Below are 57056 nucleotides of genomic sequence, written 5' to 3'. Positions count from 1 at the left end.
GAAGACTGTACCTAAACGGTTAATGGTCTTTGTAATGGTTAGATTGGTATTGCTTCTGTCTTCAATTTCTTCCGCAACAATTTTTTCTCTGTCTTCGCCATTGTTGGAATCTGGGCTGGTGGAGAGCAGGCTTTCCACACGGTCAATACCGATACTTTCAATGTCTGAACTGTTGTATTGAAGCAGTAGCCACGGTTGCTGAACCTGTATGGAAAACAGGCTATCTCTGATTAAGTCCACGCTGTCCTTGCCTTGACTATCGGAATGGGGCATGACAATCTTCGTGCCAAGTGATAAACTGGCATTACTGATGTCTGATGAAAAGTCATTGATTTTTTTAATGTAGTCGGGAGCGTAGGCAATAAAGGAAGCCGATAGGATAAACACCAGCACAAAATTCATAATGGCATGAATTGCCTTTGTGGTTTCTCTCTTTATCAGTCCCGTATAGGCAACATAAACCCCAAGAACCAAAATCAAGAGTAAGAGGAATCCAACATAGAAACCCTCTGTTGAAAATCCGTTTGCACTCACACCAGCTAAGGTCTGCATATTCTTACCAATGGAATCTGCTGTAGCGGAAATGAAGTCTAAGGAATAGGCTTCCTGTACTAAGTAACCTGTCGCATTGGAAACATACAAACTGATTGTCCAAATAAAATTGGTAATGGCATATAGTCCATACATGACCTGTTTTCCAATCCCGTCCGACCAGTTCCACGGAAGCCAGCCCCAGCTATTATCCACATAAAAATCCAGTTGATAGTTTTCAAGTGGGTATCGGCTGTATTCATTTGCCACATTGACCGTATCATCTACCAAGCCCGCAGCTTGAACCACCGTTCCCAGCATGGCTAAAAGAAAAATGGCAATCACAAGTGTGAAAGCCACTGTCATTGCCACTTTACCTAGACGTTTCAGCGTCCAGTTTGATTTTATTCTGTTTACTATTGATGGTTTCACATTTACACCTCTTTTCGCACAGGTGGTCTGGTATCAAAGGCATGGAGCAGTTCTTCAAATACAGGGTGGAACTGTATCACACCGACACGACCATATAAATCACTGATAAGGCATTGCCCGTTTTCCAAATCACGCAATCGCTTCTGATTGTTTTCGTCCTCTGGGTCTACACCAAAAAAGGCTAAGGTCTTTTTAATCTCGTTAAGGTCAGTGGAACGAAATGCAAATTTTAAGCCGAGGTTATTTTTCAGTTTTTCATCTAAGAGGTCGTCTGTATTTTGGGTCACGAAATATACCCCAGCGTTCATAGCACGACCAGCCCGAACCAGCTTCATAGATAGTGTTTTTCCTTGTGCTACCTGTAAAAAGCTCCATGCTTCGTCTAAATCTACAATCTTGAAAATGCTTCGGTCTGTATGGATAAAGTCTAAAGCAAAGGTACTAATGACAATCAGCATAGCAACGGATAAAAGCTCCATAGTGGTATATTCCTCAAAGGAAGTTTCCTTGTCGGGAAGTACCAAGTCCGCAACCTGTATAATGTTCAGTTGTTTTTCTAAGCTGATAGACTGCTCCACATAACCATTACTGAATAATAAATGTGCAAAGTCATAGTCTGTAAAACTTTCGATATGGTCGGCTATACTGGTACTTAGTGGCGTATTCTCAACCCGTAATTCCTCAATCACTTTCATCAACCCTCGTACTTCACTATTGGTTACTGCACGAATGGCTTTTCTAAGGATTGGGAAGCGTTCCCCATCACGAGAGGAAATCCCCGTAAGGAATGTCAGAATATCAATAGCCAGTGATTCAGAATCTTTGGGATTTTTCATAATCACATAAGGGTCAAGTAAGCCTTTGTTTTTCTCATCAGAAGTCAGAGTGACGATATTGATTTCATGGGAAATCTCTGGCAAGGTTTCTTTCCATCTGCCACGTTCTGCTTTTGGGTCTACAATCACTGCTTGTGCCCCATAAAGCACCGCATAATAGACGATAAGGTTATTCGCAAAGGATTTACCACCACCCAGCGAACCAACAAAAGCCGACGCTAACGCATTGGTTACTGAACCCTTAACCCCTTGACTGGCAAGAGCAGGTTTCAGATAGACATTGCGTCCAGTATCTAAGCTGTAGCCAACATAAATCCCCTCATTTTCCCCCAGCATTTGAGTAGCACCAAAACCTAAACCAGCGAGGAAATCAGAGGTCACGTATTGAATATAATCATTCATATAACGCTTGCTGGCAGGTAAAAATTCTTCATGTAAGCCGAGCATATCCCCAAATGGTCGTACCAGTTTTACGCTTAAATCGTCATAAAAATCTTTCACTTCATTACAACGACGTTTGAGTTCGTCAAGATCATTTGCTGATACCCTTACCACATAAGACAGCTTGTACATAGATTCCTTGCTTTGGTCTAAATTGGTTTCCAGCTCATTCACACTTTCCAGAGCTTCCGCCACATTGGAGCTGGTTTCATTATCACTTTGCCAAGCGTGGTTATCCAAGTCTTTCAGTTCTTTCTTTTTATTGCGGACAGTAGATAGGGCTTTACGATTCGCTACAATTTCCACATTCATTGACGTATCAATCGGGAATGTAAATTGCTGTTGCTGGTAGTAGAAGATTTCAGAGGACGGGAAGTCCAGTTCTCCGACAATGCTGTTAATGGTAAAGTAAGCTACATAGACGGTTTCATCTTCCTGCTGGATTTTCAAATATCGCTGTTTTTCTTCCACCAAACAGCGAGTAGGCTTAATCAAGTCATAGTATTTAATCAGCGTTTCATTATCCAGCTTTTTCTTTGATAGATGGTACTCATACTCTTCATAGGCAGTGCCTGTCTGTCCGTAAAGGTGTTCAATCAGATAGCCGAAGTCGTCCTTATCTAACCTGCGGATTTTGAAACGACGAGAGATTTTATTTTCTAAGAGCTTTTCCATCTTCTGAAAACGCAGGATTTCATCATTACTCATACTAACAAAATCGCCCATCAGCTTATGGTTCACATCATAGACAAAATCAGACAAAGCATTTTTTGCTTCAACGGTAAGACTTTTCATAGAAAACTCCTGATCGTTGAGAAGCAACTTAAAGCCGATAAAGAAACGGTAGTTCACTTGATTTTCGCCAATCATGGATATTAAAGCGTCTGTCTGTTGGTCGATTTTGTCATAGGCAACCGCTTTGAGCTTGCCAGTGACTTCATTTTTGGAACGCTCTTGTGCAGAACGTATGCTGGATTCTGTACTGATTTGTAAAGCATGAATTTTGCCATCACGATTTTGTGCGATAAGCTGTCTGAAAGAATCATGCACTTGTATTTTCTGTTCTGGACTTAGAAATGAGTAATTGTAAGGAACAAGCTCATAGTAAGCATAACATTCCCCGTCTTTATTCCAGACGAGATTGTTTTCAATGTATTTAATTGGATATGCCATAAAATTCACTCCTAACTGCTGTAATGGCTTCTTGTGGCTGGTTTCTGCCAAGCGTTACTTTTTTTCCTGCATAGGTCAGCTTTGGTCGCAGTGCATAAGCAATGACAGACTTCAAAAATCCATAAGGCTTTTTACCATCAAAAGTTTTTGTAGACATAAACCATGTGAAAGCCACAGGAATCCCAAAGTATTTGAGAAATGCTCCCTCTATCATGGAAAGAGGGGGCAAGTTGCCAAGTATCATCACTGCAAAGAGTGACACGACAAACCATGTCATTTGCGTAAAGGTTATGGGAAACGGAAGTCTAAAATCATTGATAGAATACAGTACCTTTTCCACAGACCAGATACTGGTATAGCTTCGTATTTTCTTCATGTAATCAATCCTTTCATAAAAAATAGGGGTAGCTGATTGAGCCACCCCGTAAAATAGAAAATCTGCCAGTAGTAATGTACCGACAGATTTAATAGACGATTTCAAAAATCCCATGATTGGTTGAGATAAACGTTCCTGAAAGGTCTAAATCCCGACCATAGGCTTGATAATCAATATAGTTTTGAAGACTAGCTGGTACTTCGCCTAAAGCACCCGTTTCTTCAATGTAGTAGCGTGCCACGTCATACATATCATCACAATCGGAATGAATGATAATATCCTCTTGATGTTCGCTTAGTTCTTCAATGCTTGAAAAATGAGTGAGCAGAGCAGATAGCTCCGATTGTAATTCTTCGGGTAATTCCGATACCATTTCCCATAGTCGATTGAGTTCGCCAATGGAAGTGTATTCGTCAACCGTAAAGGGTAACTCGTAGTCATGAATGGCGTATTCCTCATATTCATCATTCAAGCCGATTTTCTCTTTGACTTCCTCAAAGTCAATGGGAAAGGTAAACCACGCACCGACCAATTCGCCCTCATTGTATTTGCCTAAATTCGCAATATAGACTTGCATATCGTCCATATATTCACGTCCTTTCTTTGTAGAGATTCAAAAATCCCTACCGCACTTCGTTTGGTGTACCATTCCTTTGCGGAACATAAGAAAACCACTTATATTCCACAAAAGAACGGTTTTATTTAAGCACCAATAATGCGATTGAATAGCTCTAGTAAAATGTCTTTTACTCCAGCAGCGTTGAAGACTAAGCCAACCGCAATAATCGCAATAATTAAAAAGCCAATCAGTTTGCTAAACTCACGCTTGAAGCCAAGATACAAGCCAATCACAACGATTGCTAAAAGCACCAGTGATTGAGCGTTTGATAGAAACCAGTTATAAAGGTTTTGTCCAAAATTCATAAAAATGTTCTCCTCTCTATATTCAATGAATTTGTATTTGAGTTATTTTTTTGTTGTTATCACGTCCTGTTCTTTTACTGACTGTTGCTTCAAAATCTGCTTGTGTCGGTCTGTCAGTTTCGCATGGTCGAGAATGTCTTTTACAACCTGCGTCTGGTTGATTTCATCAAGTTTAATCGCAACCTTTAAGGTCGGGGCAACTTGATGAGATAGCCAGTTCAGCGTCCTTTGGAAGGAGTAAGGCTCTGGTTTTGTGGTTAGTTTTAATCGTTCACGATTGTTCCCAATAAACCAAGCCCATTCTTCATTCAGTTTCCAATCAGAACGAGGTTTGGAATCGTCTTTATCTACAAAACGGATATACCGATTGATAATTTTAAAGGCGGTATGCTCTGGATTGTCATAGACGAGTAAATCACGGACTGCATAATAGGCACGCTCATTTTTCAATCGAATCTCAAAACGGTTTTTTACTTCTGCGTCTTCAATGGGAATATCATTTTTCTTGTACTGCTCGTAGTCCTTTTCATAGATACAGAAATAAACTTCACTTTGTAATGAACCGATATAGAGGGTGTTTCCCATACATTCCTTTTCCTCTTTGCGTACCAGTTCGCCACTGCGATAGCTTTTAAAACTGCGGAAGACGGAGATACATTCTTCCTGTTGGCACTTTTCAGTGAGTACAGGGATATTTAAAATCCCTGTCTTATCGTTAATGGCAAGGTCAAGGCGTTTCATCACACCGCCAGCCACCAAAACGTCCATAAAGAACTCATACCAGCTTCTTTGTTGTGCCAGAAGATAGCTTTCAAATTGTCTGCACCCACGACCTTTCAATTCCACCAGAACTCCTTTGTCCAGTTCATGGGAGCAAAGGACGAATATGTCGCCTAAAGCATAATGCTCTGAATAAGAATAGAAACCATAGTCCTCATGAAGAAAATAGGACAGTTTCAGTTGTAAGATGTTTTCGACCACCTGCTGTACGTCTGTTGTCGGAAAGCGAATTCTTACATAATCAAACAGCATTTCAAGGGGAGCGTCGGGATTGAAGCGTTCCAGAGCTTCCCAAAGGGACTGCTGTAAATCCTCTGATGGCTTGACTTTTCCTGTTTCAATATCGCTTAGATACTGCCTTGTAATACCAGTCGCAACAGCTAAACGGTTTTGAGATAGTCCATAAGCCAAGCGTTTTTCTTTTAAATGCTGTAACCAAGTTTGTTCATTCAGTAAAAATCCCTCCAATCAAAAAGGCGTATGTCAACTTTTAAAGCCCATTTGACATACGCTGAAATTTTGTAAATCCCTTGTAACCAAAGGATTTTCTAATGTTTTTTTGACTGTTTCCTGTCGATTTGTACCCCCCTGTTAGAAATAGTGGGAAAATATGAAAAAAAGCCCTTTAAAATGAGGCTTTTGAGGTGTATTTCCTTTTTTTGGTAGCTAATTTGGTAGCCAAATAGATTTAGTCGATAAAATCACTTGATATGAGATTGAGTTTATCTGTTAATTCGGAATCAGCGTTTGGGTATAAATGACTATAAATACTAAGTGTAGTTTTGACATCAGAATGACCCAATCGTCTTTGAATATATAGAGCATTTACGTTATATTCATTAATGAGTAATGATGCATGAGAGTGTCTCAAACCTTTGGGTTGAATGTATTTAACACCTGCACGTTTAGAGTATTTTATAATCTGGTCTCTAATACTACGCTTACGATATGGATTTCCATCAAGTGATAGAATGAATGGTATCTTGTCAACTTTTGCTTGTCGTTCTTTCCATTCCTTAAGTACGTTTAGAGTGTTATCATCAAGCCCAATGGTTCGTCTGGAGCTTTCCGTTTTTAGTTTGTTACGCCGAACCCAATTTTCACGGTTTATGTACTGTAAGTTGTGATTGATTGCTAGAGTTTTCTTTTCAAAATCTACATCTTCCCAATAAAGAGCAGTCGCCTCATTTACACGCATTCCCGTAAAATAATATAGCCAAAAAAGTGTATAAACAAAGTGCTCAAAATAACTCTTTTTATCAAGTGATTGTATTACTTTTTGGAACTCGTCTTTTGTCCAAAAATCTATATGTTTTTTTATGATTGGAATTGGACTGATATTGCTTGTGGGAATTTCATGAAAAATCAACCCATATTTTTTTGCAGTTTTCAAAACTTGATTAAGTAATGTCATCTTGTTTCTTGCATATGAATTTGAATATCTCTCTAATAAACCGTTTCTATAATTAATCACATCATAAGTAGTAATTTCTCTAGGTTTTTTCTTACCAAAATATTGAATAAATTCATCGAATATAACTTGACGTCTGTGTTCGAGATCCGGACTTGTTGTAGCGTAATAATTTGGCATAAAAACTTCTTCCATAAACTGCTTAAAAGTCCATTGAGTATGCTTAATTCCTCCTTTTTGTTGTATCTTATTCAAGGCTTTTGTACGTGCTTCAAAGGCTTCTTTTGCGGTTTGAAAACCACGTCTACGTTCTTGATAAGGTTTACCAGTAGCTAGGTCAACTCCAGCTTTAAAATAGTAAGTATATTTGCCAGTCTTATCATCTTTCGTAACACCGGTATATCTAGTTTTTGACATGTAGTTCCTCCAATCCAAGTATCTCTGCTACAACTGATACTGGAACTGTTCCAAGTCCTTTATTATTATAAAAATCGAATCCACGTTCAACCATAATATGTTTTGCTTGCCGTAAAATATTATAAGCAGTCCATTTTGAAAAACCTAAGTCCATAATTTCTTGTACTGTCATAGTTAGCTTATCGTTCATAAGTCAGTTTCTCCTTTACTAGTAAGTTCTAGGAATTCTCCTATTAATTGTTTGAGTTCATTATTTAATCGTGGGGTTTGTTCTTTAAGTGCATCTTGTAGTTCTAAAGAAAATGAGCTACTATCAAATGCTTTTAGGTGTTTTCTAAGTCTGGTCTTTTTCACTCTAATAGTGTTAGGTTTCAGGTAGGGGAATAATTCGGGTAAAAGTGCTGGTTCATGAAGAAAAATATAGGCAAATGCTTTGCTATCATCTGGAATACTTGAAAGACTAAAGAAGCTAAAATTCTCCAATCGTTTAGAAATCTCTGAAATGGTTTCTTCGTTTATAGCCTTTGTCCGAAGTTGGAACTCTAACCGCCACCAAAAGGGCTTGCTTTCTATATTTAATTTATCATCTCTTTTGTGACTTAATACCTCTATATTCTTATCGTACAAACGTACTTGAACGTTGCTACCACTTGCACCCCAGTATTTACTTTCTATATTTCCCCCTCTACCGTAGAATATTTTATGACTAACCCCTCCTTTGATATGTTGTAAAAAAACTATTTCTGGCCTATTGAAGATATCAAAAGCAAGATCTAATCGTGACAGTCTAATTTCTAATCGATTTAATCGAGCGTAATTCATAATCTGCCTCCACACTTGTAACCCCTCAAATTCTTTTAGTGAGTTTGGGTTGAAGTCTAGGCGTATGACTTGATAACCACCATAATCCGATAGTTGAAAGAAAATTAGATTTATACTATCTTCGTTTATCGTTTTATAAAGAGTAAAATAGTCTTCTCTTAGATTTTCTTGAATACTAAATTCTTGAATTATATTATCGAGTGATTTTCGTAATTCACGAAATATTCGTCTAAGTGATTGGTTCTCACTATCAAAGATTACTGTTAATCTGTCAATGCTGATATAAATAGATTTTTCTAGTTTTGATAAATCTACTTGACTTTGATATTCTCGTAGAGATTGAATGGTATTTTTCAACTGTAACGCCTCCTTTCTATACTTAAAATCTGCGTAATTCGTTGCTACTATTGATTTTTGCCTATGACTCGTTACTTAGGGCGTTGCCTTAAGTGTATCTGATTGCTGGCTGTTAGAAACGCCAGTTTTTATGTTAGAGATTGGGAGAACTTCGAGCTTCGGGCGCTCTGCCTTCGGCCCGCGCCCTTGCACTTGTCTCCCAATCTCTAATTTATTAGTTTTTAAACTACCCAAAATACTTGTCTAGAAAAATCGATAGCAGTTCAAGTGCTCGAAGTTCAATTTCTTCGTCTCGAATATTGTTAAATACATCATCATTTATTAGAACTGATGCACCTAAACTAGGCGAATAAAAAGAATGAGTATTGTTAGTGTTGTTGTCTTTTATTGTGTATTGTGTAGATTTCATAATCTCCTCAATCTAGCCATATCTCGCTTCTTATGGACTTTTTATTACCATTTTGGTATAATTGTATTGGTTTTAAACGAAAGCCTCAGAACGCTTTGCAGAGCTTTCTGGGGTGTTTTTGCATACTCATAAAATTAACTAGTATCACTTATTTTGTATGCTTTGTTTTTATATAACCATTTTGGTTATATAAGTATAATACAACCATTTTGGTTATAAGTCAATAGAAAAACGAAAGGAATTTTAAAATGTTAAAAGACAATATAAAAAAAGCCCGACTAAATGCAGGACTTACTCAATTAGAAGTTGCTGAAAAGTTAGGTGTTGCTCAAGCACAGTATGCTAGGTGGGAGAACGGAGGGAGAAATCCGAAAGATGAAACAATAGAAAAATTAGCTGATATCTTTGGTACATCTTTTGAGATTTTAAAAGGACGTGATGATGGACTAGAAGAAATTGTTAGTTTATTGAAGGAATATGAACTGACAGAAGAAGAAAAAAATGAAATTATTATTATCTTAAAACAATTTTTGATGAAAAAGGGAAGTTAGTTTGCTGTAATGATTTTAAACTAAAATCAAAACTACTCCAAAAATAGTATTGATTTTGGTTTAATACAAAACATATGTAATAATGTGAGCCGACAAAAGTCTGTTTTTGTACCATACTATCTTGAAAAATCTACTAAATTCAAATTGAGAGGATGAATTAAAATGAATAAAATATTTATATATGCAGGAGTGCGAAATCATAACTCTAAGAAAATTATGATTCCGAACATTTTGAGAAGATGTATTGGGAGAAAAAACGCCTTTTTGAAGCTAATAGTTTAGAGGAATGGTATTATGTTGAAAATATTAAATAACTCTGTCATATATTTATGTTTGATTCCGTTATTGTTCCTATTATTGATAATTTTTCCAAATGATTCATTAATCTATTATTTTCGATTGATTTTAATTTCGTTAATATCAATTACATTACATGAACTAGGTCATTTTTTAGTGGGAAGATGTTTATCTTATAAACTAGAGATGCTTGCTACTCCCTTTTTCTTCTATTTCAGAAAAAAAATATATTTCAAATTTCCAGTGTTATTAGCATTCGGTTATTGTCAAATGAGTAATAGAAACATTACTGATGAAAAAAATAGTGATAGGAATTTGGTGTTCTACTTCTTTGGGGGAGGTGGAGCTAACCTAATTGTCGCAATATTAGCACTTTTGGGATTTGTGCCGTACGCATCAGAATTTTTTATTTTGAATATAATTCTTTTTCTAGTTACGGTATGTTTACCAATTGATGGAACAGATGGCAATGCTATTAGAGAGATATTTTTGTATTCAAAAGATTCAAAAATATATCAGAGATTCTTTGCGAATAGTTTCTATAATAATCCTCATATAACAATCGACGATTTTGCAAAATTAACCTCTAAAGAAAAATCTTTTTTTTCAAAATTTGAAAAATGTTTGATAAACCTTTACTTTGAAGTAAAAGGTGAAGGGTCAGCATTTACAATTGCTAATAATGAAGTTTTTGATTCAAATATTCAGGAAAATATTATCCGTGAGTACTATAAATTACTACATAAAACTTCTGATTGGTTTATTCCACAGAACTTATCTTCAGAAGAAGTTGTTTTTACCTTGTCAAACTATATTTACTCGAAAAATAATAAATATTTAAAAAAGATTAAGTATCAAAAGAAATTAGTAGATTTTAGACAAGAAGAAATTATCGACTTTATTTTGAACAAGGAGGGAGTATTGTGAAAGTTCCAATGATATATCAAATGGAAAATTCAGAATGTGGATTAGCATGCTGTGCCATGATATTGAACTATTTTAAATATGAAATTTCTTTAAATGAACTACGTGAAATCTACCCATCATCCAGATTCTGAGTTACTTGAAAAGTCTAACTTAATTTGACAATTTAGGTTTAGAAAATCTTGATTATGATACTGAATTAGATATGGACAAGAAAGATAAAAAAGATCTAGAAAAATCTCTTGCCCAAATGAAAAATACAAAAGAGGAATTAAAGAAATTCATTAGTTCGTATGGAGTTGTTTTGAAAAAAAGAATTGGTAGCTTTTTGGTAGCTAAACAGACAAAACATCTATTTTTTATCAAAGAATACTTAAAAAGAATGTTAATTTATCAGCATTCTTTTTCGTTTCAAATCGATTCTCGGAATTAGATACGGGGGGTTAAGTGCTGGCGTGGCTATTGCCACACCAGCCAGCAAGATCAGTCCACACCTGCGACTTCCGCTTCGCACGTCGCCTGCGTGGACTGTCTGCTGTTGGATAACTTTTTAATTTCCTCCAAGAAATCATATCCTTTTGGTACAAGGGGAGTATAAAACTCTGATATGACACTTGTTCCTACATCAACATAGCCACGACCTTTGATTCGCTTTAAGAAGAAATCCTTTTGTACGTCACTGCCAAACATCATGCCATAGCCCATTTCAGACATACGACCTAAAGCCACTCTGAAATTAAACTGATCACGGATTCCGTCGCCTAAATATTTTGCGTCTGGACGTTGACAAGCCAGTATTAGAAAGAAGCCAGCTTGACGACCTAACATGACAATCTGTTTCAGCTTATTCATAACTGCGGTGTTTTCTTTTGTTCCCAGCATTTCCATGAAAGCGACGTATTCATCAAAGATTAAGAAGTGTGCCGGGAGACCTAAGTAAGCATAATTTTTGCCAGTCTTATAGTTCTTCATCTGCTTCATTTCCTCACTACGTTTCATCATTTCTTCATAGAATGTTTCAATGCAAGAAAGCAAGTCTTCTTTTCTATAGTAGACATTTGCCATCACAGAACCTAAGTCCGCAAGGTCAGCATTTTTCGGGTCAAGAATATACAGTTTTGAATCTGTATGAAGCAAGGCTTCAATCAGTGTCAGTATAAAGTAAGTTTTACCGCCACCTGTACCACCAGCAATCAACATATGAGGGAGCTTATCATATTCCCACCATACGTTTTTCATTAAGCGAAGTTTACCATCTTTAGCTTCTACTTCATCAATAGAAATACGACTGGCTATGGTGTCATAGAGCAAAGTATATTCCACATAGGAATCCTTTAACTCTTTATCCGTCAGCTCACAGTACAAGCCACTCTCTAATTTCTTTTCCAAGTGTAAGAGTTGGTCTTGATATTTTCCCAGCGTGATTTCCACCCGTATCTGTATCAAGCCATTTTTAAGTCGATAATACATTTTAGGGAAGTAGGTTATCTTTTCCTTTGTACGACCAGCACTATCTTTAAAGAAACCCTCTGTTTTGACCTGTTCAGATTCATACCACTTGTTTTCAAGTATCATCTTTGCCAGTTTTTGACGGTGGTAAAGTTGTTTAACCGTATCATAGCGAACCCGTTTGAATACAAACGCTACCAGCAAGCAGATAAGAATTGCGACACTGAAACTGATAATTAAATAGGGAATGTCAATCTTATCTGCTTGTGATAGGTTAAAATCCTGCCAGTTGATCTGCTGGATTGTCTTCACATGAAACAGTCCGACAACCAGCAGGAAAACAGGCAGGAGTGACGCTATCGTAAAATGAAAGACTAAATCTTTACCAGATGGGCGAATCCTTTTACCACGCTGTTTCATGCGAAAAAGTCTCCTTTCTACCTAGCGACTATTTGTCTTGTGTCGGTTCTTTCTTTGCTTGTGGTTGAGCTTTGAATGAACTAGAATCCTTTGTCAGCACAATATCGTCTGCCTTGATATACCAGTCAACATCTGCTCCTTGATAGGTGGCAGTAGCAACGGTGTCCGCAATGGGATTGATAAGTTCCACCCGTGCGTTATAATCAAACTCTTTCAAAGGCACGCTGGCAGGAATACTTACTTGAATCATGCGTCCTTGTCCTTTGGATTTTAAGTCATAGGTACGTTCCTTGATTTCATCTGAAACCGACCCGTCTTCATTTTGGATTCTCACTTCACGACGTAGAGCAGAGAATTTCAATTCTCCAAAAGTCGTGTCTTTATCTAATACAATGCCATTTGCTAATCTCATCATTTTTCCTCTCTTTCTTTATTCTTTTATCATGTCGTCAGCATGTAAAAGGTAATTTGTAAAACCACGAGTGCCGATTTTGTAGCCCTCTGCGGTAATACGTGGATTGACTAACTTCACACGTTCCTCAAAGCCGAAATGTTTTTCGCCAGCTTCAGCAGGAAGCACCACCACAATATCATCTGCTCTTTGAACATCAGAATAGAGATTATAGCTTCTTGATAAGACAGTTAGCCGTCCGTTGATTCTTCGCTGAACGACTTTATCCTCGCCAGCAAATTCTAAATTGCCGAATGTTTTTTCCATGTTGGGAATCACAAATTTAAGTTCCATATTTTTACCTATCCTTTCTTTTTTATTGGCTGAATGAATGTTTGATGGTCTTAAAGAGTGGGGAACGACCTTTTGATTCTTGATTTTTTGTTTTCATAAGTTCACTTCCTTTCAAAATCGGGTAAAAAAATAGACACCTCATTTTTTGAAGTGTCTACCTATTAAATATTCAAATTTTATTGGAAGTATCTTTATATCTTCACTTTTCAAGGATAAATCGTCGTATCAAAGCTCATTCATAAGTAGTAAATTAGTAGTAAATTGAGTGGTTTTGACCTTGATAAAGTGTGATAAGTCCAGTTTTTATGCGGATAACTAGATTTTTATGCTATTTTTATTAAAAAAAATAGATCCCATTGCTCAATGGGACCTAGCGGATTAAAGGATGGTATCAGATTTTTCAACTTGATAGAGAGCCATACTCATAAACAAAGCAACAACAAGAAGAATAAGAATCCCGGGTGTCCAAGAGTGGAAGATTTGTTGGCTTGAACCAAATAAGATAGGTCCAAGTGCAGCAAAGACGTATCCTCCCGTTTGAGCCAGTCCAGAGAGCTGAGCAGTTTTCTCAGGAGAGCTAGACTTCATGGAGAAGGTAACCATGAGGTAAGGGAATAAGATACTCGTAAAACTTCCGATCAAGATATTCAGGATCAACCAGTAAATGAAGTTGTCTGTCTTTAGTAACAGCATGGCAATTCCAGTAAAACCAGCTAAAACAGTCGTTATCAGCATGATGCGACGGTTTCGTTCAGAAAGGCTGGTGGTGAGACTTGGAATAGTCATAGAGAAAGGAAGACTCATCAGGGTGAATACAGATGCTAAAATTCCTGCATTGGCTTGATCGATACCAGCTTGGGTTGCCATGGTAGGAAGCCAGGTCATCGTCGTATAGTACAAGAGAGACTGTAGACCACAGAAGAGCATAATAGCCCAGACCTTACCATTCTTATACCAGCTAGTCTTATTTTCATTAGAAGAGGAGCTTTTTTTCAAATAATGATTGTGACGAGCATTGGGGAGCCAGATCACAAGTGCAAGCGCACAGACAACGGTCAGCACCCAGACTAGGCCTTGCCAAGAGGTGGCTTGAGTGATAGGAACAGCAACAGAAGAAGCTACCGCAGTAGACAAGCCCATTGCTGTGATATAAAGGGTTGTTAAGAAGCCAAGACGTTTTGGCTCATTGGCTTGGATCAAGCTTGGTAGAAGGACATTGATAAAGGCAATCGCAGCACCAATCAAAAGAGTTCCCACATAGAGGAGAGGCAGATTGATGGTGCGTAGAGCAGATCCAATCGTCATCAGGATCAAAACTCCGAGAAAGAGTCGCTCAATCCCAAAGCGTCTCGCCCAGCTAGTAGCAAAAGGAGAGAAAATAGCAAAGGTTAGGAGGGGGAGACTCGTCAAAAGGCCGAGAGAACTCACCTCGACACCAAAGCTAGCAGCAATATCTGATAAGACAGTGGAGAGGGTCGTAAATGGGGCCCGCAAGACCACTCCTAGTAAAAGGATCCCTGGAATGAGAAAACGTGAATGGCTTTGTTTCATAATGTACCTCCTTGTTCGAAAATGAACAGCATCCGTATCATTATAGCACAAGAACTTGGTGGAGGCAAAAGGAATTATCGGGGAATAAAGCCCGTAAAATAGCTGTTTCGCCTACAAATATAGGAAACAATAGAAAGATAGAGCTGAAAAAATTTTTTGAAGGTTTTAAAACTTTCTTCACACATCCTTTTTATAGGAGTCTAATTATCTCCGCTCAAACTGCGTCCATTTCTCTAAATTTGGTTGGACTCTCCGAGTTCACCTCATTAATTTTTTAAGATCGTAGTTCTCACTAGCGTTCGAACTGCGTCAATGTACCTAAGCTCGTCCACGTCCCTATCAGGCTTGGTTAGATGAAATAGATTTAGTAATAATTACATAACGCAGTGGTTGATTGGTATCTTTGTTCGCTCTTATAGCTCCAAAGATTACCTAATCAACTGTGCGGGGGTGAGACAACGAACAATTTTAAAAAATTGTTCTGTCTCACTCCCATAAAAAAAGCCACCTGATTTGGTGGCCTTTATGGGAGATTATTATGAAAAAGTTTAGGATTTTCTATCAAACAAAGTTAGGAGGTCTTCATTTGATGGTATTAGTATAAATCGGAAAACTTAAAGAAAACTTAAGATAAGTTCCTGTAATTATAAATCAGTCTTAAGACTGATGGTTTGATTTGTAGCTGTCATTCGATCTCATTCTAGGTGAACTTGCATTATTGTCAGAATTGTGAGAAAATAGTCTTCATTAAAGGAGGGAAAGGATAGCGAGATGAGAGAGGATATCAAGATTAACGACCGTGCCCTAGCACTGGAGAAACAATTGATTGAAAAGTTAGAGCTTGTGTTTGATACCGATGTTGAATTGGACGTCTACAACCTCGGTTTGATTTATGAGTTGGATCTGGATGAGGAAGGGACTTGCAAGGTAGTCATGACCTTTACCGATACCGCTTGTGACTGTGCGGAAAGTTTACCTATCGAAATCGTCGCCCGCCTAAAAGAAATTGACGGTATTGAAGACGTCAAAGTAGAAGTAACCTGGTCGCCCGCCTGGAAAATTACCCGGATCAGCCGTTATGGGCGCATCGCCCTTGGGCTTCCACCGCGATAAATCAATAAAACTCACTTTACAAATTCGTAAAGTGAGTTTTTTCATATCTTATTGTTTACCAGACTGTTCCATATTCCAGAAGTCTGTCACGGCACCGCGTGAAGCAGAGGATACCGTGTGGGCATATTTACCGAGAACCCCACGGCTATAGAGTGGTGGCAAGGTTGTTTCAGCCTTCCGTTTCGCCAACTCTTCGTCTGAGACGTGCATGGTGATTTCTTTGGTATCTTGGTCAACTGTAACCAAATCACCAGTGTGGAGGTAGGCGATTGGGCCACCGACCTGGGCTTCAGGTGCGATGTGTCCGACAACGAGACCGTAAGTACCACCAGAGAAGCGTCCGTCTGTCAAGAGGGCAACCTTATCTCCTTGGCCTTTCCCAACGATCATAGACGACAAGGACAGCATTTCCGGCATACCAGGACCACCCTTAGGTCCTACAAAACGAACAACAACAACGTCGCCATCCACGATTTCATCCGAAAGAACCGCTTCAATGGCAGCTTCTTCGGAGTCAAAGACCTTAGCAGGACCAGTAATGTTACGCACTTTAACACCTGATACTTTGGCAACTGCCCCTTCTGGAGCCAAGTTCCCTTTCAAGATGATCAATGGTCCATCCGCACGTTTTGGATTTTCAAGTGGCATGATGACTTTTTGACCTGGTGTCAAATCAGCAAAGGCTTCTAAGTTTTCAGCCACCGTTTTACCAGTACATGTGATGCGATCCCCGTGAAGGAAACCATTCTTAAGAAGGTATTTCATGACGGCTGGCACACCACCGACATTGTAAAGGTCTTGGAAGACGTATTGACCAGAAGGTTTCAAGTCTGCCAAGTGAGGCACACGCTCTTGGAAATCATTGAAGTCTTCAAGGGTCAAATCCACATTGGCCGCATGAGCGATCGCCAGCAAGTGAAGAGTCGCATTGGTGGATCCACCCAGCGCCATGGTCACTGTAATCGCATCTTCAAAGGCTTCACGGGTCAAGATGTCAGATGGCTTCAGTCCCATTTCAAGCATTTTGACAACTGCACGACCTGCTTCTTCGATATCGGCTTTTTTATCAGCTGATTCAGCAGGGTGAGAAGAGGAACCTGGCAAGCTCATCCCAAGGACCTCGATCGCTGTCGCCATGGTGTTGGCCGTATACATACCACCACAACCACCAGGGCCTGGGCAGGCATTACATTCTAGTTGCTTCACTTCTTCAGCAGTCATATCACCATGGTTCCATTTCCCGATCCCTTCGAAAACAGAAACCAAGTCAATATCCTTGCCGTTCAGATTACCCGGTGCAATGGTCCCACCATAGGCAAAGATCGCTGGGATATCCATATTGGCAATGGCGATCATCGAACCAGGCATGTTCTTATCACAACCCCCGATGGCTACAAAGGCATCCACGTTGTGACCGCCCATAGCCGCTTCGATAGAGTCTGCTATGATATCACGAGAAGTCAAGGAGAAGCGCATCCCAGGCGTTCCCATAGCAATCCCATCCGCAACCGTAATAGTTCCGAATTGGACCGGCCAAGCTCCCGCATCTTTTACACCTTCTTTGGCCAATTTTCCAAAATCATGAAGGTGCATGTTACAAGGTGTGTTTTCAGCCCAAGTAGAAATCACCCCTACGATTGGTTTTTCAAAGTTTTCATCTGTCATCCCAGTTGCCCGAAGCATAGCCCGGTTAGGGGACTTGACCATGCTGTCATAGACGCTACTGCGATGGCGTGTATCTAATTCTGTCATCTGATTCCCTCTCATCGTATTTTTTATTATTATAGCACAATTTACGACCCAACGACAGAAGAAAATTCTTGAATTTTCAGACAATTTAACAGAGTGAGGATGGAGAATAGAGGATGAAAGAAATTATTTGAAAAAAGTTGTCAAGTAACTTTACTTTACAAAAAAGTTTTGTTATACTGTTAAAGTTGATGAAAATCAAACCTAATTGAATTTATATCTTAAAAGGAGAAAAACGAAATGGCAGTACCTGCACGTCGCACATCAAAAGCGAAGAAAAACAAACGTCGTACGCACTACAAAGTAACAGCTCCATCTGTAAACTTTGACGAAGCAACTGGAGATTACTCACGTTCACACCGTGTATCACTTAAAGGATACTACAAAGGACGTAAGATCGCTAAAGCTGCATCAGCTGAATAATAGAAGGGAGATACCATGCGCGTAAATATTACACTTGAACACAAAGAATCTGGTGAACGCTTGTACCTTACTTCTAAAAACAAACGTAACACTCCAGACCGTCTTCAATTGAAGAAATACTCACCAAAACTTCGCAAACACGTTGTGTTTACAGAAGTTAAGTAGGGGTTCAATACGAATCAATACATAAGAAAAACGCTGATCTCAAGCGTTTTTTCTTTTTGCCAAATGCGATATATTGCACTGTATTTCAATTCAAACTCTACCTTTTTCTCTACCTTTTTCTCACCTAGTTTAGCTATGTTTTTAATCAATAGTATATAATATAAAAAAGGAGAAACAATCGTGGAAAAGAAAGCTAATATATCTAAAGACAAAATTTATCGTTACACACTGTCTCGAACTTGGGACTCTACAAAACCTACAGTTTTATTTATTGGATTAAACCCTTCAATAGCAGATGAAAATATTGATGATCCTACAGTTACTAGATGCATAAATTTTGCAAAAGATTGGGGATATGGGACTTTACTTATGGCTAATTTATTTGCTTTTAGAAGTACTTATCCGAAAGAAATATATTTAATTGATGATCCTATAGGAAAAGATAATGATCATTATATTTTAGAATGTGTAAAACAGTCTGATTTAATAATTGCTTGCTGGGGAAACAATGGTACTTACATGGATAGGGAAAAAATTATTAAAGAACTAGTACCAAATCTCTATTGCCTTCAGAAAAACAAGAATGGAACCCCACATCATCCCCTTAGACTCTCTAGAGATATTAATCCAATACCATTCAATTTCTAATATCGTTTTTCCGAAAAATAGATCTTTTTCTGAAAAAAGAAAAATGCACTCGAAAATGCAATATTTCGTCAGAAAAAAGAAAATAGGTCACCTTTTTCCTTTCCTTTGTTCTGCACGTGTGCTACAATAATTGTAAAGAAAAAAGAGAACTGTTGGCCCAGTTCTCTTTGGATAGCTACTTTGCAGTGGCTCATATTGTTCGCATCGCCTTTGAAAAGGCGATTTTTTTAATGGACTTTTTAGTCCTTTTTTTGTCTGAGCAATGATATGATCGCAATCACGACCATTATCAACTCATAAGCAGTCATCTGCTTACACGCCTTTCATCCTTAATTCGAATGGGACGCTCCTCTTGAGAGCGATGTGTATTTCATACGCATCACCAACTTTCTAGATGATTGATGCCACCGCCTCGTAGCTATATTTATATTATACAACAAGCTTTTGAAAAATTCTCTTTTTGGTTGCTAATTTGAGCATAAAAAAAAAGCAAATAAACGAAAAAACACAACATGTTGTATTTGTGATCAATTAAAAAAGCATTATATCAAGGGTTTCTGATTTTTTTATTTTTATAAAATCTATATCTTGTGGTTTACAAGATAATCACTTATTTAAGATATTTCTAGGAAGGATATTCACTTATAATCTTTTAAATGCATTAAACACAAATTAGATGTAACTATCTATAGACAAATAGAAAAAGCAGGAAAATCCTGCTTCTTTTCTATTTGTCTAGTTTTTCGAGAGCATAATTAACTTCTTCTTCAGTGAAGTTCTCGAAGTTAAGCAATTGATCTTTGAGCCCTTCTGTTGATAGAGCAAGTGTTTCTTGATATGATTTTGCTTTGGCCAAGGCTTGTTCTTTCCAGTTGATTTTTGCGTTATCGACAGCATATGTTGCTTCTTCTTCAGTGAATTGTTCGAACTCAATTAGCTGTTTTTTCATTCCTTCTTTTGAAAGGTGGATTGTGTCAGCGTAAGATTTAGCTTTTTCGATGGCTACTTCATTCCAATCTACATCGAGATTATCAACGGCATATTGAGCAGCATCTTCTGGGAATTTTTCAAACTCAGTAAGCTGTTTTAAGATTCCTTGTTTTGAAAGGTGGATTGTGTCAGCGTAAGATTTAGCTTTTTTAAGAGCGTTTTTGAATTCAGTTGATACGTTATCATCTTTTTTAGCTGAACTCTGTTCAGTCTTAGCTTCAGAACCTTTTGAAGATGAGTTGCTATCAGATTTTGGAGAGCAAGCAGTTAAAGCAATCGCAGAAAGCCCAATGAGGGCAAATGTAGTAATCTTCTTCATAATATTTCCCTTTTGTCAGCTTTTAATGTGGTTCAGTCTTGCACATTTTTGTTTACTATATTGATTATAATATATGTGTGATTAAAAAGCAATAGTTTGTTTGAAATTACAAATTAAATTTCAAGTTGTGTTTTATAATCCTGATAACCATATCTAGAAAAATCTTTTTTCAAAACTGTAAGCCATGATATTATAGTGATATCAATGATGATATCGGGGTGATACTATGAGTGATAACAAAATGTTCTTTTTTATACAATCATTTGTCAAATTAAGCTAGACAAAAAAACCTCTAGCCATTAGCTAGAGGTTTCGATTTAGTTAGGTTTATTGGTTTGAAAGTTTACGTTTCAATAAGATAGCCCCTGATAGAACAACTGCTCCTAGGACAATGAATCCAGTAGCTGCGACTTCACCTGTACTTGGGAGAACTTTCTTCCGACCTTTACCTTTGCCATCGCCGGTACCTTCAGTTGTTGAAGATGACGGAGTTGGTGTTGGAGTAGGAGTTGTCGTTGAAGTTGTAGTCGGTTCTTCGCTTGTAGTCGTAGTTGTTGTTGTTTCGCCTGTAGTGGTTGAAGTGGTTTTATCTTCTTTGGTTGTAGTAGTTGAAGATGTAGTCGGTTCTTCAGTTGTAGTCGTAGTTGTTGTTTCACCTGTAGTGGTTGAAGTAGTAGTTGTGGTGGTTGTAGTCGTTGTAGTAGTAGTGGTTGTTTCTTCCTTCGGATTTACGATCGTTTTAGTTACTGAGTGATCGGCTCCGAAATCTTCAGCATTGACTTCCGTATCTGCAGATTTAATACTGTATCCTGCCGGTGCTTCTGTTTCAGTTAAGATATATTTATCTTTTAACAAGGCATTGACTGTAATGTTCCCGTTTTCGTCGGTTACATACTCACCGATGACTTGGTTATTTGCCTGGCGTACGACCTTGAATTTGGCACCTTGAAGGGGTTGGTTGGCATCGTCTACTTTGTGGATATTGATGGTAAATACATAACCGACACCAGAGCCACCAGCGATTTGTACAGCTGCAGCATTGGTTACTTGTTTCACCTCTGTATTTTTACCTTTTAAGATTGCATCGTTTTTTAGGAGTTCGCCATCTGCAGGTTGGTAGTTAAGTTGAACATCATAAGAAATACGGTATTGATCGTTTTCAGTGATGTCGCCTAAGTCAATTACAAAAGATTGACCGTCTTCACTGATCGTCACCTTGTGTTGGTCAGTGACATCTGTTCGGTTGCTAAATTGCCACTCACCTTCAACAAAGGCAAAGGTCCCTTTCACCACCTTGATGCTACCAGGTACATAAGAAGCGTTGGTGAATTTCATATGGTCTTCGATGGTCACGCTATTGATATTTTCTTTGGTTCGGTTGACAGAAATGGTATAAGATACCGTTTTGTGATCTTCTGAATTGACCCAGCTTGTCTTTGTCAAGACTTTGGGATTACCGTCTCCAACGCCTTTGAAAGTCACCTTTCCACCGATTTTTAGTTCATTGTTAATGGTGATTTCAATCGGAACTTCTCCTTTTTCAGGGTGCTTCTTGAAATCAATTCGTGCATAGAAGAAGAAGGAGCCGTTTGTGTCAGAGTGTTTTTCAACATAGTCTGTATAGGTGAGGGAAATCGATTTTTTTGCAGCATCTACGGTTGCATGAGCGATGACCTCGTTGGTGTTAACATCTCGAATCTCGAAGCTGTCTGAAGAAATGATGAGGGCATCTGGCACAGTCACGACGGTGGTGTCCCCTGCCTTGACATTTTTTCCAGCTAAATCGTAGGTGGCATTAATTCGGAAAGTAGCCCATTGCTCCAACTCCCAAGTGAGATCTCCACCTTCGTTATTGGTGACGTTGACACTGGTAATCGTGTCCGCAAATTTTCCTGTTACCGAAACAGTCGATGTTTCAGCAGAAGATCTATTCAAACCTAAAGTGAATAGGGTGGCTAGTAAACAAAAAACAAATGGGAAAATCCAAAATTTCTTTTTATCCATAAATTTCTTCCTTTTTCATAAAATGGGTGTTTAATAAACAATCCTACTCTTAGTTCAACTAAGACGATCAGTAGGTTTCCAAAAGATGGAGTCGTTATTAAACGACACGGTATTGCGACAGGTTAATCGGTTGTTAGTTATGGTGTTGTTAAGAATAAAATCCTCCCTTTGTTCAAACAATCACAAGATCGTCTTCTTAGATAGATTGTAGCACAAAAAGCACCTTATTTCAACAGTATAACTTTGATTGTTAAAATAAAAATGAGTATAAAATAGATAGGTTAAATAGTTGAAAGGAGACGATCTTGAAATAGCTTTCAAAACCCTCTTTTTGAAGCAGTAAGTATTGCTTTTTCTCTAAAAAAGCGTATAATCAAAACCATACTATTTAAAGGGAGTCTCTATGAAGAAGAGTTTTATTCACCAACAAGAAGAAATTTCATTTGTAAAAACAACATTTACCCAATATTTGAAAGACAAACTAGAAGTTGTCGAAGTTCAAGGTCCAATCTTGAGCAAGGTAGGAGACGGAATGCAGGACAACCTATCCGGAGTGGAAAACCCTGTCTCTGTAAAGGTCTTGCAAATTCCTAATGAAACTTATGAAGTGGTTCATTCCCTTGCAAAATGGAAGCGTCATACCTTAGCGCGATTTGGCTTTGGGGAAGGGGAAGGTCTCTTCGTCCATATGAAGGCTCTTCGACCAGATGAAGATTCTTTGGATGCGACCCACTCAGTTTATGTTGATCAATGGGACTGGGAAAAGGTCATTCCAAATGGGAGCCGTAACCTAGCCTACTTGAAGGAAACGGTTGAAAAAATCTACAAGGCCATTCGTCTAACAGAGTTAGCTGTCGAAGCTCGCTATGATATTGAATCAATCCTGCCGAAGCAAATCACCTTTATCCACACAGAAGAGTTGGTAGAGCGTTATCCTGACTTGACGCCGAAAGAACGGGAAAATGCCATCACCAAAGAATATGGAGCTGTCTTTTTGATTGGGATTGGTGGCGTCTTATCAGATGGCAAACCGCACGATGGACGGGCACCAGACTATGACGACTGGACAACAGAAACCGAAAATGGCTACAAGGGCTTAAATGGGGATATCCTTGTTTGGAATGATAACTTAGGGGCGGCATTCGAATTATCTTCTATGGGGATTCGGGTTGATGAAGACACCCTCAAGCGCCAGGTTGCTATTACAGGAGATCAGGATCGTTTAGAATTGGAATGGCACCGTGCGCTCTTGAATGGACTCTTTCCACTAACTATCGGAGGTGGGATTGGTCAATCGCGGATGGCTATGTTCTTGCTTCGTAAGAAACATATCGGAGAAGTCCAAACCAGCGTCTGGCCGCAGGAAGTTCGCGAACAATATGAAAATATCTTATAAGATAGTTGAAAGTAAAGAAACGAAAGAAATCGAGCCTTGCATGTGATGCGGGCTCGATTTTTATGGGCTGGAGAAGTTCCCTTTTTCTATTCCTGATGCGCTTGTAGGCTGATTTTATCGCTTGAGCGCTGTCACGGACTAGAAATTATGATAAAATAAATAGTACAAAGCAAGCAAAGGAGTGGTATCTATGAAATTACAAAAACCAAAAGGAACCCAAGATATCCTGCCACAGGAATCCGCTAAGTGGCAATATGTAGAAGGATTTGCTCGCGAAACCTTTAAAAAATACAATTACGCAGAGATCCGCACACCTATTTTTGAACATTACGAGGTGATTAGTCGTTCAGTAGGGGATACAACGGATATCGTGACCAAGGAGATGTACGACTTCTATGATAAGGGTGATCGTCATATCACTTTGCGTCCGGAAGGGACAGCACCAGTGGTCCGCTCCTATGTTGAAAATAAACTCTTTGCACCAGAGGTTCAAAAACCAAGCAAGGTCTATTATATCGGTCCTATGTTCCGCTATGAGCGCCCTCAGGCTGGCCGTTTACGTCAATTCCACCAGATTGGCGTAGAGTGTTTTGGATCTAGCAATCCAGCCACAGACGTCGAGACGATTGCCATGGCTGACCAATTCTTCAAAGAAATTGGAATTGAAAATGTCGTCCTCCACTTGAATACCCTTGGTAGCACAGCCAGTCGGGCAGCTTACCGTCAAGCTTTGATCGACTACCTCCTTCCAATGAAGGACCAACTTTCAAAAGATAGTCAACGTCGTCTAGAAGAAAATCCGCTCCGCGTCTTGGACTCAAAAGAAAAAGAAGACAAGCAAGCGGTTGAGAATGCTCCATCTATCCTAGACTACTTGGACGAAGAAAGCCAGGCACACTTTGATGCCGTACGGGCTATGCTAGACGGTCTCGGAATTGACTATGTCATCGATACCAATATGGTACGTGGCCTAGACTACTACAACCACACAATTTTCGAGTTCGTGACAGAAGTAGATGGGAATGAGTTGACCGTTTGTGCGGGAGGTCGTTACGATGGCTTGGTAGAATATTTTGGTGGACCAGCAACACCAGGTTTCGGTTTTGGGATGGGACTTGAGCGTCTCTTGTTGATCCTCGATAAACAAGGAGTTGAGCTTCCTGTTGAGACGTCATTGGATGTCTACATTGCTGTGTTGGGTTCAGAAGCAGAAGTAGCTGCCTTGGAATTGGTTCAGGCCCTTCGTCGTCAAGGCTTCATCGCAGAACGTGATTACCTAGGCCGTAAGTTGAAGGCTCAGTTCAAGTCAGCTGACGTCTTTGGGGCCAAAACTATCATTGCCTTAGGTGGTAGCGAGGTTGAAAGTGGGCAAATCACCGTCAAAAACAACCAGACTCGCCAGGAAATGACCACGTCCATCGAAGAAGTAAAAAAAGATTTTCAGACTATTTTGAATCAACTATAAAAAGAAAAGACGGATGCCGAGAAGGTGTCAGTCTTTTTGCATGTCCTCTACTTTCTCCTTGTGGAGAAAGCTGACAGCTGGGCCCATTTTTGATATACTAGTAGGGTATGCATGTGCCCTTTAGCACTTGCAATTCTAGTAAAGGAAAAAACACGGTATGAGTGAAAAAGAAAAAGAATCGCATAAACTTGGCTTGAGTGTCGGGTCCAATTTTCAAGATACTCAAGAGCTACGAAAGGTATTGGAACAATCAATTAGCCGGGAAGAAGAAGTTTTGACGGCTAGTCAACCGGTGGAATCAGAGCAGAACCAGGAAGAGAGCCAGGTTGCTGGAGAAGCGGTGGAAACAGAAGCTTCGACCGGAACTCTAAGTCGCCTATCACAATCTGGTCATCGTCGCAAAGAGAAGGTTGAAGCGAGATCGAAAGACCAAGAGGATGTAGAAGAGACATTAGAAGAGCAAGAAGATGAAAAGTCGTTGGGGCGCTATGCCATTAAGCGACCAGTTCCCTTGTCACTACCAATTGCTCTTAGTGTCCTACTTGGGCTGGTCCATGTAGCCCTTCCTTTTATCAACTTACTGGCGACCAATCAGCAAACCCAGGACTTATATGCCGGTTGGGCAATGTCTCAAGGTCAAGTTCCCTATGGTCATTTCTTTGGGGTCAATGGCTTGCTCTACTACGGGATCAGCGGTTTAGGAAGTTTGGTAGGAGGTCAAGTTCTCCTGGTGGTCTTCCAGATTTTAGCCTACTTTTTTGCTGGGACGAGCCTGTATCGGATGGTCAGAAGCTTAGTTGCAAGTGAAAAAATTGCAGGACAAGTCCAGCTGCTCTTCTACCTACTTGCTGGAGTGCTTGGATTTGGCGGCAATTACGCTGTCTTTTATGCCCTACCCTTCCTATTTGGCTCTATGAATTTCATTCTCGCTTATCTAGAGGGTGAGAAAACAGATGAATCCTTTGTCGCTTATGGCGCAGGAGCCTGTTTGGTATTTATGATGGTGCCATGGCTGAGTGTGATTTTTTATCTGCTTGCCTTCCTTGGATTGACAGCCTATCATGTGAAGCAAAAGAAATTTTCCCACGGCTTCTATCAATTCCTTGCTGCCCTCTTGGGATTCTCTCTTCTTTTCTATCCCTTAGGCTACATCACTGTGTGGAACGGCTCCTTTGGGTATGCAATTCATCAGACCTTATATAGTCTCCGCTCCCTCCAGTTTGATGTGGGGCACCTATTTGCCAACCTGGTTTATTACTGTTTATTGCTGTTGACCCTTGGTTTCGCTTCAGCTTTCGTCATGTCTTTCCGAAAAGTATCGACAAGCGGTCAACGTGTGATTCGGTTTATGAGTTGGTTTGGTCTTCTGCTGGTTGCCACTGTTGTGGTTGGGACACCAGAGCAAGGGGCCTATCAGTTCCTTAGCTTCTTGCCTTTTGGTCTCCCTTTGTTCGCTCTTTGGTTTGCGGGAGAAGAGTCCACTTATCAGCGCCGGAAGATGAAGAACAATTCTATCTGGGACCTTTATTTCTCCAGTCAAGCCTTCTTACCGTTTTTGGCAATGGCTTATCTAGTTGGCTATCCAGTTGTGAATCAATTTGTTCTCCAAAACAACCTAGCGAGTGAACGAAGCACCATTGCCCACTATATCAAGAGTCATAGTGATTCCAAGGATACCATCTATGCTTGGGATCAGACGGCCCATCTCTATCAGGAAAGTGGTCGCCTGGCATCTTCGTCCCTCCTAACTCCGACGGCCTATCTAGGTCCGAGGGAAAATCGAACCAATCTGATTAATCAGATTAAGCAAGACAAGCCGAAGTTTATTGTGGTCAATAAGGACCTAGATGTAACGTCTGCTCTGCAAAAAGTTTTAACTAAAAATTATGAAAAAGTGAACCAGAAAGGTTCCCAGTATACCTTGTACCAATATAAATAGACTATCAATATCTTGTGGTTTTGAAATGAAATAACATTTTGTGCCACAAGATATTGATTTTTTATTTTTGAGTGATATAATATGGAGTGAATTCTATTTGTATAAAAAAGAAAGTGGGCGAGCGTATGATAACGTTACGAGAAGAGCATATCCAAAGTCTCCCCCAACTCTTTGTGGAAAAGAGAGATGGGCGGAAGGTCAAGTTTGATGTCGATAAAATTTACCGTGCTTTGGTCAAAGCGACAGAAGAAGTGGCCGGTCTCACTCCAGCCTTGGAAGCGAAATTAGAAACCGTAACAGACCGGATTGTGGCTGAAATTTTGGAACGCTTCCCTCGTGGCGTAAAAATCTACGAGATTCAAAATGTCGTTGAACACGAGTTGCTGCAAGCCAATGAATATGCGATTGCCGAGAGCTATATTACCTATCGCACGCAGCGTGATTTTGAGCGCTCAAAGGCAACGGATATCAACTTTACCATCGGCAAGCTACTCAACAAGGACCAAGCTGTCGTTAATGAAAATGCCAATAAGGACAGCGACGTTTTTAATACCCAGCGCGATTTGACAGCAGGAATTGTCGGCAAGTCTATTGGTCTTAAAATGTTGCCCAAACACGTAGCCAATGCCCACCAAAAAGGGGATATCCACTACCATGATTTGGATTATAGTCCTTACACTCCGATGACCAACTGTTGTTTGATCGATTTTGAAGGCATGCTACGCAATGGTTTTAAGATTGGGAATGCAGAAGTAGAAAGTCCTAAGTCCATCCAAACTGCAACGGCTCAGATCTCGCAAATCATTGCCAATGTAGCCTCTAGCCAGTATGGGGGTTGCTCAGCAGACCGGATCGACGAGGTCTTGGCTCCTTATGCAGAAAAGAATTATCAGAAGCACTTGAAAGATGCAGAGGAGTGGGTTCTCCCTGAAAAACGCGAGGACTATGCTTGGCAGAAAACGAAAAAGGACATCTATGATGCCATGCAGTCCTTGGAGTACGAGATCAATACCCTCTTTACCTCAAATGGGCAAACGCCCTTTACTTCGCTTGGCTTTGGTCTTGGAACCAATCGCTTCGAACGGGAAATTCAAAAGGCCATTCTGGAAATTCGAATCAAGGGACTTGGTTCAGAACACAGGACCGCTATTTTCCCTAAGTTGATTTTCAGTTTAAAAAGAGGCCTCAACTTAGAACCAGGTAGTCCCAACTACGACATCAAGCAGTTGGCCTTGGAATGTGCGACCAAGCGCATGTACCCAGACGTTTTGTCTTATGACAAGATTGTCGAGTTGACGGGTTCCTTCAAGGTGCCCATGGGTTGTCGCTCTTTCCTCCAAGGGTGGAAGGACGAAAATGGCGTTGAAGTCAATTCTGGTCGGATGAACCTAGGGGTTGTGACAGTCAATCTCCCTCGGATTGCCTTGGAGTCAGAAGGGAATAAAGAAAAGTTCTGGGAAATTTTTAATGAACGGATGAACATCGCTGAAGATGCCTTGGTTTACCGGGTGGAACGCACCAAAGAAGCGACACCAGCTAATGCGCCGATTCTCTACCAATATGGGGCTTTCGGGAAACGCTTGGGCAAGTACGATCAGGTAGATCAGCTCTTCTGTCATCGCAGAGCAACTGTTTCTCTTGGCTATATCGGACTCTATGAAGTTGCAACCGTCTTTTATGGTCCAAATTGGGAAGCAAATCCAGAAGCCAAACAATTTACAATCGCCATCATCAAGGATATGAAGAAGCGGGTCGAAGAATGGTCCGACCAGTATGGCTACCACTTCTCGATTTATTCGACGCCGTCAGAAAGCTTGACAGATCGCTTCTGTCGCCTGGATACGGAGAAATTTGGTCAGGTTCCGGATATCACAGACAAGGAATATTACACGAATAGTTTCCACTACGATGTTCGCAAGAACCCAACTCCATTTGAGAAACTGGATTTTGAAAAAGTCTATCCAGAAGCAGGGGCCTCCGGTGGCTTTATCCACTATTGTGAATACCCAGTACTCCAACAAAATCCAAAAGCCCTTGAAGCGGTTTGGGATTATGCTTATGACCGGGTCGGCTATCTCGGAACCAATACACCAATTGACCGTTGCTACAAGTGTGATTTTGAAGGGGATTTCACACCAACCGAGCGGGGCTTCACCTGTCCAAACTGTGGCAATAGTGATCCTAAGACGGTCGATGTGGTCAAACGGACCTGTGGCTATCTAGGAAATCCTCAAGCCCGTCCGATGGTTAATGGACGTCATAAGGAAATCGCTGCGCGGGTCAAACACATGAATGGGTCCACGATTAAATCAGCTGGACACCAAGTGACAGATTAGAAAAGGAAGATTATGGGAAAATACCAACTAGACGATAAGGGCAAGGCCCAGGTTCAACGATTCCACGAGAAACATTCGACAGGTGGAATCAATAAAAAAGACCGGGTGACCAGCCTGAGAGAGCAATTTTTAAAAAAAGCTAAGAAAAAATAAAAGTGAGAGTTCGCTCTCGCTTTTCTCGTATGGGGGGAGGTAAAGATGGAATTACGCAGACCAACATTAGCAGATAAAGAAACCATTCTAAACATGATGGCAGAGTTCGAAGAGACCCAATCGACCCACAATGGAGGATTTTGGGATACTGAGAACTTTGACTACGAAAAGTGGTTGGAAACTAGCCATAATAAAGAAATGGGAATAGGATTGCTGGAAAATCGCGTTCCATCAATTCAGTTCGTTTTGTTTGATGAATCAGGCCATGCTTTAGGTTTTTTGAATCTACGGCTGAGACTAAATGAGGGCTTACTGAATCATGCTGGCCATATTGGCTATTCCATCCGTCCTTCTGAAAGGGGCAAAGGATATGCCAAGGAAGCTCTTCGTCAAGGCCTACAAGTGGCCAAAGATAAGAACATCCATCGTGCTCTGGTGTCTTGTAGCACAGAAAATCCAGCAAGCCGAGCTGTTATCTTAGCCAATGGAGGCCAATTGGAGGATGTGCGAAATGGTACCGAACGGTATTGGATAGAGGTGGAGTAGAAGGATGACATGGAATACACCAAAACCAGGCGAGTGGAAGAGTGAAGAACTGAGTCAAGGTCGGATCATCGACTACAAGGCTTTCAACTTTGTCGATGGCGAAGGGGTCCGCAACTCCCTTTATGTGGCCGGCTGCATGTTTCACTGTGAGGGCTGTTACAATGTAGCGACCTGGTCTTTCAAGGCGGGTATTCCCTACACCAAAGAGTTGGAAGAGCAGATCATGGCCGATCTGGCCCAACCCTATGTTCAGGGCTTGACCCTACTTGGGGGAGAGCCTTTTCTGAATACTGGCATCCTGTTGCCTTTGGTCAAGCGTGTGAAAAGAGAATTGCCTGACAAGGATATCTGGTCTTGGACCGGCTATACCTGGGAAGAAATGATGTTGGAGACACCGGACAAACTAGAACTGCTTTCGCTGATTGATATTCTGGTCGATGGACGCTATGATAAGAGCAAACGCAACCTCATGTTGCAGTTCCGAGGCTCTTCCAACCAACGGATCATCGATGTTCAACAATCTCTCAAAGAAGGAAAAGTTGTCATCTGGGACAAGCTCAATGACGGCAAGGATTCCTATGAGCAAATAAAAAGAGACTAGCAAGACTCGGATAGCCATTATAAAGATGGAGGTTTCGTGGTTCTTCAGTTTGCAAGAAGTGGGCTCTTTTTCAGACAATTTCATTCTCACTGATAAAATTCAGAAGGATTCATGGTATAATGGAATAGATTGTACGAAAGTTAGAGTAATCTAACTCGTACATTTAAGGAACAGAATGAGGAAATTGACATGACATTAGTTTATCAATCAACGCGTGATGCGAAAAATACCGTAACAGCCAGCCAAGCGATTTTGCAAGGTTTGGCGACAGATGGCGGTTTGTTTACTCCAGTGAGCTATCCAAAGGTAGATTTGGATTTTGACACATTAAAAGATGCTTCTTACCAAGAGGTGGCTAAGCTGGTCTTGTCAGCCTTCTTGGATGATTTCACAGCAGAAGAGTTGGACTACTGTATCACCAACGCCTATGACGGCAAGTTTGATACACCAGCCATTGCCCCTCTTGTTAAGCTTGATGGCCAATACAACTTGGAACTCTTCCATGGTTCAACTATTGCCTTCAAAGACATGGCCTTGTCTATCTTGCCATACTTTATGACAACTGCTGCTAAGAAACATGGCTTGGAAAACAAGATTGTCATCTTGACAGCAACATCTGGGGACACTGGAAAAGCTGCCATGGCAGGCTTTGCAGATGTACCAGGTACTGAAATTATCGTCTTTTATCCAAAAGACGGTGTCAGCAAGGTGCAAGAATTGCAAATGACCACTCAGACTGGTGATAATACTCATGTCATCGCCATTGATGGAAACTTTGATGATGCACAAACCAACGTGAAGCATATGTTCAACGATGTGGCCCTTCGTGAGAAATTGGCAGCCAACAAGTTGCAATTTTCATCAGCCAACTCTATGAATATCGGCCGTTTGGTACCACAAATTGTCTACTATGTTTATGCCTACGCTCAGCTTGTTAAAACTGGCGAGATTAATGCTGGTGACAAGGTTAACTTCACTGTACCGACAGGAAACTTTGGAAATATCTTGGCTGCCTTCTACGCTAAACAAATCGGCCTACCAGTCGGCAAATTGATTTGTGCTTCAAATGACAACAATGTCTTGACAGACTTCTTTAAAACTCGTGTTTATGACAAGAAGCGTGAGTTTAAGGTAACCACTAGCCCATCTATGGATATCTTGGTCTCTTCAAACTTGGAGCGCTTGATTTTCCATCTTTTGGGAAATGATGCTGAAAAGACAGCTGAACTCATGAATGCCTTGAATACGCAAGGTCAGTATGAATTGACAGACTTTGATGCAGAGATTTTGGACCTCTTTGCAGCTGAGTATGCGACGGAAGCGGAAACAGCAGCAGAAATTAAGCGTGTTTATGAGTCAGATTCTTATATTGAGGACCCTCATACAGCGGTTGCTTCAGCAGTTTATAAAAAATACCAAGCAGCGACAGGCGATGCGGCCAAGACCGTAATTGCATCAACAGCTAGTCCTTACAAATTCCCAGTGGTTGCGGTGGAAGCTGTAACAGGGAAATCAGGTTTGAGCGACTTTGAAGCCTTGGCTCAATTACATGAAATCTCAGGTGTAGCCTTGCCACCAGCAGTGGATGGTCTCGAAACTGCTCCAGTTCGTCACAAGACAACTGTTGCAGCAACAGATATGCAGGCTGCAGTTGAAGCCTATTTGGGATTGTAAGTGGGAGTCCCAAAATTAGAAAGCAGAAGTCTCTAGGACTTGACTGAATAAATCTCACAATAGTTCTACAAGCAGAACTCAGTTAGGCAACTAGCTGAGTTTCTTTTCATCAGGAGGAAAGTGTGTCACGTCAACAACAAGTAGATCGACAAATTTTAAGAATTGCCCTTCCAGCCATCGGAGAAAACTTTCTCCAAATGCTCATGGGGATGGTAGATAGCTACTTGGTTGCTCAGTTGGGTTTAGTAGCTGTATCGGGTGTATCCGTTGCAGGCAATATCATTACGATTTACCAAGCTATTTTTATCGCTCTTGGAGCAGCGGTCGTGAGTCTCTTATCTAAAAGTATGGGACAAAAAGATCAGAAAGCCATAGCTCGTCAGGCGACTGAATCTATTAAAGTCACGGTTTTATTAAGTTGTATCTTGGGGGTCTTATCCCTCTGCTTTGGCAAGGAATTGATTGCCCTCTTGGGGGTTGAAGCAGCGGTTGCAGAAGCCGGAGGAATTTATTTATCCCTTGTCGGAGGAAGTATTTTGCTTTTAGGTCTGATGACGACCTTGGGAGCCCTAGTCCGTGTGGCCCATAACCCGCGACTACCCATGTATGTCAGTTTGTTGACCAATGTTTTGAATGCTCTATTATCGAGCATCTTGATCTTTGTTTTTGGGCTGGGCATCGCCGGGGCTGCCTTAGGAACGGTTCTCTCTCGCTTATTAGGGGCTTTCTTGCTCTGGCGTCAGGTTCAACTTCCCTTTGCTCCTTTTCGTTGGGGCTTGGATCGAGACTTGCTCTCCCTTGCTTTGCCTGCTGCTGGTGAGCGCCTCATGATGCGAGCAGGGGATATTGTCATCATTGCTATGGTGGCCGTTTTTGGTACTAGAGCGGTAGCTGGGAATGCTATTGGGGAAGTCTTGACCCAGTTCAACTATATGCCGGTCTTTGGGATTGCGACAGCGACAGTCATGTTGGTCGCCAAAAGTTTGGGACAGAATGATTTACAAGGGATCAAGCAAATCATCAGTAGGAGTTTTTGGATTTCCTTTCTCACCATGCTTCCCCTCGCCCTTACCATCTTCTTGTTTGGAAGTCCTTTGACAGCCCTTTACACTAAGGATCCAGGAGCCCTTGCTGCCTCCTTATCCGTCATTTTGTTCTCCTTACTTGGAACGCCTCTGACAGCTGGGACCGTCATCTATACCGCGGTCTGGCAAGGGTTAGGCAACGCGCGTCTTCCCTTCTATGCGACCACTATCGGCATGTGGGTGATTCGGATTGGCTCAGGTTATCTGATGGGGGTTAGCCTCGGTTGGGGCTTGCCAGGGATTTGGGCTGGTACCCTTTTGGACAATGGATTTCGCTGGATTTTCTTAAAAACACTCTATCATCGGACATGGAAGGAATAAAATGTATGACACGAGCTTTTATTTGGGATTTGGATGGAACTCTTTTGGATTCTTATGAAGCTATTTTAGATGGGATTGCTGAGACTTATGCGCATTACTCTTTGGACTTTGATCGAGAAGTGGTCCATGCCTTTATCCTTCAACAATCCGTCCAGGCACTTCTTGAAGAAGTGGCTAGAGAACATGGTTTGGATGCGGAAGAAATGAATCGTTATCGCGCGTCTAGCCTGCGTGAGAAAAATGCCCAAGTGCATCTGATGTCAGGAGCTAGAGACATTCTAGCTTGGGCCAAAGAGGAAGGGATTGTCCAATTCGTCTATACCCACAAGGGGAAAAATGCTTATCCAATTCTGGAAGATCTAGGGATCTTATCCTATTTCCAAGAGGTTGTCACAACGGACAATGGCTTTCGAAGAAAACCAGATCCAGAAGGAGTCGATTATCTAGTAGATAAGTATCAACTGGATCGGAGTGAGACCTATTATATTGGAGATCGAACCTTGGATGTTGATCTGGCAGACAATGCAAGAATCGGGAGTATTAATTTTTTGGATTACAAGCCGGATGTCAATCATGCGATTCGTCATTTGGATGACATTCGCCTCTATTTTGAAGAAGAAAAAAGTTAACTTATTTAACAAAGCTAGGCTTCTTTGTTGCTGGAATGGCGCTATGAAAAGAATCCGTAAACAATTTGTTTTGGAAATGAAATAATTCCTTAAGAAATCTTTAAGATAAATCCGATATAATAAAACCATAAACAAAGACCTCCTAACTTTGTTTATGAAATCCTAAAACTTTTCTTTTTCATAATAATCTCCCTAAAAGGCCACCAAATCCGGTGGTCTTTTACTTTGCTTTTCTTAGGGCTACGATGGCAAGGGCTCCATCTTCAGTTACCGGTCTGCAGCAAAAAACAACTGCATGCTTTGCGCCTCAGCTTTTAGTTTTCTTAAAGCTTTCTATAAGGAATGGTTTAGGTTTGAGCTGTATACTAAACTCATCCAATAAGAAATGAGGTACAGAAAATGAAAATCTCAGTTAATTATCCAAAACGCTTTAAGAAATTGCCACAACAAGGTTCTTGCTACGGCGAATAAACACTTCTCTTCATTTTTCATAAGAAATTCCTAAAGAAGGCTCTACCCGAAAGGGTAGAGTTTTTATGTACCAGAGACCTTATGATTCGTGGTATAATAAGCTTATGGAAAAAAAGAACAAATTACTACTCATCGACGGGTCTTCCGTCGCTTTTCGTGCCTTTTTTGCACTTTATAATCAAATCGATCGCTTCAAAAATGCCAATGGGTTGCATACCAATGCGGTCTATGGTTTTAACCTCATGTTGAGCCATCTATTGGAGCGCATCCAACCAACCCATGTCCTCGTTGCTTTCGATGCAGGCAAGACGACTTTTCGGACGGAGATGTATGCCGACTACAAAGGAGGCCGGGCAAAAACACCAGATGAATTCCGTGAGCAGTTTCCTTTTATTCGCGAGCAACTGGATCATTTGGGAATCCGCCATTATGAGCTGGCCCAGTATGAGGCGGATGATATTATTGGAACGCTTGATAAGATGGCAGAAGCGACCTCAGTACCCTTTGAAGTCACCATTGTCTCTGGGGATAAGGATTTGATCCAGCTAACGGATGACAATACGGTGGTTGAAATCTCCAAAAAAGGAGTGGCAGAGTTTGAGGAATTCACTCCAGCCTATCTGAAAGAAAAGATGGGACTGACACCAGAGCAGTTTATTGACCTCAAGGCCTTGATGGGAGATAAGTCGGATAATATCCCGGGTGTCACCAAAATCGGAGAAAAGACAGGGATCAAACTACTCCTAGAGTATGGCTCTCTCGATGGCATTTACGAGCATATCGATGAGATGAAGGCCTCTAAGATGAAGGAAAACCTTATCAACGACAAGGAGCAGGCCTATCTGTCCAAGACTCTCGCGACCATCGATACCAATGCCCCCATTGAGATTGGCCTGGATGATATCACCTATACGGGCCCCCATCTAGAAAATCTCGCCAAGTTTTATGAGGAGATGGGCTTCAAGCAACTCCGTCAGGCCTTGGATCTCAGTGGAGAAGAGGCGGCTCCTGTAGCCATTGACTATACAGAAGTCGAGCAAGTCACTTCAGATATGCTTACGGAAGATAGTTTCTTCCATTTTGAGATTTTTGGGGACAATTACCATACGGAACCCATTATCGGCTTTGCATGGGGGACAAAAGGTCAGCTCTACGCAAGTACAGATACTGGTCTTTTACAAACACCGATTTTCAAAGAATTTCTCGAAAAAACGCCCCTCAAGGTCTATGACTTTAAGCGGGCCAAGGTCTTGCTTAGCCACTTAGGCATTACCTTGCAAAAGCCGGCTTTTGATAGTCGATTGGCCAAGTATCTCTTGTCGACCGTAGAGGACAATGAAATTTCAACCATTGCGAGTCTCTATAGTCAGATTGCACTACCGCTGGACGAAGTCGTTTATGGCAAGGGAGCCAAAAAAGCTATCCCAGAAAAGGCGGTCCTATTAGAGCATTTGGCACGAAAGGTCGCTGTTCTACTGGATACCGAAGGGCCCATGGTGGAGCAGTTGCAAGCCCATGACCAATTAGATTTGCTCTATGATATGGAGCAACCACTAGCAGCTGTTTTGGCCAAGATGGAAATCGCAGGGATTAAGGTAGAGCGCCAGACCCTCAAAGACATGCAGGTGGAAAACGAAGCAGTCTTGGAGCGCTTGACTCAAGAAATCTACGAGCTTGCTGGAGAAGAATTTAACATCAATTCTCCAAAACAATTGGGCGTCATCCTCTTTGAAAAATTGGAACTTCCTCTTGAATATACGAAGAAGACCAAAACCGGCTATTCAACAGCCGTCGATGTCTTGGGACGCCTAGCTCCAATTGCACCGATTGTATCTAAGATTCTTGAATACCGCCAAATCGCAAAAATCCAGTCTACCTATGTGGTGGGCTTGCAAGAGGCTATCCTAGAGGATGGAAAAATCCATACCCGCTATGTGCAGGATTTGACGCAGACAGGCCGTTTGTCCAGCGTGGATCCCAATCTGCAAAACATCCCTGTCCGTTTGGAACAAGGCCGTCTTATTCGCAAGGCCTTTGTCCCAGAAGAGGAAAACAGTGTCTTGCTCAGTTCGGACTATTCACAGATCGAATTGCGCGTCTTGGCCCATATTTCGGGAGATGAGCATTTGATTGATGCCTTTAAACATGGGGCAGATATCCATACATCGACTGCTATACGGGTCTTCAATATTGAAAAACCAGAAGATGTGACGCCGAATGACCGTCGCAATGCAAAAGCAGTAAACTTCGGTGTGGTTTATGGAATTTCCGACTTTGGACTGTCTAATAATCTAGGGATCAGTCGAAAAGAAGCCAAGGCCTACATTGAAACCTATTTCGAACGCTACCCTGGCATCAAGAACTATATGGAAAGAGTGGTACGGGAAGCGCGTGACAAAGGCTATGTAGAAACTCTCTTCAAGCGTCGTCGGGAGATTCCAGATATCAATTCTCGCAACTTCAATGTTCGAGGCTTTGCGGAGCGGACGGCTATCAACTCACCCATCCAAGGATCGGCAGCCGACATCTTGAAAATTGCTATGATCCACTTGGACCAAGCGCTAGAAGCAGGGGCATATAAGACCAAGATGCTCCTTCAGGTCCACGATGAAATTGTTCTGCAAGTACCAAGTGAGGAACTGGTAGCAATCAAAGAACTCGTCAAAGAGACCATGGAATCCGCTATTGAACTTGCGGTACCACTGGAAGCCGATGAAAACGAAGGCAAAACATGGTATGAAGCCAAATAAGATTGAGTTTGTCCAAAAAAGAAAGCGGTAGGAGACTTTTCAGTTTCCTACCGCTTTTAATGACTAACACTTGCAATGCCCTTCGTATTGTTATACTATTTAAAGAAAGGAAACGCATACAAAAGGAGATTCATATGGCTTATTCATTTCGCAATCCTAGTGATGGCATTATCAAACATTACCTAGAAACCAGTAAAATCATTGCTGTAGTTGGATTATCTGACCGTGAAGAGACGACTAGCCATCGTGTCAGCAAGGAGATGCAAGAGCGGGGCTACCGGATTATTCCCGTTAATCCTCGTGCAGCCGGTGGCCAAATCCTTGGAGAAACGGTGTACGCTAGCCTGCAGGAAATTCCTTTCCCAGTAGATATCGTCGATGTTTACCGTCGCAGTGAGTTTTTGCCAGATGTAGCGCGTGACTTTATCGAGTCGGATGCGAAGATTTTCTGGGCGCAACTAGAGCTGGAAAATCAAGAAGCAGAAGAAATCCTTCGTGGAGCTGGACGAGAAGATATCGTCATGAACCGCTGTATCAAACGCGAGCATACTCGCTTGGTCTTAGGAGAAGGATAGCCTTTGGTTTATCTCAGAACCTCTCGTCTTTCATTCAGTGATTAAACTGATACGAGAGATGAAATAAATACAGACGGATTTCCCTAACAGAGAAAAAAGAACCCACCTAGTGCTTTGGAGAATGGCTCCAATCGAAGGTGGGTTTTCTTGTTTCCTTTGTTAATCAAGTGGATTAGACTTTGGTAGATCCGGCGCCTTTTGCTGGAAGCGACTGTCCTCCTGCATCCGTTTTTGAAGGAGGGTATGGTAGAAGATGATTTGGCAACTGGTTGCATAAGGTTTAACATAAAAATTCGCCATTCCTAAAGTGAAAAAAGATAGAATTTGCCAACCGAGCAGACTCAAATCAAGAACGAGGCGGTGGCTCTTAAAGCCGTTCATCTCTTCCTTACTTTGGCGGAGGATAGACATGGGCCCGTCATAGGTTCCTGTCATCAGTCGACTATATAGGATCAATTCGACCAAACTATACTGGTAATAAAAAGGGAGGAAGAGCAGGAGCCCAACCAGAGCCATTAAGAGGCCGGTCGTCATCGTTGGAGCTAACTTAAGAATTGCTTGAACTTCTGGAGTATCCGCTCTAAGGGTAGACGTAGTGGAGGAGGATTCATTGATAGTGAGAACGTGATAGCTGACCACCGTTAAGAGAAGTTGACTCACATAGAGGAGGCTCCCCCACAAAGACAGGATAACTTGCTTAATGAATAGCGTCAAAAACGCAGGTGTAAAATACTGGCTCTGAAAGATGGTGAAGATACCAAAGTTCTTTTCTCCCTTGCTAGAGGCAGAAATCAAAAAGCGAAAAGTTGCCCCTAAATAGAGAAAAGACAGGATAAAACCAACAATCGCAGGGAAAATCTGCCGACTTAGAAGAAAGAGCATCCCTTCTCTAAGTTCCATGTGAGCAAGTGTTTCAGTGATGTCTGTCCCTGTCAACATGTAACTTGCAAGGATTGTCAGGAAAGTTGGCAAGGCAAAGTAGGAGAAGACTTTGGGATGTTGCAATTGCAGCTGACGAGCTTGAGCACGAACCAATTTGATATTCATAATGTCCTCTTTCATGGTAGTAGTACCCTTTATTATAACACAAGTCCGTGACAGAGCTGGTAAAATTTGGTACAATCGTACAGGTGCTCACAGGAGATCCTGTGACAGGAATAAGAAGGCTGGGACTGTTTTTCCCAGTACGGAGGTAACCATGACAGATTCACCGATTCAATATCGATTAATCAAAAAAGAAAAGCATACAGGAGCTCGTCTGGGAGAAATTATCACCCCCCACGGGACCTTTCCAACTCCAATGTTTATGCCTGTAGGGACTCAGGCAACCGTTAAGACCCAATCGCCAGAAGAACTCAAAGAAATGGGTTCAGGAATTATTTTGGCCAACACCTACCATCTCTGGCTTCGTCCGGGGGACGACTTGGTCGCAAAAGCAGGAGGACTGCACCAGTTCATGAACTGGGACCAGCCCATTTTGACAGATAGCGGAGGCTTCCAGGTCTATTCACTAGCGGATGCCCGCAATATCACCGAAGAAGGGGTAACCTTTAAAAACCACCTCAATGGTTCGAAGATGTTCCTCTCCCCAGAAAAGGCCATCTCGATCCAAAATAATCTAGGGAGCGATATCATGATGTCCTTCGATGAATGTCCTCAGTTCTATCAACCCTATGATTATGTGAAGAAATCAATCGAACGGACCAGTCGTTGGGCAGAACGTGGCCTGAAGGCTCATCGTCGCCCTCATGATCAAGGTCTTTTCGGGATTGTCCAAGGGGCTGGATTTGAAGACTTGCGCCGTCAGTCTGCTCAAGATTTGGTCAGCATGGACTTTCCAGGCTATTCTATCGGTGGGTTAGCTGTCGGGGAAAGCCATGAAGAGATGAATGCCGTGCTGGATTTCACAACTCCACTCTTACCAGAGAACAAGCCACGTTATCTCATGGGAGTAGGAGCTCCAGACAGTCTGATCGATGGTGTAATTCGTGGAGTGGACATGTTTGACTGTGTCTTGCCGACGCGGATTGCGCGAAACGGCACCTGTATGACTAGTCAAGGACGTCTGGTGGTGAAAAATGCGCAATTTGCAGAAGACTTTACACCGCTAGATCACGAGTGTGATTGCTACACTTGTAAGAATTACACCCGTGCTTATCTTCGCCACCTCCTCAAGGCAGATGAGACCTTCGGCATTCGCTTGACCAGCTACCACAACCTCTACTTCTTGATTAACCTCATGAAGCAGGTCCGTCAAGCCATCATGGATGACAATCTTTTAGAATTCCGTGAGCATTTCGTCGAAAAATATGGCTATAACAAATCAGGGCGGAATTTCTAGGAAAAGCTAAATAGGAAGAAAAAAGACCACAGCCATCTGAGAATAATAGGAATAACTGATAGACGCAGTGGTTGATTGGTATCTTTGGAGCTTAACAAGCTCCAAAGATAACCTAATCAACTGTGCGGGGGCGAGACGACGAACAAATTTGGAAATAAATTTGTTCTGTCTCGCTCCCTTTTTCTATATAACAGCAACTTTCTTAGCACGCTTTTTCTTTCGAAAACACTTTCATCAAAAAAACGAAAAAAATCTGCTCAAATTCCTTGCATTGGGGCTTTCATTGTGTTAAACTACTATGGTGCTGTGAAAAACAGCTATTAGCTTTGATGCAAGAGGTTGCGACACGCTCGGTTGCATTGCCACGCAACGCGCGTCGGTTTTCTTGCGGAGCTAGCCTATTATCTTAAATAGACGAAAAGGAGAAAAAGATGGCAAACAAAAAAATCCGCATCCGTTTGAAAGCGTACGAACACCGTACACTTGACACAGCGGCTGCAAAAATCGTAGAATCAGCTACTCGTACAGGTGCACAAGTTGCGGGACCAATCCCACTTCCAACTGAGCGTAGCCTCTACACAATCATTCGTGCGACTCACAAATACAAAGATTCTCGCGAACAATTCGAAATGCGTACACACAAACGTTTGATCGATATCATCAACCCAACTCAAAAAACAGTTGACGCTTTGATGAAATTGGATCTTCCAAGTGGTGTAAACGTAGAAATCAAACTTTAATCTAAAGCTTGATACCTTGAGCATAAAAAACGCTCGTTAAAAACTTTTTGAATAAAAAACTATAGAAAAGGAACTATTTTCTCATGACAAAAGGAATCTTAGGGAAAAAAGTGGGAATGACTCAAATCTTCACTGAAGCTGGCGAATTGATCCCTGTAACAGTTATCGAAGCAACTCCAAACGTTGTTCTTCAAGTTAAAACTGTTGAAACAGATGGTTACAACGCTATCCAAGTTGGTTTCGATGACAAACGTGAAGTATTGAGCAACAAACCTGCTAAAGGACATGTAGCAAAAGCTAACACGGCTCCTAAGCGCTTCATTCGTGAATTCAAAAACGTTGAAGGCTTGGAAGTTGGTGCTGAAATCACAGTTGATACTTTCGAAGCTGGAGACATTGTTGATGTAACTGGTACTTCTAAAGGTAAAGGTTTCCAAGGTGTTATCAAACGCCACGGACAATCACGTGGACCTATGGCTCACGGTTCTCGTTACCACCGTCGTCCAGGTTCTATGGGACCTGTTGCACCTAACCGCGTATTCAAAGGTAAAAACCTTGCAGGACGCATGGGTGGCGATCGTGTAACTATTCAAAACCTTGAAGTTGTACAAGTTGTTCCAGAAAAGAACGTTATCCTTATTAAAGGTAACGTACCAGGTGCTAAGAAATCTCTTATCACTATCAAGTCAGCAGTTAAAGCTGGTAAATAATAAGGAAAGGGGAATACAGTCAAAATGGCAAATGTAACATTATTCGACCAAACTGGTAAACAAGCGGGCGAAGTTGTTCTTAACGATGCGATCTTTGGTATCGAACCAAACCAAGCAGTTGTATTTGATGTGATCATCAGCCAACGTGCTAGCCTTCGTCAAGGAACTCACGCAGTTAAAAACCGCTCAGCCGTTTCAGGTGGCGGACGCAAACCATGGCGTCAAAAAGGAACTGGTCGTGCTCGTCAAGGTTCTATCCGCTCTCCACAATGGCGTGGTGGTGGAATTGTCTTCGGACCAACTCCACGTAGCTATGCGTACAAACTTCCTCAAAAAGTTCGTCGCCTTGCACTTAAATCTGTTTACTCAGAAAAAGTTGCTGAAAACAAATTTGTAGCCGTTGATTCTCTTGAATTTACAGCTCCAAAAACTGCTGAATTTGCAAAAGTTCTTGCAGCTTTGAGCATCGATTCTAAAGTCCTTGTTATTCTTGAAGAAGGAAACGAATTCGCAGCTCTTTCAGCTCGTAACCTTCCAAACGTGAAAGTTGCGACTGCTACAACTGCAAGTGTTCTTGACATCGCAAATAGTGACAAACTTCTTGTTACTCAAGCAGCTATCTCTAAAATCGAGGAGGTTCTTGCATAATGAATTTGTATGATGTTATCAAAAAACCTGTTATCACTGAAAAGTCAATGGCTCAACTTGAAGCAGGCAAATATGTATTCGAAGTTGACACTCGCGCTCACAAACTTTTGATCAAACAAGCTGTTGAAGCTGCCTTTGAAGGTGTAAAAGTTGCGAATGTGAACACTGTAAACGTAAAACCTAAAGCAAAACGCGTTGGACGTTACACAGGTTTTACTTCAAAAACTAAAAAAGCTATCATCACGCTTACAGCTGATTCAAAAGCAATCGAGTTGTTCGCTACTGAAGCTGAATAATCTAAGGAGGAAATATCGTGGGAATTCGTGTTTATAAACCAACAACAAACGGTCGCCGTAATATGACTTCTTTGGATTTCGCTGAAATCACAACAAGCACACCAGAGAAATCTTTGCTCGTTTCATTGAAGAGCAAAGCAGGTCGTAACAACAACGGACGTATCACAGTTCGTCACCAAGGTGGTGGACACAAACGTCATTACCGTTTGATTGACTTCAAACGTAACAAAGATAACGTTGAAGCAGTTGTAAAAACAATTGAGTACGATCCAAACCGTTCTGCAAACATCGCTTTGGTACACTACACTGACGGTGTGAAAGCATACATCATCGCTCCAAAAGGTCTTGAAGTTGGTCAACGCATCGTTTCAGGCCCAGAAGCAGATATCAAAGTCGGAAACGCTCTTCCACTTGCTAACATCCCAGTTGGTACTTTGATCCACAACATCGAATTGAAACCAGGCCGTGGTGGAGAATTGGTACGTGCTGCTGGAGCTTCTGCTCAAGTATTGGGTGCTGAAGGTAAATATGTTCTTGTTCGTCTTCAATCAGGCGAAGTTCGTATGATCCTTGGTACTTGCCGTGCTACGGTTGGTGTTGTCGGAAACGAACAACATGGACTTGTAAACCTTGGTAAAGCTGGACGTAGCCGTTGGAAAGGTATCCGCCCAACAGTTCGTGGTTCTGTAATGAACCCGAATGATCACCCACACGGTGGTGGTGAAGGTAAAGCACCAGTTGGTCGTAAAGCGCCATCTACTCCATGGGGCAAACCTGCTCTTGGTCTTAAAACTCGTAACAAGAAAGCGAAATCTGACAAACTTATCGTTCGTCGTCGCAACGAGAAATAATTTAGAACTAGTCGCTTAAGCGCTAGATGATCCGCCAGCTCGGTAGCGCTCCTTGTGAGCGCAAGCCGCTGTGGTACTATATTTAAAGGAGAAAATAATAAAATGGGACGCAGTCTTAAAAAAGGACCTTTCGTCGATGAGCATTTGATGAAAAAAGTTGAAGCTCAAGCTAACGACGAAAAGAAAAAAGTTATCAAAACTTGGTCACGTCGTTCAACGATCTTCCCAAGTTTCATTGGTTACACTATCGCAGTTTATGATGGACGTAAACACGTACCGGTTTACATCCAAGAAGACATGGTAGGTCACAAGCTTGGTGAATTTGCACCAACTCGTACTTACAAAGGTCACGCTGCAGATGACAAGAAGACACGTAGAAAATAAGGAGAACATAAATGGCAGAAATTACTTCAGCTAAAGCAATGGCTCGTACAGTGCGTGTTTCACCTCGTAAATCACGTCTTGTTCTTGACAACATCCGTGGTAAAAGCGTAGCCGATGCAGTAGCAATCTTGAAATTCACTCCAAACAAAGCAGCTGGAATCATCTTGAAAGTGTTGAACTCAGCAGTAGCAAACGCTGAAAACAACTTTGGTTTGGAAAAAGCAAACTTGGTAGTATCTGAAGCATTCGCAAACGAAGGACCAACAATGAAACGTTTCCGTCCACGTGCGAAAGGTTCAGCTTCACCAATCAACAAACGCACAAGCCACATCACAGTGGTTGTGACAGAAAAATAAGGAGGTAACATCGTGGGTCAAAAAGTACATCCAATTGGAATGCGTGTCGGCATCATCCGTGATTGGGATGCCAAATGGTATGCTGAAAAAGAATACGCGGATTACCTTCATGAAGATCTTGCAATCCGCAAATTTATTCAAAAAGAATTAGCTGACGCAGCGGTTTCTACTATTGAAATCGAACGCGCAGTAAACAAAGTTAACGTTTCACTTCACACTGCTAAACCAGGTATGGTTATCGGTAAAGGTGGAGCGAACGTCGATGCACTTCGTGCAGCTCTTAACAAATTGACAGGTAAACAAGTCCACATCAACATCATCGAGATCAAACGTCCTGACTTGGATGCTCACCTTGTTGGTGAAGGAATTGCTCGTCAATTGGAGCAACGTGTGGCTTTCCGTCGTGCTCAAAAACAAGCGATCCAACGTACTATGCGCGCTGGAGCTAAAGGAATCAAAACTCAAGTATCGGGTCGTTTGAACGGTGCAGATATCGCTCGTGCTGAAGGATACTCTGAAGGTACAGTTCCACTCCACACACTTCGCGCAGACATCGATTACGCTTGGGAAGAAGCAGATACAACTTACGGTAAACTTGGTGTTAAAGTATGGATCTACCGTGGTGAAGTTCTTCCAGCTCGTAAAGACGCTAAAGGAGGTAAATAACCAATGTTAGTACCTAAACGTGTAAAACACCGTCGCGAATTCCGTGGTAAAATGCGCGGTGAAGCAAAAGGTGGAAAAGAAGTATCATTCGGTGAATACGGTCTTCAAGCTACAACTAGCCACTGGATCACTAACCGCCAAATCGAAGCTGCTCGTATTGCCATGACTCGTTACATGAAACGTGGTGGTAAGGTTTGGATCAAGATCTTCCCACACAAATCATACACCGCTAAAGCTATCGGGGTACGTATGGGATCTGGTAAAGGGGCGCCTGAAGGTTGGGTAGCACCAGTTAAACGTGGTAAAGTAATGTTTGAAGTTGCTGGTGTATCTGAAGAGATCGCTCGCGAAGCGCTTCGTCTTGCAAGCCACAAATTGCCAGTTAAATGTAAATTCGTAAAACGTGAAGCAAAATAAGGAGAGGTCATGAAACTTACAGAAGTAAAAGAATTTGTTAAAGAACTTCGTGGTCTTTCTCAAGAAGAACTCGCGAAGCGTGAAAATGAATTGAAGAAAGAATTGTTTGAACTTCGTTTCCAAGCAGCTGCTGGTCAATTGGAACAAACTGGACGTTTGAAAGAAGTGAAAAAACAAATCGCTCGTATCAAAACTGTTCAATCAGAAGCTAAATAATAGACTAGGGAAGGAGAATTTCAATGGAACGCAATAATCGTAAAGTTCTTGTTGGACGCGTTGTGTCTGACAAAATGGACAAAACAATCACAGTTGTAGTTGAAACTAAACGTAATCACCCAGTCTATGGTAAACGTATCAACTATTCTAAAAAATACAAAGCACATGATGAAAACAACGTTGCCAAAGAAGGCGATATCGTTCGTATCATGGAAACTCGTCCGCTTTCAGCTACAAAACGCTTCCGTCTTGTAGAAGTTGTTGAAGAAGCGGTCATCATCTAATCTGACCTGAAAGGAGAAAACTTAAATGATTCAAACAGAAACTCGTTTGAAAGTTGCTGACAACAGTGGTGCACGCGAAATCTTGACCATCAAAGTTCTTGGTGGTTCAGGACGTAAATTCGCAGGTATCGGTGATGTTATCGTAGCATCTGTAAAACAAGCTACTCCTGGTGGTGCGGTTAAAAAAGGTGACGTTGTAAAAGCTGTTATCGTTCGTACTAAATCAGGTGCTCGTCGTAAAGATGGTTCATACATCAAGTTCGACGAAAATGCTGCAGTGATTATCCGTGAAGACAAAACTCCTCGCGGAACTCGTATCTTTGGCCCAGTCGCTCGTGAATTGCGTGACGGTGGTTTCATGAAGATCGTATCACTTGCTCCAGAAGTACTTTAATATAAAAATCACAAACACAGTCCCCTGGCTCATTGGCCAGGGTGCCCAACGGGCGTAAGAATAAAAGGAGAATAAAATGTTTGTAAAAACTGGCGACAAAGTTCGTGTAATTGCTGGTAAAGACAAAGGTGTTGAAGCTAAAGTCGTTGCTGCTCTTCCAAAAGTAAATAAAGTTGTTGTTGAAGGTGTAAACCTTGTTAAGAAACACCAACGTCCAAATAACGAAAACCCTCAAGGTGCTATCATCGAAAAAGAAGCTCCAATCCATGTATCAAACGTTCAAGTCTTGGACAAGAACGGTGTTGCTGGACGTGTTGGCTACAAATTCGTAGACGGCAAAAAAGTTCGTTATAACAAAAAATCAGGCGAAGTGCTTGACTAATCACGAAGGAAAGGAGAAGTATAATGGCTAATCGTTTAAAAGAAAAATACCTTAATGAAGTAGTTCCAGCTTTGACTGAACAATTTAACTACTCATCAGTTATGGCAGTGCCAAAAGTTGATAAGATCGTTTTGAACATGGGTGTTGGAGACGCTGTTTCTAACGCTAAAAACCTTGAGAAAGCTGCTGAAGAATTGGCATTGATCTCAGGTCAAAAACCACTTATCACAAAAGCTAAAAAATCAATCGCCGGCTTCCGTCTTCGTGAAGGTGTAGCGATCGGTGCGAAAGTAACTCTTCGTGGCGAACGTATGTACGAATTCTTGGACAAATTGGTTTCAGTTTCACTTCCACGTGTTCGTGACTTCCACGGTGTTCCAACAAAATCATTTGACGGACGCGGAAACTACACACTTGGTGTGAAAGAGCAATTGATCTTCCCAGAAATCAACTTTGATGATGTTGATAAAACTCGTGGTTTGGATATCGTAATCGTAACTACTGCGAACACAGACGAAGAATCACGTGCATTGCTTACTGGCCTTGGTATGCCGTTTGCAAAATAATATAGGAGGTAAAACTAATGGCTAAAAAATCTATGATTGCTAAGAACAAACGCCCAGCTAAGTTCTCTACTCAAGCATACACTCGCTGTGAACGTTGTGGACGTCCACACTCAGTTTACCGCAAGTTTAAACTTTGCCGTGTTTGCTTCCGTGAATTGGCATACAAAGGACAAATTCCTGGTGTCACTAAAGCATCTTGGTAATTCTAGCTTCCAATCCCGTCGTGAATCGTCGTTATCTGCATTTGCCTAACTCAAGTTATGCCTGCAAGCAGATGCCTAGACTCACTTAGGAATTGAAACCTAGAAACATATTCTGAGCCTAGCTCAATCATTAACTAGCAAGTGAAAATTTCAAACTACTAGTAAGAGGAGAAATATAAAATGGTTATGACTGACCCAATCGCAGACTTCCTAACTCGTATTCGTAACGCTAACCAAGCAAAACACGAAGTACTTGAAGTACCTGCATCAAACATCAAAAAAGGGATTGCTGAAATCCTTAAACGCGAAGGTTTTGTAAAAAACGTTGAAGTAATCGAAGATGACAAACAGGGAATCATCCGCGTGTTCTTGAAATACGGAGCAAACGGTGAAAAAGTTATCACAAACTTGAAACGTGTTTCTAAACCAGGTTTGCGTGTTTACAAAAAACGTGAAGATCTTCCAAAAGTTCTTAACGGACTTGGAATTGCTATCCTTTCAACTTCTGAAGGTTTGCTTACTGATAAAGAAGCACGCCAAAAGAACGTTGGTGGGGAAGTTATCGCTTACGTTTGGTAATATTTAGCTCCCAATTTCGTTGTGACTCTTCGTTATCGTCTCTTGCCTAACTCAAAGTTATGCCTGCGAGACGATGCCTCGATTCACTTAGAAATTGAGACCTAAACATTAATTTTTAAATCAAAAAGATTTAAACCCCGTGAAAACTGGCCGTCATGGCCTGACAATTTAACAGGAGAATAAAAACATGTCACGTATTGGTAATAAAGTTATCGTGTTGCCTGCTGGTGTTGAACTCACTAACAATGACAACGTAGTAACTGTAAAAGGACCTAAAGGGGAACTTACTCGTGAGTTCTCAAAAGATATTGAAATCCGTGTGGAAGGTACTGAAGTAACTCTTCACCGTCCAAACGATTCAAAAGAAATGAAAACCATCCATGGAACTACTCGTGCCCTTTTGAACAACATGGTTGTTGGTGTATCAGAAGGATTCAAGAAAGAACTTGAAATGCGCGGGGTTGGTTACCGTGCACAACTTCAAGGAAACAAACTTGTCTTGGCTGTTGGTAAATCTCACCCAGACGAAGTTGAAGCTCCAGAAGGAATTACTTTTGAACTTCCAAACCCAACGACTATCGTTATCAGCGGAATTTCAAAAGAAGTAGTTGGTCAAACAGCTGCTTACGTACGTAGCCTTCGTTCACCAGAACCTTACAAAGGTAAAGGGATCCGTTACGTTGGTGAATTCGTTCGCCGTAAAGAAGGTAAAACAGGTAAATAATGTTGAGTGGTTGTCTATCAACCACCCACCTATTTTCCAACTCAGTGCTTAGCACATGATTTTAAAATTAAGAGGTGAAAATTGTGATTTCGAAACCAGATAAAAATAAAATCCGTCAAAAACGCCACCGTCGCGTTCGCGGAAAACTCTCTGGAACTGCTGATCGCCCACGTTTGAACGTATTCCGTTCTAATACAGGCATCTACGCTCAAGTAATTGATGACGTAGCGGGTGTAACGCTCGCAAGCGCTTCAACTCTTGACAAAGAAGTTTCAAAAGGAACTAAAACTGAACAAGCCGTTGTTGTCGGCAAACTTGTTGCTGAACGTGCAGTTGCTAAAGGTATTTCTGAAGTGGTGTTCGACCGCGGTGGATATCTATATCACGGACGTGTTAAAGCTTTGGCTGATGCAGCTCGTGAAAACGGATTGAAATTCTAATAGGAGGACACTAGAAAATGGCATTTAAAGACAATGCAGTTGAACTTGAAGAACGTGTAGTTGCCATCAACCGTGTTACAAAAGTTGTTAAAGGTGGACGTCGTCTTCGCTTTGCAGCTCTTGTAGTTGTTGGTGACCGTAACGGACGTGTTGGTTTTGGTACAGGTAAAGCTCAAGAAGTACCAGAAGCAATCCGTAAAGCAGTAGAAGATGCTAAGAAAAACTTGATTGAAGTTCCTATGGTTGGAACAACAATTCCACACGAAGTAACATCAGTATTTGGTGGAGCTCGTGTATTGTTGAAACCAGCTGTCGAAGGGGCTGGGGTTGCTGCAGGTGGTGCAGTTCGTGCCGTTGTCGAATTGGCAGGTATTGCAGATGTAACATCTAAATCACTTGGATCAAACACTCCAATCAACATTGTTCGTGCAACTGTTGAAGGTTTGAAACAATTGAAACGCGCTGAAGAAGTTGCTGCCCTTCGTGGTATTTCAGTTTCTGACTTGGCTTAAGAAAGGAGATTCAAATGGCTCAAATTAAAATTACTTTGACTAAGTCTCCAATCGGACGCATCCCGTCACAACGTAAAACTGTTGTAGCACTTGGACTTGGCAAATTGAACAGCTCTGTTATTAAAGAAGATAACCCAGCAGTACGTGGAATGATCACTGCAGTATCTCACTTGGTAACAGTTGAAGAAGTAAAATAATCTATTTATAATAGAACAAGGTTTTCAGGGGTATGGGAAATTTCTCATCCCCTAAAACTAAATATAAGTATAGGCGAGTTTGTAGTCGGGACACCTTTTCCTGATTGCATGCGTTAGCAATTTACAAAAGAGGAGAAATTAAATAATGAAACTTCATGAATTACAACCTGCTGCAGGTTCACGTAAAGTCCGCAACCGTGTTGGTCGTGGTACTTCATCTGGTAATGGTAAAACTTCTGGCCGTGGTCAAAAAGGTCAAAAAGCTCGTAGCGGTGGCGGTGTACGTCTTGGTTTTGAAGGTGGACAAACTCCATTGTTCCGTCGTCTTCCAAAACGTGGATTTACAAACATCAACGCTAAAGAATATGCTATTGTAAACCTTGATCAGTTGAACGTCTTCGAAGATGGTGCTGAAGTAACACCAGTTGTACTTGTTGAAGCAGGTATTGTAAAAGCTGAAAAATCAGGGATTAAAATTCTTGGTAACGGGGAATTGACTAAGAAATTGTCTGTTAAGGCAGCTAAATTCTCTAAATCAGCTGAAGAAGCTATCACTGCTAAAGGTGGTTCAGTAGAAGTCATCTAAGAGGGGTGACCTATGTTCTTTAAATTATTAAAAGATGCATTTAAGGTAAAACAAGTAAGATCAAAAATTTTATTTACCATTTTTATCATACTTGTTTTTCGAATCGGAACCACGATTACGGTTCCTGGTGTGAATGCGAAAATCCTTAACAACTTACAAGATGTTTCCTTCTTGAATATGATGAGCTTGGTGTCAGGGAATGCCATGAGAAACTTCTCTGTCTTTGCCCTAGGGGTGAGTCCTTACATCACGGCTTCCATCGTTGTTCAGCTCCTTCAAATGGACTTGCTTCCAAAGTTTGTTGAGTGGGGGAAACAAGGAGAAGTTGGACGGAGAAAGTTGAATCAGGCAACACGTTATATCGCTTTGGTTCTAGCTTTCGTTCAATCCATTGGAATTACAGCTACTTTCCACACCTTGTCACAGGCTAAATTAGTGTCGACACCAAACGTTGAAACCTACATCTTAATTGGTGCAATTTTAACGACAGGTTCGATGATTGTGACCTGGTTAGGAGAACAGATTTCAGACAAAGGATACGGAAACGGTGTTTCTATGATTATCTTTGCGGGGATTGTTTCTTCAATTCCAGAGATGATCAAAGGTGTTTATGAAGATTCATTTGTTAACGTTCGTTCTGGACAATTGACTAATTCACTAATTTTCGTAGGTCTGTTAATCTTAGCGGTATTAGTGATTATTTACTTCACAACCTTTGTGGAACAAGCTCAGTATAAAATTCCAATCCAATACACAAAGATTGCACAAGGAGCACCATCTAGCTCATATCTTCCATTGAAGGTAAACCCAGCTGGAGTTATTCCTGTCATCTTTGCTAGTTCGATCACGGCTGCACCGGCAGCAATTTTCCAGGTCATTAGTGCCATGGGTTACAATGCTGGATGGGTTCGAACAGCACAATCTATGTTAGCAACCAATACACCTACTGGTGTAGCAATGTATGCTTTGCTAATCATTTTGTTTACTTTCTTCTACACATTTGTACAGATTAACCCAGAAAAAACTGCGGAAAATCTACAAAAGAGTGGTGCTTACATTCCAGGTGTGCGTCCTGGTAAGGGAACAGAAGACTACATGTCACGTCTTCTTAGACGTTTGGCTACGGTCGGTTCTCTATTCCTTGGATTTATCACCATTATTCCAATCCTTGCTCGGGATATCTTTGGTCTGACAGATACAGTTGCTCTCGGAGGAACTAGTCTCTTGATCATCATCTCGACTGGTATTGAGGGAATGAAACAATTAGAAGGTTACTTATTGAAACGCAAATACATTGGTTTCATGGATACAACAGAATAGAATTAGGTTGACATTGTCAACCTTCTATTTTGTTTTTGAATAAGTTTGTTAAATTGTAACAGGCTTATTTAAAAACAAAATAAGGAGCAAATGATTATGAATTTATTAATCATGGGATTGCCTGGAGCAGGTAAGGGGACGCAAGCAGCTAAAATTGTGGAACAATTTCAAGTTGCACATATCTCAACAGGGGATATGTTCCGTGCTGCAATGGCCAATCAAACCGAAATGGGTGTGTTGGCAAAATCATTCATCGATAAAGGTGAATTGGTGCCGGATGATGTAACCAACGGGATTGTAAAAGAACGTTTGGCTCAAGACGATATTAAGGAAAAAGGATTCCTTTTAGACGGTTTTCCTCGCACGATTGAACAAGCACATGCTTTGGATCAAATTTTGGTAGATCTTGGCCTTGAACTTGAGGGTGTAATCAACATCGAAGTGGATCCATCTTGCCTTCTTGAACGCTTGAGCGGTCGCATTATTCACCGTGAAACAGGTGAAACCTACCATAAAGTATTCAACCCACCAGCTGATTACAAGGAAGAAGACTATTACCAACGTGAGGACGATAAACCAGAAACGGTTAAACGCCGCTTGGATGTGAATATCGCTCAAGGTGAGCCGATTCTTGCTCATTATCGTGCAAAAGGTTTAGTCCATGATATCGAAGGAAACCAAGATATTAACGACGTCTTTAAGGATATCCAAAAAGTCTTAGAGAATTTGAAATAAAAACGTTTTAGTTGCTTGCAATAATTGATAACAAGTGATACAATGAATTAGTCTGACTTATAATTGTTACCTCTGTGCTCAGAGGAATGAATCGAAATTTATGGAGGTACTTTTGCGTGGCAAAAGACGATGTGATTGAAGTAGAAGGCAAGGTAGTTGATACAATGCCGAATGCTATGTTTACGGTTGAACTTGAAAATGGACATCAGATTTTAGCAACAGTTTCTGGTAAAATTCGTAAAAACTATATTCGTATTTTAGCGGGAGATCGTGTTACAGTGGAGATGAGTCCGTACGATTTGACACGTGGACGTATCACATACCGCTTTAAATAATCGAAAAACTTGGAGGGATAAAAATGAAAGTAAGACCATCGGTCAAACCAATTTGCGAATACTGTAAAGTAATTCGTCGTAATGGTCGTGTTATGGTAATTTGCCCAGCAAATCCAAAACACAAACAACGTCAAGGATAAGATAGAAAGGAGAAAACATGGCTCGTATTGCTGGAGTTGACATTCCAAATGACAAACGTGTAGTAATTTCATTGACTTATGTATACGGTATCGGACTTCCAACATCTAAGAAAATTCTTGCTGCTGCAGGCGTTTCTGAAGATATTCGTGTTCGTGACCTTACACCAGATCAAGAAGATGCTATCCGTCGTGAAGTTGACGCAATTAAAGTAGAAGGTGACCTTCGTCGTGAAGTGAACTTGAACATTAAACGTTTGATGGAAATCGGTTCATACCGTGGTATCCGTCACCGTCGTGGACTTCCTGTTCGTGGACAAAACACTAAGAACAATGCTCGCACTCGTAAAGGTAAAGCTGTTGCGATTGCTGGTAAGAAAAAATAAGAAAATAAAATAAGGAGGTAAAAATCTTGGCTAAACCAACACGTAAACGTCGTGTGAAAAAGAATATCGAATCAGGTATTGCTCATATTCACGCAACATTTAATAACACAATTGTTATGATTACTGATGTGCATGGTAACGCAATTGCATGGTCATCTGCAGGTGCTCTTGGTTTCAAAGGTTCTCGTAAATCTACACCATTTGCTGCACAAATGGCTTCAGAAGCTGCTGCAAAATCAGCTCAAGAACATGGTCTTAAATCAGTAGAAGTTACTGTTAAAGGTCCTGGTTCTGGTCGTGAGTCTGCTATTCGTGCTCTTGCTGCTGCTGGTCTTGAAGTTACTGCAATCCGCGATGTGACTCCTGTGCCACACAATGGTGCTCGTCCTCCAAAACGTCGCCGTGTATAATCATCAACAATTACACAGCTTTTCGTTTCAGAGGGAGTATAGCAAATGATTGAGTTTGAAAAACCAAATATAACAAAAATTGATGAAAATAAAGATTACGGTGTATTTGTAGTAGAACCACTTGAACGTGGTTATGGTACAACACTAGGGAACTCTCTTCGTCGCGTATTATTAGCTTCACTTCCAGGTGCTGCTGTTACTTCAATTAACATTGAAGGTGTATTGCACGAATTTGATACAGTTCCAGGTGTCCGTGAAGACGTTATGCAAATCATTCTTAACGTTAAAGGGATCGCTGTAAAATCTTACGTCCAAGACGAAAAGATTATTGAACTTGATGTAGAAGGCCCTGCAGAAGTGACTGCTGGAGATATTCTTACAGATAGTGATATTGAAATTGTAAACCCTGATCATTATCTTTTTACAATCGGTGAAGGATCAAGCTTCAAAGCAACTTTGACTGTGAACAGCGGTCGTGGTTATGTTCCAGCTGATCAGAATAAAAAAGATGATGCACCAGTAGGTACACTTGCTGTAGATTCAATCTATACGCCAGTGACAAAAGTTAATTACCAAGTTGAACCAGCTCGCGTTGGTAGCAACGATGGTTTTGACAAACTAACCCTTGAAATCTTAACAAATGGAACAATTATTCCAGAAGATGCTTTAGGTTTATCTGCTCGTATTTTGACAGAACACCTTAACCTCTTTACGAACTTAACAGAAATCGCGATTACGACAGATGTTATGAAGGAAGTAGATACAGCATCAGATGATCGAGTACTAGAACGTACCATCGAAGAATTGGATCTTTCTGTTCGTTCATATAACTGTTTGAAACGTGCCGGTATCAATACTGTGTATGATTTGACAGAAAAATCTGAACCTGAAATGATGAAGGTTCGCAACCTTGGACGTAAGAGTCTCGAAGAAGTTAAAGTTAAGCTTGCCGATTTAGGCCTTGGGCTAAAAAACGATAAATAGAGGAGGAATACATGGCTTACCGTAAACTAGGACGCACTAGCTCACAACGTAAAGCAATGCTTCGTGATTTGACAACAGATCTTATCATCAATGAAGCAATCGTAACAACTGAAGCACGTGCAAAAGAAATCCGTAAATCAGTTGAAAAAATGATTACTTTAGGTAAACGTGGTGACTTGCATGCACGTCGTCAAGCAGCTGCTTACGTACGTAACGAAGTTGCATCACAAAACTTTGATGAAGAAACTGGTAAATATTCAGAAACAACTGCACTTCAAAAATTGTTCTCTGAACTTGCACCACGTTATGCTGAGCGCAATGGTGGATATACTCGTATCCTTAAAACTGAACCACGTCGTGGGGATGCTGCGCCAATGGCAATTATCGAATTAGTATAAAATCATCAATTTTGTTGAGTGTTATGATGTTGGAAGGACTAAACGGTTCTTCTTAGTCTAGCTCTGGTCTGCCGCTAGGATTTATCCTAGCGGTAACACTCATCATATTGAGGTAAATGGTAGACGCTTGTTTACGAAATTGCTTTAATTTAAAACAATTTCGTAAGCAGGCGTTTTTTTGATATAATAGAAGAGTTATGATAGTAAAAGAAAAATCACAAGCACTTACCCAACAATTATTGGCAAAGCGTTACCTTGCCTCGCTAAAAGATAATCCAGAGCAGTACATTGGGGTTGAACTCGAATTTCCAATCGTAAATACAATGGGGAATAAAACGGATGTACTGGTTACAAAAGCTCTTTTTAAGCATCTGCAAGAAGTTGAAGACTTTATTGCGATTAAACAAGATGAAGATGGGAATCCAGTCCAGTTACAACATAAAATAAACAAAGATCAAATTGTATTTGAGTTATCTTACAATACCATTGAATTTGCTTTTGAAAAGACTAAAACCATCCAAGAAGTCGAAAGCCGGTTTCAACACTATTTAGGAATCATTCAACCATTCTTAAGAGAGAGGCAGCATCAAATAGAAGGAAAAGGCATCCATCCTTATTGGAGAATAAATGAAAATCAACCTGTAAAAATTGATCGTTATAAAATGCTGATTCAATTCTTACAACTATCTGGACAAGATCCTAACCATCGATTCCATCATTATCCAGACTATGGAACCTTTATTTGTGGCAATCAAGTACAATTAGATGTTTCAAGAACGAATTACTTGGAAATAATTAATGCGATGAATAAGGTAGAGCCAGCAAAAGCATATCTGTTTGCTAATTCCATTTTCGATGGAGAAGACTGGGATACGAAGATCTCAAGAGATATTTTCTGGGAAGATTCCATGCATGGCTATTATCAGGAAAATGTTGGTGTAAATCCTAAAGCGTTCATAAATGAAAAGGACTTTCTAGAATATTTAGCGAAGACAGCCTTGTTTTATGTTTATCGTGAGAATGAAATCTTATATTTCGAACCTATTAGAGTAGAGGATTATCTCGCAAAAGAAAAAATAGTAGCCTATCGCTTAGATAGAACTAGACAAGAAATAAAACCGCAAGAAGAGGACCTAAAGAATCATAGAAGCTACCATTTTCAAGATTTAACAACAAGAGGAACCATCGAATATAGAAGTGTTTGTACTCAACCATTAAATAAAACATTTGCACCAATTGCATTTCATGTCGGATTGCATCATAATATCAAAGAATTAAACGAGTATTTAGCTCAAAATATAGTTTTTGATTTTAGTAAAGAAAATCCGAAAGAATTAAGAAGGCAATATTCGAAAAAACAGTTAACTGAAAGTGAATTGGTGAAAATTAAACAATATTCGTTAGATCTGTTAAAAATATCAAAAAGAGGATTGATGGATCGTGGAAACCAAGAAGAGGTTTATCTCGAAGAAATCATAAAAGAGCTTGGGAAATGCTGATTTAACAGCATTTCTTTTTTTAAAATCAAAAAAACAACAAAAAATTTAAAAAAATAGAAAAAAGATATTGACAAGTTTTCATGGACGTGATATACTAATATAGTTGTCGCGCGAGAGCGACAAAGACCTTTGAAAACTGAACAAGACGAACCAATGTGCAGG

Annotated in this window: 67 protein-coding genes (1 of these 67 running past the window's edge); 50 read left to right on the top strand and 17 right to left on the bottom strand. The window is 40.9% G+C overall.

Features of this window, described 5'->3' with window-relative positions; all coding sequences use genetic code 11:
- The 9 genes from ABT997_RS05915 to ABT997_RS05870 all read right to left on the bottom strand — a co-directional run.
- Positions 1–963 carry the 5' portion of a CD3337/EF1877 family mobilome membrane protein gene (locus ABT997_RS05915; protein WP_000804748.1) on the bottom strand. The gene continues 1215 nt to the left of window position 1, outside the view, so only the first 963 of its 2178 coding nucleotides appear in the window; it begins with the start codon at positions 961–963; its stop codon lies off the left edge, out of view.
- Positions 964–965: 2 nt separating this feature from the next.
- Entirely contained in the window at positions 966–3413 is a 2448-nt protein-coding gene (gene tcpF, locus ABT997_RS05910; protein WP_000331160.1) for a conjugal transfer ATPase TcpF, read from the bottom strand.
- Positions 3397–3789, bottom strand: coding sequence for a conjugal transfer protein (locus ABT997_RS05905; protein WP_000723888.1), 393 nt, complete (start codon positions 3787–3789; stop codon positions 3397–3399). The genes tcpF and ABT997_RS05905 overlap by 17 nt, the downstream gene beginning before the upstream one ends.
- Positions 3790–3877: 88 nt before the next feature.
- Positions 3878–4375, bottom strand: coding sequence for an antirestriction protein ArdA (locus ABT997_RS05900; protein WP_000342539.1), 498 nt, complete (start codon positions 4373–4375; stop codon positions 3878–3880).
- Positions 4376–4491: 116 nt separating this feature from the next.
- Positions 4492–4713, bottom strand: coding sequence for a hypothetical protein (locus ABT997_RS05895; protein ID WP_001009056.1), 222 nt, complete (start codon positions 4711–4713; stop codon positions 4492–4494).
- Positions 4714–4755: 42 nt separating this feature from the next.
- Positions 4756–5961: a MobT family relaxase gene (mobT, locus tag ABT997_RS05890; protein ID WP_000398284.1), complete on the bottom strand. Its 1206-nt coding sequence runs from the start codon at positions 5959–5961 to the stop codon at positions 4756–4758.
- 220 nt (positions 5962–6181) lie between these two features.
- Positions 6182–7321, bottom strand: coding sequence for a tyrosine-type recombinase/integrase (locus ABT997_RS05880; protein ID WP_350018954.1), 1140 nt, complete (start codon positions 7319–7321; stop codon positions 6182–6184).
- A complete protein-coding gene (locus ABT997_RS05875) occupies positions 7308–7511 on the bottom strand; it encodes a DUF3173 family protein (protein ID WP_000998327.1) in 204 nt (67 codons plus the stop codon). The genes ABT997_RS05880 and ABT997_RS05875 overlap by 14 nt, the downstream gene beginning before the upstream one ends.
- Positions 7508–8500, bottom strand: a complete 993-nt coding sequence (locus ABT997_RS05870; RefSeq protein WP_002273084.1) for a hypothetical protein — start codon at positions 8498–8500, stop codon at positions 7508–7510. Before ABT997_RS05870 ends, ABT997_RS05875 begins: the two co-directional genes overlap by 4 nt.
- 657 nt (positions 8501–9157) lie before the next feature.
- Here ABT997_RS05870 and ABT997_RS05865 point away from each other — a divergent pair.
- From ABT997_RS05865 to ABT997_RS05855, 3 genes are all read left to right on the top strand, one after another.
- On the top strand, positions 9158–9460 hold the full coding sequence (locus ABT997_RS05865) for a helix-turn-helix transcriptional regulator (protein WP_350018953.1): 303 nt from the start codon (positions 9158–9160) through the stop codon (positions 9458–9460).
- Positions 9461–9754: 294 nt separating this feature from the next.
- Positions 9755–10684, top strand: a complete 930-nt coding sequence (locus ABT997_RS05860; protein ID WP_350018952.1) for a M50 family metallopeptidase — start codon at positions 9755–9757, stop codon at positions 10682–10684.
- A gap of 8 nt (positions 10685–10692) precedes the next feature.
- The gene (locus ABT997_RS05855) at positions 10693–10815 is read left to right on the top strand and encodes a cysteine peptidase family C39 domain-containing protein (RefSeq protein WP_267472195.1); all 123 of its coding nucleotides are present in this window, start codon (positions 10693–10695) and stop codon (positions 10813–10815) included.
- Between the two features lie 349 nt (positions 10816–11164).
- Here ABT997_RS05855 and ABT997_RS05850 read toward each other — a convergent pair whose 3' ends face one another.
- The 4 genes from ABT997_RS05850 to ABT997_RS05835 form a co-directional block, all read right to left on the bottom strand.
- On the bottom strand, positions 11165–12550 hold the full coding sequence (locus ABT997_RS05850) for an FtsK/SpoIIIE domain-containing protein (RefSeq protein WP_000813488.1): 1386 nt from the start codon (positions 12548–12550) through the stop codon (positions 11165–11167).
- A gap of 28 nt (positions 12551–12578) precedes the next feature.
- Positions 12579–12965, bottom strand: coding sequence for a YdcP family protein (locus ABT997_RS05845; RefSeq protein WP_000985015.1), 387 nt, complete (start codon positions 12963–12965; stop codon positions 12579–12581).
- Between the two features lie 15 nt (positions 12966–12980).
- Entirely contained in the window at positions 12981–13295 is a 315-nt protein-coding gene (locus tag ABT997_RS05840) for a YdcP family protein (RefSeq protein WP_000420682.1), read from the bottom strand.
- A 378-nt stretch (positions 13296–13673) separates the two neighbouring features.
- On the bottom strand, positions 13674–14846 hold the full coding sequence (locus ABT997_RS05835; protein WP_154854741.1) for a CynX/NimT family MFS transporter: 1173 nt from the start codon (positions 14844–14846) through the stop codon (positions 13674–13676).
- Positions 14847–15617: 771 nt separating this feature from the next.
- On the opposite strand from ABT997_RS05835, the gene ABT997_RS05830 reads away from it, so the two are divergent.
- Complete coding sequence (locus ABT997_RS05830) at positions 15618–15959, top strand: metal-sulfur cluster assembly factor (RefSeq protein ID WP_006595245.1); 342 nt, start codon at positions 15618–15620, stop codon at positions 15957–15959.
- A 48-nt stretch (positions 15960–16007) separates the two neighbouring features.
- Here the strand turns inward: ABT997_RS05830 and ilvD are convergent, their stop codons facing one another.
- On the bottom strand, positions 16008–17711 hold the full coding sequence (ilvD, locus tag ABT997_RS05825; protein ID WP_006597056.1) for a dihydroxy-acid dehydratase: 1704 nt from the start codon (positions 17709–17711) through the stop codon (positions 16008–16010).
- A gap of 237 nt (positions 17712–17948) precedes the next feature.
- Here ilvD and rpmF point away from each other — a divergent pair, with 237 nt between their 5' ends.
- The 3 genes from rpmF to ABT997_RS05810 all read left to right on the top strand — a co-directional run bounded on the left by rpmF (position 17949) and on the right by ABT997_RS05810 (position 18944).
- Positions 17949–18131 (top strand): 50S ribosomal protein L32, encoded by a 183-nt coding sequence (gene rpmF, locus ABT997_RS05820; protein WP_003009516.1) that lies wholly within the window; start codon positions 17949–17951, stop codon positions 18129–18131.
- Between the two features lie 15 nt (positions 18132–18146).
- The gene (rpmG, locus tag ABT997_RS05815) at positions 18147–18296 is read left to right on the top strand and encodes a 50S ribosomal protein L33 (RefSeq protein WP_001265622.1); all 150 of its coding nucleotides are present in this window, start codon (positions 18147–18149) and stop codon (positions 18294–18296) included.
- Between the two features lie 180 nt (positions 18297–18476).
- Positions 18477–18944, top strand: a complete 468-nt coding sequence (locus tag ABT997_RS05810; RefSeq protein ID WP_350018951.1) for a DUF1643 domain-containing protein — start codon at positions 18477–18479, stop codon at positions 18942–18944.
- A gap of 727 nt (positions 18945–19671) precedes the next feature.
- Here ABT997_RS05810 and ABT997_RS05805 read toward each other — a convergent pair.
- Both ABT997_RS05805 and ABT997_RS05800 read right to left on the bottom strand, forming a co-directional pair.
- Complete coding sequence (locus ABT997_RS05805) at positions 19672–20253, bottom strand: Ltp family lipoprotein (RefSeq protein WP_238656768.1); 582 nt, start codon at positions 20251–20253, stop codon at positions 19672–19674.
- A gap of 327 nt (positions 20254–20580) precedes the next feature.
- Positions 20581–22257 (bottom strand): Ig-like domain-containing protein, encoded by a 1677-nt coding sequence (locus ABT997_RS05800; protein ID WP_350018950.1) that lies wholly within the window; start codon positions 22255–22257, stop codon positions 20581–20583.
- A gap of 403 nt (positions 22258–22660) precedes the next feature.
- On the opposite strand from ABT997_RS05800, the gene asnA reads away from it, so the two are divergent.
- The 12 genes from asnA (at position 22661) to ABT997_RS05740 (ending at position 38198) form a co-directional block, all read left to right on the top strand.
- Positions 22661–23653, top strand: a complete 993-nt coding sequence (asnA, locus tag ABT997_RS05795) for an aspartate--ammonia ligase (protein ID WP_048692049.1) — start codon at positions 22661–22663, stop codon at positions 23651–23653.
- Positions 23654–23843: 190 nt separating this feature from the next.
- Positions 23844–25118 (top strand): histidine--tRNA ligase, encoded by a 1275-nt coding sequence (gene hisS, locus ABT997_RS05790; protein WP_129270518.1) that lies wholly within the window; start codon positions 23844–23846, stop codon positions 25116–25118.
- 157 nt (positions 25119–25275) lie between these two features.
- Positions 25276–27057, top strand: coding sequence for an MFS transporter (locus ABT997_RS05785; RefSeq protein WP_350018949.1), 1782 nt, complete (start codon positions 25276–25278; stop codon positions 27055–27057).
- A 125-nt stretch (positions 27058–27182) separates the two neighbouring features.
- A complete protein-coding gene (nrdD, locus tag ABT997_RS05780) occupies positions 27183–29393 on the top strand; it encodes an anaerobic ribonucleoside-triphosphate reductase (RefSeq protein ID WP_350018948.1) in 2211 nt (736 codons plus the stop codon).
- A gap of 12 nt (positions 29394–29405) precedes the next feature.
- Complete coding sequence (locus ABT997_RS05775) at positions 29406–29546, top strand: hypothetical protein (protein ID WP_154854760.1); 141 nt, start codon at positions 29406–29408, stop codon at positions 29544–29546.
- Between the two features lie 45 nt (positions 29547–29591).
- The gene (locus ABT997_RS05770) at positions 29592–30092 is read left to right on the top strand and encodes a GNAT family N-acetyltransferase (RefSeq protein WP_154854763.1); all 501 of its coding nucleotides are present in this window, start codon (positions 29592–29594) and stop codon (positions 30090–30092) included.
- Positions 30093–30096: 4 nt separating this feature from the next.
- Positions 30097–30693 (top strand): anaerobic ribonucleoside-triphosphate reductase activating protein, encoded by a 597-nt coding sequence (gene nrdG / locus ABT997_RS05765; protein WP_154854766.1) that lies wholly within the window; start codon positions 30097–30099, stop codon positions 30691–30693.
- Between the two features lie 189 nt (positions 30694–30882).
- Positions 30883–32367, top strand: a complete 1485-nt coding sequence (gene thrC, locus ABT997_RS05760) for a threonine synthase (protein ID WP_154854769.1) — start codon at positions 30883–30885, stop codon at positions 32365–32367.
- Positions 32368–32489: 122 nt separating this feature from the next.
- On the top strand, positions 32490–33773 hold the full coding sequence (locus ABT997_RS05755; protein WP_129822756.1) for an MATE family efflux transporter: 1284 nt from the start codon (positions 32490–32492) through the stop codon (positions 33771–33773).
- Between the two features lie 5 nt (positions 33774–33778).
- Positions 33779–34402 (top strand): HAD-IA family hydrolase, encoded by a 624-nt coding sequence (locus ABT997_RS05750; RefSeq protein ID WP_129822755.1) that lies wholly within the window; start codon positions 33779–33781, stop codon positions 34400–34402.
- A gap of 575 nt (positions 34403–34977) precedes the next feature.
- Positions 34978–37623 carry a DNA polymerase I gene (gene polA, locus ABT997_RS05745; protein ID WP_350018947.1) on the top strand — a complete coding sequence of 882 codons (2646 nt, stop codon included), beginning with the start codon at positions 34978–34980 and terminating at the stop codon, positions 37621–37623.
- Positions 37624–37757: 134 nt separating this feature from the next.
- Complete coding sequence (locus tag ABT997_RS05740) at positions 37758–38198, top strand: CoA-binding protein (RefSeq protein ID WP_154854775.1); 441 nt, start codon at positions 37758–37760, stop codon at positions 38196–38198.
- 159 nt (positions 38199–38357) lie between these two features.
- Here ABT997_RS05740 and ABT997_RS05735 read toward each other — a convergent pair whose 3' ends face one another.
- Entirely contained in the window at positions 38358–39245 is an 888-nt protein-coding gene (locus ABT997_RS05735; RefSeq protein WP_350018946.1) for a DUF975 family protein, read from the bottom strand.
- A 151-nt stretch (positions 39246–39396) separates the two neighbouring features.
- Between ABT997_RS05735 and tgt the strand changes: the two genes are divergently transcribed.
- The 31 genes from tgt (at position 39397) to ABT997_RS05580 (ending at position 56894) form a co-directional block, all read left to right on the top strand.
- Entirely contained in the window at positions 39397–40539 is a 1143-nt protein-coding gene (gene tgt / locus ABT997_RS05730; protein WP_350018945.1) for a tRNA guanosine(34) transglycosylase Tgt, read from the top strand.
- A 431-nt stretch (positions 40540–40970) separates the two neighbouring features.
- Positions 40971–41279, top strand: coding sequence for a 30S ribosomal protein S10 (gene rpsJ, locus ABT997_RS05725; RefSeq protein WP_003009585.1), 309 nt, complete (start codon positions 40971–40973; stop codon positions 41277–41279).
- Between the two features lie 83 nt (positions 41280–41362).
- Positions 41363–41989 (top strand): 50S ribosomal protein L3, encoded by a 627-nt coding sequence (gene rplC / locus ABT997_RS05720; protein WP_003010846.1) that lies wholly within the window; start codon positions 41363–41365, stop codon positions 41987–41989.
- A gap of 24 nt (positions 41990–42013) precedes the next feature.
- Positions 42014–42637, top strand: a complete 624-nt coding sequence (rplD, locus tag ABT997_RS05715) for a 50S ribosomal protein L4 (protein WP_003009591.1) — start codon at positions 42014–42016, stop codon at positions 42635–42637.
- Positions 42637–42933, top strand: a complete 297-nt coding sequence (locus ABT997_RS05710) for a 50S ribosomal protein L23 (RefSeq protein ID WP_006595190.1) — start codon at positions 42637–42639, stop codon at positions 42931–42933. The genes rplD and ABT997_RS05710 overlap by 1 nt, the downstream gene beginning before the upstream one ends.
- A 17-nt stretch (positions 42934–42950) precedes the next feature.
- On the top strand, positions 42951–43784 hold the full coding sequence (gene rplB, locus ABT997_RS05705; RefSeq protein WP_048690562.1) for a 50S ribosomal protein L2: 834 nt from the start codon (positions 42951–42953) through the stop codon (positions 43782–43784).
- 102 nt (positions 43785–43886) lie between these two features.
- Positions 43887–44168 (top strand): 30S ribosomal protein S19, encoded by a 282-nt coding sequence (rpsS, locus tag ABT997_RS05700; protein ID WP_000533766.1) that lies wholly within the window; start codon positions 43887–43889, stop codon positions 44166–44168.
- 11 nt (positions 44169–44179) lie between these two features.
- The gene (gene rplV / locus ABT997_RS05695; protein ID WP_154854781.1) at positions 44180–44524 is read left to right on the top strand and encodes a 50S ribosomal protein L22; all 345 of its coding nucleotides are present in this window, start codon (positions 44180–44182) and stop codon (positions 44522–44524) included.
- Between the two features lie 12 nt (positions 44525–44536).
- Positions 44537–45190 (top strand): 30S ribosomal protein S3, encoded by a 654-nt coding sequence (rpsC, locus tag ABT997_RS05690; RefSeq protein ID WP_006595187.1) that lies wholly within the window; start codon positions 44537–44539, stop codon positions 45188–45190.
- A 3-nt stretch (positions 45191–45193) separates the two neighbouring features.
- Complete coding sequence (gene rplP, locus ABT997_RS05685) at positions 45194–45607, top strand: 50S ribosomal protein L16 (protein WP_023024998.1); 414 nt, start codon at positions 45194–45196, stop codon at positions 45605–45607.
- 9 nt (positions 45608–45616) lie between these two features.
- Positions 45617–45823, top strand: a complete 207-nt coding sequence (gene rpmC / locus ABT997_RS05680; RefSeq protein ID WP_003002350.1) for a 50S ribosomal protein L29 — start codon at positions 45617–45619, stop codon at positions 45821–45823.
- A gap of 23 nt (positions 45824–45846) precedes the next feature.
- Positions 45847–46107 carry a 30S ribosomal protein S17 gene (gene rpsQ / locus ABT997_RS05675; protein WP_000440801.1) on the top strand — a complete coding sequence of 87 codons (261 nt, stop codon included), beginning with the start codon at positions 45847–45849 and terminating at the stop codon, positions 46105–46107.
- Positions 46108–46132: 25 nt separating this feature from the next.
- Positions 46133–46501 (top strand): 50S ribosomal protein L14, encoded by a 369-nt coding sequence (gene rplN, locus ABT997_RS05670; protein WP_023025002.1) that lies wholly within the window; start codon positions 46133–46135, stop codon positions 46499–46501.
- A gap of 76 nt (positions 46502–46577) precedes the next feature.
- Positions 46578–46883, top strand: coding sequence for a 50S ribosomal protein L24 (gene rplX, locus ABT997_RS05665; RefSeq protein WP_006595185.1), 306 nt, complete (start codon positions 46578–46580; stop codon positions 46881–46883).
- Positions 46884–46906: 23 nt separating this feature from the next.
- On the top strand, positions 46907–47449 hold the full coding sequence (rplE, locus tag ABT997_RS05660; RefSeq protein WP_006595184.1) for a 50S ribosomal protein L5: 543 nt from the start codon (positions 46907–46909) through the stop codon (positions 47447–47449).
- 17 nt (positions 47450–47466) lie between these two features.
- Positions 47467–47652 carry a type Z 30S ribosomal protein S14 gene (locus tag ABT997_RS05655; RefSeq protein ID WP_001085699.1) on the top strand — a complete coding sequence of 62 codons (186 nt, stop codon included), beginning with the start codon at positions 47467–47469 and terminating at the stop codon, positions 47650–47652.
- A 180-nt stretch (positions 47653–47832) separates the two neighbouring features.
- Positions 47833–48231 (top strand): 30S ribosomal protein S8, encoded by a 399-nt coding sequence (rpsH, locus tag ABT997_RS05650; RefSeq protein ID WP_006595183.1) that lies wholly within the window; start codon positions 47833–47835, stop codon positions 48229–48231.
- A gap of 187 nt (positions 48232–48418) precedes the next feature.
- Positions 48419–48955: a 50S ribosomal protein L6 gene (gene rplF / locus ABT997_RS05645; RefSeq protein WP_009732027.1), complete on the top strand. Its 537-nt coding sequence runs from the start codon at positions 48419–48421 to the stop codon at positions 48953–48955.
- Between the two features lie 83 nt (positions 48956–49038).
- A complete protein-coding gene (rplR, locus tag ABT997_RS05640) occupies positions 49039–49395 on the top strand; it encodes a 50S ribosomal protein L18 (protein ID WP_003010871.1) in 357 nt (118 codons plus the stop codon).
- Between the two features lie 17 nt (positions 49396–49412).
- Positions 49413–49907 carry a 30S ribosomal protein S5 gene (rpsE, locus tag ABT997_RS05635; protein ID WP_023025005.1) on the top strand — a complete coding sequence of 165 codons (495 nt, stop codon included), beginning with the start codon at positions 49413–49415 and terminating at the stop codon, positions 49905–49907.
- A gap of 14 nt (positions 49908–49921) precedes the next feature.
- Complete coding sequence (gene rpmD / locus ABT997_RS05630) at positions 49922–50104, top strand: 50S ribosomal protein L30 (RefSeq protein ID WP_002894509.1); 183 nt, start codon at positions 49922–49924, stop codon at positions 50102–50104.
- A 145-nt stretch (positions 50105–50249) separates the two neighbouring features.
- On the top strand, positions 50250–50690 hold the full coding sequence (gene rplO, locus ABT997_RS05625) for a 50S ribosomal protein L15 (protein WP_006595181.1): 441 nt from the start codon (positions 50250–50252) through the stop codon (positions 50688–50690).
- Between the two features lie 12 nt (positions 50691–50702).
- On the top strand, positions 50703–52010 hold the full coding sequence (gene secY / locus ABT997_RS05620; RefSeq protein WP_023025007.1) for a preprotein translocase subunit SecY: 1308 nt from the start codon (positions 50703–50705) through the stop codon (positions 52008–52010).
- Between the two features lie 96 nt (positions 52011–52106).
- A complete protein-coding gene (locus ABT997_RS05615) occupies positions 52107–52745 on the top strand; it encodes an adenylate kinase (protein WP_006597039.1) in 639 nt (212 codons plus the stop codon).
- A gap of 116 nt (positions 52746–52861) precedes the next feature.
- The gene (gene infA, locus ABT997_RS05610) at positions 52862–53080 is read left to right on the top strand and encodes a translation initiation factor IF-1 (RefSeq protein WP_001029883.1); all 219 of its coding nucleotides are present in this window, start codon (positions 52862–52864) and stop codon (positions 53078–53080) included.
- Between the two features lie 23 nt (positions 53081–53103).
- Positions 53104–53220: a 50S ribosomal protein L36 gene (rpmJ, locus tag ABT997_RS05605; protein ID WP_001808836.1), complete on the top strand. Its 117-nt coding sequence runs from the start codon at positions 53104–53106 to the stop codon at positions 53218–53220.
- A gap of 17 nt (positions 53221–53237) precedes the next feature.
- Positions 53238–53603, top strand: coding sequence for a 30S ribosomal protein S13 (rpsM, locus tag ABT997_RS05600; protein ID WP_003009631.1), 366 nt, complete (start codon positions 53238–53240; stop codon positions 53601–53603).
- A gap of 26 nt (positions 53604–53629) precedes the next feature.
- On the top strand, positions 53630–54013 hold the full coding sequence (rpsK, locus tag ABT997_RS05595; protein WP_001118385.1) for a 30S ribosomal protein S11: 384 nt from the start codon (positions 53630–53632) through the stop codon (positions 54011–54013).
- Positions 54014–54058: 45 nt separating this feature from the next.
- Positions 54059–54997, top strand: coding sequence for a DNA-directed RNA polymerase subunit alpha (locus ABT997_RS05590; protein ID WP_350018944.1), 939 nt, complete (start codon positions 54059–54061; stop codon positions 54995–54997).
- Positions 54998–55008: 11 nt separating this feature from the next.
- Positions 55009–55395, top strand: coding sequence for a 50S ribosomal protein L17 (gene rplQ, locus ABT997_RS05585; protein ID WP_006595176.1), 387 nt, complete (start codon positions 55009–55011; stop codon positions 55393–55395).
- A gap of 197 nt (positions 55396–55592) precedes the next feature.
- Positions 55593–56894 carry a glutamate-cysteine ligase family protein gene (locus ABT997_RS05580; RefSeq protein WP_154854797.1) on the top strand — a complete coding sequence of 434 codons (1302 nt, stop codon included), beginning with the start codon at positions 55593–55595 and terminating at the stop codon, positions 56892–56894.
- Positions 56895–57056: the final 162 nt, after the last annotated feature.

It is taken from the genome of Streptococcus australis (genome assembly GCF_040226615.1).
GTDB classification, from domain to species: domain Bacteria; phylum Bacillota; class Bacilli; order Lactobacillales; family Streptococcaceae; genus Streptococcus; species Streptococcus australis_E.
The sequence above is the reverse complement of the archived record's forward strand: the minus strand, read 5'-3'. Positions and strand labels throughout refer to the sequence as shown.

Coding starts and splice junctions, on each gene's coding strand:
- tcpF (WP_000331160.1), bottom strand. CDS start 3,413: ATGGCATATCCAATTAAATACATTGAAAACAATCTCGTCTGGAATAAA.
- ABT997_RS05905 (WP_000723888.1), bottom strand. CDS start 3,789: ATGAAGAAAATACGAAGCTATACCAGTATCTGGTCTGTGGAAAAGGTA.
- ABT997_RS05900 (WP_000342539.1), bottom strand. CDS start 4,375: ATGGACGATATGCAAGTCTATATTGCGAATTTAGGCAAATACAATGAG.
- ABT997_RS05895 (WP_001009056.1), bottom strand. CDS start 4,713: ATGAATTTTGGACAAAACCTTTATAACTGGTTTCTATCAAACGCTCAA.
- ABT997_RS05880 (WP_350018954.1), bottom strand. CDS start 7,321: ATGTCAAAAACTAGATATACCGGTGTTACGAAAGATGATAAGACTGGC.
- ABT997_RS05875 (WP_000998327.1), bottom strand. CDS start 7,511: ATGAACGATAAGCTAACTATGACAGTACAAGAAATTATGGACTTAGGT.
- ABT997_RS05865 (WP_350018953.1), top strand. CDS start 9,158: ATGTTAAAAGACAATATAAAAAAAGCCCGACTAAATGCAGGACTTACT.
- ABT997_RS05860 (WP_350018952.1), top strand. CDS start 9,755: ATGTTGAAAATATTAAATAACTCTGTCATATATTTATGTTTGATTCCG.
- ABT997_RS05855 (WP_267472195.1), top strand. CDS start 10,693: ATGATATATCAAATGGAAAATTCAGAATGTGGATTAGCATGCTGTGCC.
- ABT997_RS05850 (WP_000813488.1), bottom strand. CDS start 12,550: ATGAAACAGCGTGGTAAAAGGATTCGCCCATCTGGTAAAGATTTAGTC.
- ABT997_RS05845 (WP_000985015.1), bottom strand. CDS start 12,965: ATGATGAGATTAGCAAATGGCATTGTATTAGATAAAGACACGACTTTT.
- ABT997_RS05840 (WP_000420682.1), bottom strand. CDS start 13,295: ATGGAACTTAAATTTGTGATTCCCAACATGGAAAAAACATTCGGCAAT.
- ABT997_RS05835 (WP_154854741.1), bottom strand. CDS start 14,846: ATGAAACAAAGCCATTCACGTTTTCTCATTCCAGGGATCCTTTTACTA.
- ABT997_RS05830 (WP_006595245.1), top strand. CDS start 15,618: ATGAGAGAGGATATCAAGATTAACGACCGTGCCCTAGCACTGGAGAAA.
- ilvD (WP_006597056.1), bottom strand. CDS start 17,711: ATGACAGAATTAGATACACGCCATCGCAGTAGCGTCTATGACAGCATG.
- rpmF (WP_003009516.1), top strand. CDS start 17,949: ATGGCAGTACCTGCACGTCGCACATCAAAAGCGAAGAAAAACAAACGT.
- rpmG (WP_001265622.1), top strand. CDS start 18,147: ATGCGCGTAAATATTACACTTGAACACAAAGAATCTGGTGAACGCTTG.
- ABT997_RS05805 (WP_238656768.1), bottom strand. CDS start 20,253: ATGAAGAAGATTACTACATTTGCCCTCATTGGGCTTTCTGCGATTGCT.
- ABT997_RS05800 (WP_350018950.1), bottom strand. CDS start 22,257: ATGGATAAAAAGAAATTTTGGATTTTCCCATTTGTTTTTTGTTTACTA.
- asnA (WP_048692049.1), top strand. CDS start 22,661: ATGAAGAAGAGTTTTATTCACCAACAAGAAGAAATTTCATTTGTAAAA.
- hisS (WP_129270518.1), top strand. CDS start 23,844: ATGAAATTACAAAAACCAAAAGGAACCCAAGATATCCTGCCACAGGAA.
- ABT997_RS05785 (WP_350018949.1), top strand. CDS start 25,276: ATGAGTGAAAAAGAAAAAGAATCGCATAAACTTGGCTTGAGTGTCGGG.
- nrdD (WP_350018948.1), top strand. CDS start 27,183: ATGATAACGTTACGAGAAGAGCATATCCAAAGTCTCCCCCAACTCTTT.
- ABT997_RS05775 (WP_154854760.1), top strand. CDS start 29,406: ATGGGAAAATACCAACTAGACGATAAGGGCAAGGCCCAGGTTCAACGA.
- ABT997_RS05770 (WP_154854763.1), top strand. CDS start 29,592: ATGGAATTACGCAGACCAACATTAGCAGATAAAGAAACCATTCTAAAC.
- nrdG (WP_154854766.1), top strand. CDS start 30,097: ATGACATGGAATACACCAAAACCAGGCGAGTGGAAGAGTGAAGAACTG.
- thrC (WP_154854769.1), top strand. CDS start 30,883: ATGACATTAGTTTATCAATCAACGCGTGATGCGAAAAATACCGTAACA.
- ABT997_RS05750 (WP_129822755.1), top strand. CDS start 33,779: ATGACACGAGCTTTTATTTGGGATTTGGATGGAACTCTTTTGGATTCT.
- polA (WP_350018947.1), top strand. CDS start 34,978: ATGGAAAAAAAGAACAAATTACTACTCATCGACGGGTCTTCCGTCGCT.
- ABT997_RS05740 (WP_154854775.1), top strand. CDS start 37,758: ATGGCTTATTCATTTCGCAATCCTAGTGATGGCATTATCAAACATTAC.
- ABT997_RS05735 (WP_350018946.1), bottom strand. CDS start 39,245: ATGAATATCAAATTGGTTCGTGCTCAAGCTCGTCAGCTGCAATTGCAA.
- tgt (WP_350018945.1), top strand. CDS start 39,397: ATGACAGATTCACCGATTCAATATCGATTAATCAAAAAAGAAAAGCAT.
- rpsJ (WP_003009585.1), top strand. CDS start 40,971: ATGGCAAACAAAAAAATCCGCATCCGTTTGAAAGCGTACGAACACCGT.
- rplC (WP_003010846.1), top strand. CDS start 41,363: ATGACAAAAGGAATCTTAGGGAAAAAAGTGGGAATGACTCAAATCTTC.
- rplD (WP_003009591.1), top strand. CDS start 42,014: ATGGCAAATGTAACATTATTCGACCAAACTGGTAAACAAGCGGGCGAA.
- ABT997_RS05710 (WP_006595190.1), top strand. CDS start 42,637: ATGAATTTGTATGATGTTATCAAAAAACCTGTTATCACTGAAAAGTCA.
- rpsS (WP_000533766.1), top strand. CDS start 43,887: ATGGGACGCAGTCTTAAAAAAGGACCTTTCGTCGATGAGCATTTGATG.
- rplV (WP_154854781.1), top strand. CDS start 44,180: ATGGCAGAAATTACTTCAGCTAAAGCAATGGCTCGTACAGTGCGTGTT.
- rplP (WP_023024998.1), top strand. CDS start 45,194: ATGTTAGTACCTAAACGTGTAAAACACCGTCGCGAATTCCGTGGTAAA.
- rpmC (WP_003002350.1), top strand. CDS start 45,617: ATGAAACTTACAGAAGTAAAAGAATTTGTTAAAGAACTTCGTGGTCTT.
- rpsQ (WP_000440801.1), top strand. CDS start 45,847: ATGGAACGCAATAATCGTAAAGTTCTTGTTGGACGCGTTGTGTCTGAC.
- rplN (WP_023025002.1), top strand. CDS start 46,133: ATGATTCAAACAGAAACTCGTTTGAAAGTTGCTGACAACAGTGGTGCA.
- rplX (WP_006595185.1), top strand. CDS start 46,578: ATGTTTGTAAAAACTGGCGACAAAGTTCGTGTAATTGCTGGTAAAGAC.
- rplE (WP_006595184.1), top strand. CDS start 46,907: ATGGCTAATCGTTTAAAAGAAAAATACCTTAATGAAGTAGTTCCAGCT.
- ABT997_RS05655 (WP_001085699.1), top strand. CDS start 47,467: ATGGCTAAAAAATCTATGATTGCTAAGAACAAACGCCCAGCTAAGTTC.
- rpsH (WP_006595183.1), top strand. CDS start 47,833: ATGGTTATGACTGACCCAATCGCAGACTTCCTAACTCGTATTCGTAAC.
- rplF (WP_009732027.1), top strand. CDS start 48,419: ATGTCACGTATTGGTAATAAAGTTATCGTGTTGCCTGCTGGTGTTGAA.
- rpsE (WP_023025005.1), top strand. CDS start 49,413: ATGGCATTTAAAGACAATGCAGTTGAACTTGAAGAACGTGTAGTTGCC.
- rpmD (WP_002894509.1), top strand. CDS start 49,922: ATGGCTCAAATTAAAATTACTTTGACTAAGTCTCCAATCGGACGCATC.
- rplO (WP_006595181.1), top strand. CDS start 50,250: ATGAAACTTCATGAATTACAACCTGCTGCAGGTTCACGTAAAGTCCGC.
- secY (WP_023025007.1), top strand. CDS start 50,703: ATGTTCTTTAAATTATTAAAAGATGCATTTAAGGTAAAACAAGTAAGA.
- ABT997_RS05615 (WP_006597039.1), top strand. CDS start 52,107: ATGAATTTATTAATCATGGGATTGCCTGGAGCAGGTAAGGGGACGCAA.
- rpmJ (WP_001808836.1), top strand. CDS start 53,104: ATGAAAGTAAGACCATCGGTCAAACCAATTTGCGAATACTGTAAAGTA.
- rpsM (WP_003009631.1), top strand. CDS start 53,238: ATGGCTCGTATTGCTGGAGTTGACATTCCAAATGACAAACGTGTAGTA.
- ABT997_RS05590 (WP_350018944.1), top strand. CDS start 54,059: ATGATTGAGTTTGAAAAACCAAATATAACAAAAATTGATGAAAATAAA.
- rplQ (WP_006595176.1), top strand. CDS start 55,009: ATGGCTTACCGTAAACTAGGACGCACTAGCTCACAACGTAAAGCAATG.
- ABT997_RS05580 (WP_154854797.1), top strand. CDS start 55,593: ATGATAGTAAAAGAAAAATCACAAGCACTTACCCAACAATTATTGGCA.